31 protein-coding genes and 1 riboswitch are annotated in these 40,961 nt (G+C 69.2%); of the genes, 12 read left to right on the forward strand and 19 right to left on the reverse strand.

From position 1 onward, the window contains the following. The first annotated feature begins 145 nt into the window (after positions 1 to 145). Positions 146 to 802, forward strand: a complete 657-nt coding sequence (locus CJ301_RS15665; protein ID WP_099278309.1) for a MotE family protein — start codon at positions 146 to 148, stop codon at positions 800 to 802. Between the two features lie 2 nt (positions 803 to 804). Here the strand turns inward: CJ301_RS15665 and flhB are convergent, their stop codons facing one another. From flhB to flgB, 8 genes are read right to left on the reverse strand one after another with little or no spacing between them, the layout of a single operon-like run. Then, on the reverse strand, positions 805 to 1,926 hold the full coding sequence (flhB, locus tag CJ301_RS15670; RefSeq protein WP_099278310.1) for a flagellar biosynthesis protein FlhB: 1,122 nt from the start codon (positions 1,924 to 1,926) through the stop codon (positions 805 to 807). A gap of 9 nt (positions 1,927 to 1,935) precedes the next feature. Continuing rightward, positions 1,936 to 2,700, reverse strand: coding sequence for a flagellar biosynthetic protein FliR (locus CJ301_RS15675; protein ID WP_099278311.1), 765 nt, complete (start codon positions 2,698 to 2,700; stop codon positions 1,936 to 1,938). A gap of 3 nt (positions 2,701 to 2,703) precedes the next feature. Continuing rightward, positions 2,704 to 4,806, reverse strand: coding sequence for a flagellar biosynthesis protein FlhA (gene flhA / locus CJ301_RS15680; RefSeq protein ID WP_099278312.1), 2,103 nt, complete (start codon positions 4,804 to 4,806; stop codon positions 2,704 to 2,706). A 7-nt stretch (positions 4,807 to 4,813) separates the two neighbouring features. Next, positions 4,814 to 5,647: a lytic transglycosylase domain-containing protein gene (locus CJ301_RS15685; RefSeq protein ID WP_099278313.1), complete on the reverse strand. Its 834-nt coding sequence runs from the start codon at positions 5,645 to 5,647 to the stop codon at positions 4,814 to 4,816. Next, complete coding sequence (locus CJ301_RS15690; RefSeq protein ID WP_099278314.1) at positions 5,644 to 5,913, reverse strand: flagellar biosynthetic protein FliQ; 270 nt, start codon at positions 5,911 to 5,913, stop codon at positions 5,644 to 5,646. The genes CJ301_RS15685 and CJ301_RS15690 overlap by 4 nt, the downstream gene beginning before the upstream one ends. 31 nt (positions 5,914 to 5,944) lie before the next feature. Further along, positions 5,945 to 6,268: a flagellar hook-basal body complex protein FliE gene (locus CJ301_RS15695; protein WP_099278315.1), complete on the reverse strand. Its 324-nt coding sequence runs from the start codon at positions 6,266 to 6,268 to the stop codon at positions 5,945 to 5,947. 9 nt (positions 6,269 to 6,277) lie between these two features. Beyond that, entirely contained in the window at positions 6,278 to 6,688 is a 411-nt protein-coding gene (gene flgC, locus CJ301_RS15700; RefSeq protein WP_099278316.1) for a flagellar basal body rod protein FlgC, read from the reverse strand. A gap of 16 nt (positions 6,689 to 6,704) precedes the next feature. Further along, positions 6,705 to 7,094: a flagellar basal body rod protein FlgB gene (flgB, locus tag CJ301_RS15705; RefSeq protein ID WP_099278317.1), complete on the reverse strand. Its 390-nt coding sequence runs from the start codon at positions 7,092 to 7,094 to the stop codon at positions 6,705 to 6,707. Between the two features lie 66 nt (positions 7,095 to 7,160). On the opposite strand from flgB, the gene fliI reads away from it, so the two are divergent. After that, complete coding sequence (fliI, locus tag CJ301_RS15710) at positions 7,161 to 8,549, forward strand: flagellar protein export ATPase FliI (RefSeq protein WP_099278318.1); 1,389 nt, start codon at positions 7,161 to 7,163, stop codon at positions 8,547 to 8,549. 83 nt (positions 8,550 to 8,632) lie between these two features. Beyond that, positions 8,633 to 9,886, forward strand: a complete 1,254-nt coding sequence (locus CJ301_RS15715; protein ID WP_099278319.1) for an Hsp70 family protein — start codon at positions 8,633 to 8,635, stop codon at positions 9,884 to 9,886. 57 nt (positions 9,887 to 9,943) lie between these two features. Here CJ301_RS15715 and CJ301_RS15720 read toward each other — a convergent pair whose 3' ends face one another. The 5 genes from CJ301_RS15720 to CJ301_RS15740 all read right to left on the reverse strand — a co-directional run bounded on the left by CJ301_RS15720 (position 9,944) and on the right by CJ301_RS15740 (position 14,616). Further along, entirely contained in the window at positions 9,944 to 10,924 is a 981-nt protein-coding gene (locus CJ301_RS15720; RefSeq protein WP_099278320.1) for a branched-chain amino acid ABC transporter permease, read from the reverse strand. Continuing rightward, complete coding sequence (locus CJ301_RS15725; protein WP_099278321.1) at positions 10,924 to 11,811, reverse strand: branched-chain amino acid ABC transporter permease; 888 nt, start codon at positions 11,809 to 11,811, stop codon at positions 10,924 to 10,926. The genes CJ301_RS15720 and CJ301_RS15725 overlap by 1 nt, the downstream gene beginning before the upstream one ends. A 73-nt stretch (positions 11,812 to 11,884) precedes the next feature. Next, on the reverse strand, positions 11,885 to 13,087 hold the full coding sequence (locus CJ301_RS15730; RefSeq protein ID WP_173812377.1) for an ABC transporter substrate-binding protein: 1,203 nt from the start codon (positions 13,085 to 13,087) through the stop codon (positions 11,885 to 11,887). Between the two features lie 43 nt (positions 13,088 to 13,130). After that, on the reverse strand, positions 13,131 to 13,856 hold the full coding sequence (locus tag CJ301_RS15735) for an ABC transporter ATP-binding protein (protein WP_099278322.1): 726 nt from the start codon (positions 13,854 to 13,856) through the stop codon (positions 13,131 to 13,133). A 10-nt stretch (positions 13,857 to 13,866) separates the two neighbouring features. Then, entirely contained in the window at positions 13,867 to 14,616 is a 750-nt protein-coding gene (locus CJ301_RS15740; RefSeq protein WP_099278323.1) for an ABC transporter ATP-binding protein, read from the reverse strand. A gap of 310 nt (positions 14,617 to 14,926) precedes the next feature. On the opposite strand from CJ301_RS15740, the gene CJ301_RS15745 reads away from it, so the two are divergent. Next, a complete protein-coding gene (locus CJ301_RS15745; RefSeq protein WP_099278324.1) occupies positions 14,927 to 15,499 on the forward strand; it encodes a TRAP transporter small permease subunit in 573 nt (190 codons plus the stop codon). A 1-nt stretch (position 15,500) separates the two neighbouring features. Further along, positions 15,501 to 16,886 (forward strand): TRAP transporter large permease, encoded by a 1,386-nt coding sequence (locus CJ301_RS15750; RefSeq protein WP_099278325.1) that lies wholly within the window; start codon positions 15,501 to 15,503, stop codon positions 16,884 to 16,886. 81 nt (positions 16,887 to 16,967) lie between these two features. Here the strand turns inward: CJ301_RS15750 and CJ301_RS15755 are convergent, their stop codons facing one another. Beyond that, positions 16,968 to 18,053 carry a TRAP transporter substrate-binding protein gene (locus CJ301_RS15755; protein WP_099278326.1) on the reverse strand — a complete coding sequence of 362 codons (1,086 nt, stop codon included), beginning with the start codon at positions 18,051 to 18,053 and terminating at the stop codon, positions 16,968 to 16,970. 197 nt (positions 18,054 to 18,250) lie between these two features. On the opposite strand from CJ301_RS15755, the gene CJ301_RS15760 reads away from it, so the two are divergent. Then, positions 18,251 to 23,425, forward strand: a complete 5,175-nt coding sequence (locus CJ301_RS15760; protein WP_099278327.1) for a DUF4011 domain-containing protein — start codon at positions 18,251 to 18,253, stop codon at positions 23,423 to 23,425. A gap of 180 nt (positions 23,426 to 23,605) precedes the next feature. Further along, positions 23,606 to 24,577, forward strand: a complete 972-nt coding sequence (locus CJ301_RS15765; RefSeq protein WP_099278328.1) for a DMT family transporter — start codon at positions 23,606 to 23,608, stop codon at positions 24,575 to 24,577. A gap of 73 nt (positions 24,578 to 24,650) precedes the next feature. Here the strand turns inward: CJ301_RS15765 and thiC are convergent, their stop codons facing one another. The 5 genes from thiC to CJ301_RS15790 form a co-directional block, all read right to left on the reverse strand. Continuing rightward, entirely contained in the window at positions 24,651 to 26,462 is a 1,812-nt protein-coding gene (gene thiC, locus CJ301_RS15770) for a phosphomethylpyrimidine synthase ThiC (RefSeq protein ID WP_099278329.1), read from the reverse strand. Between the two features lie 83 nt (positions 26,463 to 26,545). Then, positions 26,546 to 26,677: riboswitch (TPP riboswitch) on the reverse strand. Between the two features lie 30 nt (positions 26,678 to 26,707). After that, positions 26,708 to 28,522: a 4-alpha-glucanotransferase gene (gene malQ / locus CJ301_RS15775; RefSeq protein ID WP_099278330.1), complete on the reverse strand. Its 1,815-nt coding sequence runs from the start codon at positions 28,520 to 28,522 to the stop codon at positions 26,708 to 26,710. Positions 28,523 to 28,602: 80 nt separating this feature from the next. Continuing rightward, positions 28,603 to 30,825 (reverse strand): 1,4-alpha-glucan branching protein GlgB, encoded by a 2,223-nt coding sequence (glgB, locus tag CJ301_RS15780; RefSeq protein ID WP_099278331.1) that lies wholly within the window; start codon positions 30,823 to 30,825, stop codon positions 28,603 to 28,605. Next, positions 30,822 to 34,103: a maltose alpha-D-glucosyltransferase gene (gene treS, locus CJ301_RS15785; protein ID WP_099278332.1), complete on the reverse strand. Its 3,282-nt coding sequence runs from the start codon at positions 34,101 to 34,103 to the stop codon at positions 30,822 to 30,824. The genes glgB and treS overlap by 4 nt, the downstream gene beginning before the upstream one ends. Continuing rightward, entirely contained in the window at positions 34,103 to 36,073 is a 1,971-nt protein-coding gene (locus tag CJ301_RS15790; protein WP_254050177.1) for an alpha-1,4-glucan--maltose-1-phosphate maltosyltransferase, read from the reverse strand. The genes treS and CJ301_RS15790 overlap by 1 nt, the downstream gene beginning before the upstream one ends. Before the next feature lie 256 nt (positions 36,074 to 36,329). On the opposite strand from CJ301_RS15790, the gene osmF reads away from it, so the two are divergent. From osmF to CJ301_RS15815, 5 genes are all read left to right on the forward strand, one after another. Continuing rightward, positions 36,330 to 37,241: a glycine betaine ABC transporter substrate-binding protein OsmF gene (gene osmF / locus CJ301_RS15795; protein WP_099278334.1), complete on the forward strand. Its 912-nt coding sequence runs from the start codon at positions 36,330 to 36,332 to the stop codon at positions 37,239 to 37,241. 17 nt (positions 37,242 to 37,258) lie between these two features. Continuing rightward, entirely contained in the window at positions 37,259 to 38,407 is a 1,149-nt protein-coding gene (locus CJ301_RS15800; protein WP_099278335.1) for an ABC transporter permease, read from the forward strand. Further along, complete coding sequence (locus tag CJ301_RS15805) at positions 38,404 to 39,351, forward strand: ABC transporter ATP-binding protein (RefSeq protein WP_099278336.1); 948 nt, start codon at positions 38,404 to 38,406, stop codon at positions 39,349 to 39,351. Before CJ301_RS15800 ends, CJ301_RS15805 begins: the two co-directional genes overlap by 4 nt. Next, entirely contained in the window at positions 39,348 to 40,073 is a 726-nt protein-coding gene (locus CJ301_RS15810) for an ABC transporter permease (RefSeq protein ID WP_254050176.1), read from the forward strand. The genes CJ301_RS15805 and CJ301_RS15810 overlap by 4 nt, the downstream gene beginning before the upstream one ends. A 142-nt stretch (positions 40,074 to 40,215) precedes the next feature. After that, complete coding sequence (locus CJ301_RS15815) at positions 40,216 to 40,791, forward strand: L,D-transpeptidase (RefSeq protein WP_099278337.1); 576 nt, start codon at positions 40,216 to 40,218, stop codon at positions 40,789 to 40,791. Positions 40,792 to 40,961: the final 170 nt, after the last annotated feature.

Consider the following 40,961-nt stretch of genomic DNA (forward strand, 5'->3'; position numbering starts at 1 on the left):
CCCCGCCGGCCAAGCCCGCGCCGCGCACGGGCGACAAGGCCGCGCGCGCCGCCCGCGCCCGCGCGCAGGCCGCGGGCATCACCCGCGTCACCGGCAAGACAGAGCTGGTGCAGGGCTTCTTCGACAGCGTGCGCGAGCGCGATCAGTGACGGCACCGCGGCCCTTCCAGATCGTGATCGGCGCGCTGGCGCTGGCCGGTGTCGCCAAGGCGGCGCTCTTGGTGGGCGATATCGGTGCGACCCGGTCGCCCGAGAGCGCGCGGCCGAACCTCTTCGTCGGCGCGGCCAATGCCGCGGGCGGCGCGCCCGAGCCCGAGCCTGCGCCCCAGCCCGCACCCGAACCGGTGGCCCAGACGATCCCGCAAAGCTGCGCCGCGCCCGAAGAGGTGCTCTCGGCCATCGCCACCGAGCGCGGCCTGCTCGACGAGCAGCGCGCCGCACTCGACGCGCGCGCCTCCGAGATCGCGCTGGCCGAGGAGACGCTCGCCGTCGAGATGGCGCGCCTGGGCGAGCTGCGCGGCGAGCTCGAAGGGCTGATGACCAAGATCGACGAGGCGCACCAGGCCGATGTCGCGCGTCTGGTGGCGCTTTACGTCAACATGAAGCCGCGCGACGCCGCGACGATCATGAACGATCTCGACATCGAGGTCGCGGTGACGGTGCTCGGCGCCATGCCCGAGCGCGACGCCGCCCCGGTGCTCGCGGCGATGAACGTGGTGCGCGCGCAGGCGATCTCGATGATCATCCTCGAGCGTTCCAAGCTGCCGGGCGACCAGCGGCTCAACGGCATCCGGCTTCAGTAAGCCTAGTCCTCCTCGCGCAGCATGGAGCCTTCGGGCGGGGCGCGGCGGATGCGGCGCTTGAGATCCATGATGTAGCCGATGATCTCGGCCACCGCCTGCCAATGCTCGGCCGGGATCGCGTCATCGACCTCGACCACCGCGTGCAGCGCGCGGGCCAATGGCTTGTTCTCGACGATGGTGACCTCGCTTTCGCGCGCGATGCGGCGGATCTGCGCGGCGACGAGATCGGCCCCCTTGGCGACGCAGACGGGTGCTGCATCGACCCCCGGCGTGTAACGCAGCGCCACCGCGTAATGGGTCGGGTTGGTCAGCACGACCGTCGCCTGCGGCACGGCGGTGGCGATGCGCTGCTGGGCGCGCTTGCGGCGCAGCTGCGCCCGCTTGCCCTTGATATGCGGGTCGCCCTCGCTGTCCTTGTGCTCGTCGCGGATCTCCTTGAGGCTCATGCGCTGCTTGCGGGTGTAGTCGATCCGCTTCCAGATGATGTCGATCAGCGCGACCACGGCGAGAAAGGCCGTCGCCCCCACGAGGATGCGCACCGCCGCGCCGCGCGCATGCGGCAGCAAGGTCTCGGGCGCGAAGCCCGGCGCCTGCCAGATCCCGGTGACCGAGGAGCGCACCGCCATGAGCGCGATCACGGTGACCACCGCCACCTTGGCGATGTTCTTGAGAAACTCGACCAGCGCGTCGGGCGAGAACATCTTCTTGAAGCCGGAGCCGGGGTTGATCTTGGACAGCTTGGGCTTGATCCGCTCCAGCGCCACCACGGTCTGGCCCTGGATCAGCACGCCGAACAGCGCCGCCAGCACCATGACGAGCGCCAGCGGCGCCAGCGTCACCGCCACCGTGCCGACGAGATGCTGCGCCACGCCGCTGACATCGCGCAGCCCCGCCGCGCCCGAGCCGATCTCGATGCTGCCCGCCGAGGCCAGAAGCCCCGACAGGTCGCCCGCCAGACGCGGCATGAGGCTCGGCAAGAGGTAGAGCGAGATGACGAGCAGCGCGAAGGCGCTCATCATGTTGCCGGTTTCCTTGGAGGAGGGGACGTCACCCTTCTGCCGCGCCTTGCGCAGCTTGGCCTCCGTCGGCTCCTCCGTCTTGCTGCTCTTGTCTTCCTCGGACATCGCGCCCCCCTAGAAGCTGAAGCCGATGAGCCAGTCGCCCAGCGCCTGCATGGTCCCCGATAGCATGGCCGGCCCCGCCGCGACGAGGCCCAGAAGGCCGGTGGCGATCAGGATCGGCGCGGCGACGAAGAACACCGGCAGGCTCGGCATCGCCCGGTTGGCCAGACCCATGCCGAGATTAAGCACCAGTGACAGCACGTAGAAGGGGGCGGCGAGCGAGACGCCGAGATAGAAGCTCTGCGCCACCGCGCGCACCGATTGCTGCGCCAGATCGCCCAGCATCAGCCGGCCGGGGGGAAACAGCGCATAGCTGTCGAGCAGCGCCCGGATCATCAGATGATGCAACTCGGTGGCGAAGACGAGCGCCACGCCGGCCATCAGCAGCGCGCCCGCGATCAGCGTCGAGCCCTCGAAGCTTCCCGTCCCCGGCGCAAAGGCATTGGACAGCCCCGCGACCATGCCGATCTGGTAGCCCGCGAATTGCAGCGCCGAGAACAGGATGCGCGCCGTGGTGCCGATCCAGATGCCGATGGTGACCTCCACCGCGAACATCGACAGCAGCACCACCGGGGCGCTCTCGGCCAGCCCCTGGGCGGGCGCGACCGGCACCAGCGGCGCCAGCGCCGCGCTGAGCGCGAGGCCGAACAAAAGCCGGTGCCGGGCGGGGATGGTCTGTTCGCCGAAGCCCGGCAGGAACATCAGCGCCGCCCCGAGCCGGGCGAAGACGAGACCCGCCAGCAGCGCCTGCGAAACGAGGAAGGCCCCGAGATCCAAGCCCTAGCCGCCGATGGTGGCGACGGTGCGCAGCGCCGCCTTGCGGTGCACCTCGTTATGCGAGATCACCTGCGTCATCGGGCTGACCCGCTCCAGCATGGAGCGCACGAAGGAGCGGACCTCGGGGCTGACCATCAGCGCGGGCCACTCGTCCTTCTGGGCGAATTGCTGGATCTCCTTGCGCGCCTCCAGCACGAATTCCTGCACCCTTTGCGGCGACATCAGGAAATTGCGCTCGTCGCCGTTCATCCGCACCGCGCCGTTGAACTCGCCCTCCCAGGCCGCCGACATGGTGATCACCGGCACGAAGCCCTGCGCGTCGGTCAGCGCGTGGCAGATCTGGTTCGACAGGCGGCGGCGCACATGCTCGGTGATCAGCGTGACGGAGGAGGTCGTGCGCCCGGCCTCGGCGATGGCCTCGACGATCAGCGGCAGGTTGCGGATCGAGATCCGCTCCAGCAGCAGCGCCTGCAGCACGTGCTGCACGAGGATGGTCGGGCTGGTGCCCGAGATCTCGCCCGCGAGCTTCTGGTAGGGGCGGGGCAGCCCCTCGATCAGCTCCTGCACCGCGCCATAGGTCAGAAGCTCGGGCATGTGCTGCTTGATCACCTCGGTCAGGTGGGTGGTGATGACGCTTTCGGGGTCGACCACGGTGCAGCCCGCGGCCTCGGCCTGATCGGCGAGGGGCTGGTCGACCCAGACGACCTCCAGACCGAAGGTCGGGTCCTTGCTGCGCTGGCCCGGAAGCGCGATCCCGGCCTCGGAAGGGTTGATCACCATCATGCCGGTGGCGCGGATCTCGGCGGTGGCGGCGGCGACGCCCTGCACGGTGATGGCATAGCTGTCGGGGCCGAGCGCCGGGTCGTCCTTGATCCGCACCGAGGGCAGCACGAAGCCGTATTCGCGCGCGAAGAGATGGCGCAGGCTCTTGATCTTGCCGGGCAGGGCGGCGTCGGGGCGGTTGATCAGCGGCACCAGTGCCCCGCCCAGATCGAGCCGCAGATCGTCGAGCTTCAGCGTCTGCTGCACGTCGTCCTCGGAAGGGGCCTCGGCGGCCTGCTCGCTCGCGATGGCCTGCGCCGTCTCGCGCGCCGAGCGGGCCTTGGCCTCGCGGCTCATCACGTAACCCAGCCCCGCCATCATCGCGGCGAGGATGACGAAGACCGGCAGTGGAAAGCCGGGCAGCAGGCCGATGCCGCACAGGAGACCGGCGGCCATGTAGAGCGCCTTGGGAAACTTGCCGAGCTGGCCCAGCACCGCCTCGTTGGCCGCGCCCTCGGTGCCGCCCTTGGTGACGATGAGACCGGCGGCGAGCGAGACGATCAGCGCCGGGATCTGGCTCACCAGACCGTCGCCGATGGTCAGCGTGGTATAGACATTGGCCGCTTCGCCGATCGGCAGGCCGTGCTGCACCACGCCGATCAGGATGCCGCCGACGATGTTGATCATGGTGATGATCAGCCCCGCCACCGCGTCGCCGCGCACGAATTTCGACGCGCCGTCCATCGCCCCGAAGAAGCCGCTCTCGTCCTCGAGCTCCTTGCGCCGGGTCTTGGCGGTCGCCTCGTCGATCAGGCCTGCGCCGAGATCGGCGTCGATCGCCATCTGCTTGCCCGGCATCGCGTCGAGCGAGAAGCGCGCGGCGACCTCGGCGATGCGGGTCGAGCCCTTGGAGATGACGATGAAGTTGATCACCACGAGGATCGCGAAGATCACGATGCCGATCACGAAGCTGCCCGCGACGATGAAGCGCGAAAAGCCCTCGATCACGCCGCCCGCCGCCCCCGGCCCGGTATGGCCCTGGCTCAGGATCAGCCGGGTCGAGGCGACATTGAGCGACAGGCGCAGCATGGTGACGACCAGGAGCAGCGTCGGAAAGCTGTTGAACTCCAGGGGCTTCGGAATCCACAGCGCGACCATCAGGATCAGCGCCGAAAGCGCCAGCGACACCGCGAGGCCGAGATCGAGCAGCACCGAGGGCAGCGGCACGAACAAGACCGCCAGCACCAGCGTGACGCCGACCGCGAAGCCCACGTCGCGGTTGGCGAGGCCCGCCGCGAGCGCGGTGGAGGAAAGGGTGGGCTTGGTGGCGGGGGGCTGGCTCATGCGGGCCTCACGAGGATGGGGAGGGCGGGGAGATCATCGGCTTGAGCGGCGCGTCGCTGTAGATGCCGAACCGCGCGCCGCCCGCCGATCCGTCCGCCGATCCGTCTGCCATGCCGCCCGCCGCTTTGCCGGTCGACCAGCCGCGCCGCGCGCCCGGCGCGGGCTGCAAGGAGGGGCGCGCCGCCCCCGCCCCGGGGCGCGCCCCCGGCGCCGCGACATCGCGAAACTTCTCGATCCGGTCATTGGCGGTCTCGATATTGCCGCGCAGCGCCGCGAGATAGACCTGCTGCGCCTCGGGCGTGCGCGAATGATAGGCCCCGGCGGCGGCGGTCCAGTCGCCGAATTCCTCGTAGAGCCTGCGCAAAAAGCGCGCGGCGTAATCGACATTGATCGCCGGGTCGAAGCCCTGCGCCGCGCCGTCGAAGGCCTCGGGGTGCCAGCGCATGTTGATCTGCATGCAGCCCACATCGATGCTCTCGATCCCGGCCGCGCGCCGCGCCGCGATCCAGCCCAGCGCCGCCTCGCGGTCGTCGAAAAGCCGGCCTTCGCCCGCGGCGTTGACCGCCCAGGGCCAGATGGTGAGCTGGCCGCCCCGCGTCACACCCGCCTCCTGGATGCCGATCGCCAGGAGCAGGTTGCCGGGGATGCGGTGGCGCAGCTGCGCGCGCAGGATCTCGGCCACGCAGACGCCGTGCTCCAGCGGCGCGCCGCGCGCCTCCGCCCCGGCAGCACCGGCGACACCCGCGGCATCGCTGCCGCGGTAGAAATCCCCCCATCCGGCAAGGCCGGGCCGGGGGGCGAGCGCCGAGGCGAGCGCGAGAACCAGCGCGAGCCGCCTCATGCGCCGCCGCTCGCGATCAGGTCGAACACCCGGTCCGACAGCCGCGTCAGCGTCGCATAGATGAAGGGGGTGGCGGCCAGAAGCCCCAGAAAGATCGCCGCGATCTTCGGTACGAAGGTCAGCGTCATCTCCTGGATCTGGGTCAGCGCCTGGAAGAAGGCGATGACGAGGCCGACGCCCAGCGCCAGCGCCAGGATCGGGCCGGAGCCGATCAGCACCGCGAGGATCGTGTCCGACAGGATGTCGTAGGTGTCGCTTTCGGTCATCGCCGCGCCTGCGCCCCCGCCGGTGCCGCGATCAGAGCGGCATCCGCATGATTTCCTGATAGGCCTCGACGACCTTGTCGCGCATCGAGACCATCACCTTGACCGTGCTTTCGAGCTCCAGCGTCGCCTCGACGACGCGCTGGGTGCCGATTTCGCCGGTCAGCCCCTTCTGCGCCACCGCCTCCGCCTCGCGGACCTTGCCGACGGCCCCGGTCGTGGCGGTCTGCAGCATCTCGGAAAAGCTCTCGCCCTTGGCCGTCGCGGCCTCGGGGCCGGGCAGGCCGGAAAGCTCCTTGGAGGAGCGGTAGGCGCCGCGGACGCCGGAGGTGGAGAGGATCGAGGAGAACTCGGTCATCGGTCAGCCTTATCTGAGAAGGTCGAGCATCTGGCTGCGCATGTCGCGCCCGGCCTCGAACATGTTCATGTTCGCCTCGTAGCTGCGCGAGGCCTCGCGCATGTTGCTCATTTCGAGGATCGGGTTGACGTTGGGCATCTTGACCATGCCCGCCGCATCCGCCGCCGGGTGGGCCGGGTCGTGCATCAGGGTGAAGGGGGTCTTGTCGCGGCCGATCTTGTCGACGGTGACGAGCGAGGCGCCGATCTCGCGGTCGACCAGCTCCTCGAAGGCCAGCGTCTTGCGGCGATAGGGCTCGGCGCCCGGCGTGCTGCCGGTCGAATCCGCGTTGGCGACGTTCTCGGACACGATCCTGAGCCGTTCGCCCTGCGCCCGCATGCCGCTGGCGGCGATGGCGCTGATCGAGGAAAGCGGGTCCATGGCGGTCTCCTATGGCTTAGCGCAGGCCGGTGGCCGACAGGGTGAGAAGCTCGTGGCCCTTGCGGTAGAGCTGCGCCGCGAGGCGGTAGCTTTCGCTGACCTCGGCGGATTTGACGGTCTGCTGCTCCAGCACAACGGTGTTGCCGTCGAGCGAGCGCTCCCAGGCGGTGGTGTCGGTCACGGCGCGCGGCGCGCCGTGGCTGCCGCCGCTGCTGATATGGCGCGGATCGGTGGTGACCGCGCCGGGCTGCGCATTGGCCAGCACCGCGTCGAACCTGGCGAGATCCCTCGCGCGGTAGTCCGGGGTGTTGGCATTGGCGATGTTCTCGGAGATCACCTTCTGCCGCGCGGCGAGCCAGTCGAGCCGCTTTGAAGCAAGAGCGAAGAAGGACATGCCATCGAGCATTTGCGTTTCCTTTCGGGTCGAGCATGGATAGCATGTATAAATCCGCATGACTACGGGACAGGCGCCATGCAAACCGCATTTTCCGATCTGACGTCGCAACTGCGCAACGCCGCCGAGGCGCGGGTGACCGGCGAGGTGCGCGCGGTGCTGGGCCTGTCGCTCACGGTGAGCGGTCTGGAGCGCGCGGTCGGCATCGGCGGGCGCTGCACGGTGCATGGCGCGCGCGGGCCGGTGCTGGGCGAAGTGGTCGGCATCGACGCGCGCGGCACGCATCTTCTGCCCTTCGGCTCGTGGGAGGGGGTGGTGGTCGGCGACCGGGTCGAGCACAGCCCACGCGGCGATCTTGTGCGCCCCGATGCCGGGTGGATCGGCCGGGTCGTCAACGCGCTGGGCGAGCCGCTCGACGGGCGCGGGCCATTGATGGAGGGCGAAGCGGCGCGGATGGTGCGCGCGGGTCCACCGGCAGCCTTCGCCCGCCGCCGCGTCGGCAAGCGGCTCGACACCGGGATCAAGACGCTCGACGTCTTCGTGCCGCTCTGCCGTGGCCAGCGCATGGGCGTCTTCGCGGGCTCGGGCGTCGGCAAATCGACCCTGATGGCAATGCTGGCACGCGGCGCGCGGGCCGACGTGATCGTCGTCGGCCTCGTCGGCGAGCGGGGCCGCGAGGTGCAGGATTTCATCCAGGAGGATCTCGGCCCCGAGGGCATGGCGCGCTCGGTCATGGTCGTCTCGACCGGCGACGAGCCGCCGCTCATGCGCCGCCAGGCCGCCTGGACCGCGACCGCGGTGGCCGAGCATTTCCGCGACCAGGGGTTGCAGGTGCTCCTGCTTCTCGACAGCGTCACCCGCTTTGCCATGGCGCAGCGGGAGATCGGGCTCGCGGCGGGCGAGCCGCCGACCGCCAAGGGCTATCCGCCGACGGTCTTCGCCGAACTGCCGCAATTGCTCGAACGCTCCGGCCCCGGCTCGGAGGGGCAGGGCGACATCACCGGGCTCTACACCGTTCTGGTCGATGGCGACGACATGAACGAGCCGGTGGCCGACGCGGTGCGCGGCGTGCTCGACGGGCATGTCGTGCTCGACCGCGCCATCGCCGAGCAGGGGCGGTTTCCAGCGGTGAACATCCAGAAAAGCATCTCGCGCATGCTGCCCGCCTGCCATTCGCCCGCCGAATACGCGGTGCTGCAGGCGGCGCGGCGCAGCCTCGCGCGCCATGCCGACATGGAGGAGCTGATCCGCATCGGCGCCTACAAGTCCGGCTCCGACGAGGAGGTCGACGCCGCGATCCGCTTTGCCGGGCCGGCCGACGCCTTCCTGAGCCAGCGCAAGGGCGAGAGCATGATCGCCGATGAGAGCTTTGCCGAGATCTACCGCATGCTGAGCGAGGCAGGGATCGCCGTGGCGCTGCCCAAACCTCCCGCGCCGCCGCAGCCGCTGCGCCGCGCGCCCGCCTGAGGGGGCTTTCGCCCGCGCCCGCGCGCGGCTAGAGAGGTCCGCTCGGACCGGCCCGGCGGGGCCATTCACGGCGGAGACCCCTCATGACCCCCACGGCCTGCGGCATAGATTTCGGCACCTCCAATTCCACCGTGGGGCTGGGAGACGCGCATGGCGCGCGGCTCATCGCGGTCGAAGGCCACGAGACGACCATCCCCAGCGCGGTGTTCTGGGAGGTGGACGATCCCACCCCGATCTTCGGCCGCGCCGCGATCGACGCCTATGTCGAGGGCGAAGAGGGGCGCTTGCTGCGCGGGCTGAAAAGCACGCTGGGCTCGTCGCTGATCACCGAGCGCACCGCAATCGGCCGCCGTTCGGTCAGCTTCGTCGAGATCCTCGGCCATTACATCGGCCATCTGCGCGCCCGGCTCGATGCCGAGGCACCGGGCGTCGAGCGCGCGGTGCTGGGCCGCCCGGTGCATTTCGTCGATGACGACGCGGCGGGCGACCGCGCGGCGCAGGATGCGCTGGAGGAGATCGCGCGCGGGGCGGGCTTTGCCGAGATCGGCTTTCAATACGAGCCGATCGCGGCGGCGCTGCATTACGAGAGCACGGTCGCGGACGAGGAGCTTGTCCTGATCGTCGATATCGGCGGCGGCACTTCGGATTTCTCGGTGGTGCGGGTCGGCCCCGACCGGATGGCGCGGCCCGACCGCGCCGACGACATCCTCGCCAATGACGGCATCCGGGTCGGCGGCACCGATCTCGACCGGCTGCTGAGCCTCGCCAGCGCCATGCCGCATCTGGGCCTCGGTAGCCCGATCCGCGGCGGCAAGGGCGACATGCCGCGGCATTACTATGTCGATTTCGCCACGTGGCACCGGATCAACCGGCTCTACGCGGCGCGCGCGCTGTCGGACCTCAAGGCGCTCTTGCGCGAGGCCGACGCGCCCGAGCGGGTGGGCCGCATGGTGCGCGCGGTGGAGGACCGGCGCGGCCACGCGCTGGCCATGGCGGTCGAGGGGGTGAAGGTCGACCTGTCGGAGGCCGAGGCCGCGCGGCTGGAGCTTGGGCCGCTGGTCGGCGGGCCGAACCCGGTTGTGACGCGCGAAGCCTTCGAGGAGGCGATCGCCACGCCGCTGGAGCGGATCGGCGCGCGCATCGCGGCGGTGCTGGAACAGGCCGGGGTCGGGCCGCAGGCGATCGGCACGGTGTTCATGACCGGCGGCTCGTCGCGCCTGCCGATCCTGCGGTCGCTGGTCGCCGCGCATCTGCCGCAGGCCCGCATCGCCACGGGCGACATGCTGGGCTCGGTCGGCACCGGCCTCGCGCTGGAGGCGGGCCGCCGTTTCGGCTGAGCAACGCAAAAGGCCCGGGCGATCTGCCCGGGCCTTTTGCTTTCGTCCTGCCGCGCTTCAGAGCGGCCGCTTGAGCCATTTCGAGATCACGCCGACGATCCCTTCGCGGAACAGCAGCACGCCGAGCACGAAGATCACGCCCTGGATCACCGTGACCCATGCGCCCATCGAGGCGAGGTAGTTCTGCATCGTCACCACGATGGTCGCGCCGAGAATCGGCCCGAACACCGTGCCGACCCCGCCCAGAAGCGTCATCAGCACCACCTCGCCCGACATCGACCAATGCACGTCCGTCAGCGAGGCAAGCTGGAACACCTGGCTCTTGGTCGCGCCCGCAAGCCCGGCGAAGGCGGCCGACAGCACGAAGACCATGAGCTTGTAGCGGTTGACCCGGTAGCCCAGAGAGATCGCGCGCGGCTCGTTCTCGCGGATCGCCTTCAAGACCTGCCCGAAGGGCGAATGCACGATCCGGTAGAGAAACAGGATGCCGCCGAAGGTCACGGCGAGCACGAGGTAGTAGAGCGCCTCGTTGCTGTCGACGGGGAAGATCCCGAAGAGCGAGCCGCGCGGCACCGATTGGATGCCGTCCTCGCCGCCGGTGAAATCGGCCTGCAGCGCGAAGAAGTAGAACATCTGCGCGAAGGCCAGCGTCACCATGGCGAAGTAGATCCCCTGCCGCCGGATCGCCAGCGACCCGATGGCAAGGCCGAGCAGGGCGGCGGCCAGCGTGCCGACGAGGATCGACAGCTCCGGCGTCAGCCCCCAGACCTTGGAGGCATGCGCCGCGACGTAGCTCGCCCCGCCGAAATAGGCGGCGTGGCCGAAGGAGAGAAGCCCGCCGAAGCCCAGCAGAAGGTTGAAGGCCGCGGCGAAGAGCGCGAAACACATCACCTTCATCGCGAAGACCGGGTAGACCAGCATCGGCAGCACCGCGAGCAGCACGAAGAGCACGGCGAAGATCGCCATGTGCAGCTTGGGCATGCCGGCGGTGGCCGGGCGGCGCTCGTTCGGGGCGGGCTGAAGATCGCTGACGCTCATCACGCGTTCCTCCCGAACAGGCCCTCGGGCTTGATCATCAGCACGATGGCCATGATCACGAAGATGACGACCGCCGAGCCCGCCGGGTAGAACACCTTGGTCAGACCCTCGATCACGCCAAGGCCGAAGCCGGTGACGATCGCGCCCATGATCGAGCCCATGCCGCCGATGACGACCACGGCGAAGACGACGATGATCAGGTCCGCGCCCATGTTCGGGTTGACCGAGTAGATCGGCGCCGCGAGCACGCCCGCAAAGCCCGCCAGAGCCACGCCGAAGCCGTAGGTCAGCATGATCATCAAGGGCACGTTGATGCCGAAGGCGCCGACAAGGGTCGGGTTCTCGGTCGCGGCGCGCAGATAGGCGCCGAGCCGGGTCTTCTCGATCACGAACCAGGTGCCGAAGCAGACGATGACCGAGGCCACGACGACCCAGCCGCGATAATTGGGCAGGAACATGAAGCCGAGATTCTGCCCGCCCGAGAGCTGGCTCGGGATGTTATAGGGCAGGCCCGAGATGCCGTAATAGTTGCGAAACAGCCCCTGGATGATCAGCGCCACGCCGAAGGTCAGCAGCAGGCCGTAGAGGTGATCGAGATGGTAGAGCCGCCGCAGCGCGAGCTTTTCGAGCACCACGCCCGTCGCGCCGACGACGATCGGCACGATCAGGAGCGCCCACCAGTAGTTGATGCCCAAGTATTCGAGCAGCATCCATGCGACGAAGGCGCCGAGCATGTACTGCGCGCCATGGCTGAAATTGATGATGTTGAGCAGGCCGAAGATCACAGCCAGCCCGAGCGAGAGGACCGCGTAGAACGACCCGTTGATCAGCCCGAGCAGGAGCTGCCCCATCAGAACCTGCGGCGGAATGCCTAGGAGTTCGAACATGCCTGTCCCGTTGTTTTGAGTGGCCCCGAGGGGCAGGGGTGGGCGCGCCCCGCAAGGCGCGCCCGCATGGGCATCAACCCGCCTTCACGAACTCGCAGCCCGCGCCTTCCATCGGCAGGAAGGCGTCCTCGCCGGGGATGGTCGAGACGTGCTTGTAGAGGTCCCACTCGCCGGTGGATTCGTCCGGCGTCTTCACCTCGTAGAGATGCATGTCGTGGATCACGCGGCCATCCTCGCGCACGTAACCCTCGCCGAAGAGCGGATCGTCGAAGGAGTTGGCCTTCATCCACTCGGCCACCACGTCGCCATCGGTCGAGCCGGTGGCCTCGACGGCGGCGAGGTAGTGCATGGTGCCCGAATAGACCCCGGCATGCACCATGGTCGGCTTGGAGCCGAACTCCTCCTCGAAGCGGGCCGACCATTCGCGGGTCTCGTCGTCATGATCCCAGTAGAAGGCTTCGGTCAGCACGAGGCCCTGCGCCGTCTCCGCGCCGAGCGCGTGGACGTCGGTGATGAACATCAGCAGTGCCGCGAGCGACTGGCCCGACTGGGTGATGCCGAACTCGGCGGCCTGCTTGATGGCGTTGACCGTGTCGCCGCCGGCATTGGCGAGGCCGATCACGTCCGCGCCGGAGGCCTGCGCCTGCAGCAGGAAGGAGGAGAAGTCGGTCGCCGGGAAGGGGTGGCGGACCGAGCCCACGACCTCGCCGCCCGATTCCTCGACGATCTTCATCGTCTCTTCCTCGAGCGAGTGGCCGAAGGCGTAGTCGGCGGTGAGGAAGAACCACTTGTTGTCGCCGCGCTCGGTGACGGCGCCGCCGGTGCCCTTGGCAAGTGCCGCGGTGTCGTAGGTCCAGTGGATCGTGGTCGGCTGGCACTGCTCGCCGGTGAGCTGGGTCGAGCCCGCGCCGCTATCGATCAGGATCTTGTTGGCCTGCGCGGTGATGTCGGCCACGGCGAGCGCGGTCGAGGAGGTCGGCACGTCGAGGATCGCGTCGACGCCGTCCTGGTCGTACCACTGGCGCGCGATGTTCGAGGCGATGTCGGGCTTGTTCTGGTGGTCGGCCGAGATCACCTCGACATTGAGCCCCTTGGACTCCGCGTCGAAATCCGCGACCGCCATGCGCGCCGCGACCACCGAGCCTTCGCCCGAGAGGTCGGCATAGACGCCCGAGCGGTCGTTGAGCACGCCGAGCGTCACGTCCATGCTGTCCTGCGCCATGGCGGGCAGGCCGAAGGACGCGACGGTGAGCGCCCCGAGTACCGTTTTCTTCATGTTTTCCTCCCAGTAGGTGGCGCTTTTCATGCGCCTTGCGAAGTCACACGCCCAGATAGGCGTGCAGCTTGTCGATATTGGCGTCGAGTTCGGCATTGGGGATCATGTCCACCACCCGGCCCTGATCGACGACGTAGTGCCGGTCCGCGACCGAGGCCGCGAAGCGGAAGTTCTGCTCGACCAGCACGATGGTGAAGCCCTCCTGCTTCAACTGCCGGATCGTCGCGCCGATCTGCTGGACGATGACGGGGGCGAGGCCCTCGGTCGGCTCGTCCAGAAGCAGAAGCTTCGCGCCGGTGCGCAGGATGCGGGCGATGGCGAGCATCTGCTGCTCGCCGCCCGACAGCTTGGTGCCCTGGCTGCGCTTGCGCTCCAGGAGGTTCGGAAAGAGCTCGTAGATCCGCTCCACCGACAGGCCGCCATCGGCGATCTTGGGCGGCAGCATCAGGTTCTCCTCGACATTGAGCGAGGAGAAGATGCCGCGTTCCTCGGGGCAGAGCGCGATGCCGAGCTTGGCGATATGGCGCGGCTCCATCTGAATCGTCTCCGCGCCGCGCATGGTGACCGAGCCCTTGCGCTTGGACAGGATGCCCATGATCGCCAGCAGGGTCGAGGTCTTGCCCGCGCCGTTGCGGCCCAGAAGCGTGACGACCTCGCCCTCGCGCACCTCGAAATCGATGCCGTGCAGCACGTGGCTTTCGCCATACCAGCCCTGAAGTCCCTCGATCCTGAGAAGCGCGTCGCCGCCGGCGGCGGTGCTGTGGGTCATGGTCGCGGCCTCAGTCATGTCCGGCTCCGATATAGGCGTCGATCACGTCGGGGGATTTCGACACGGCCGCGTAATCGCCCTCGGCGAGGATCTCGCCGCGCGCCAGAACCGTAATCTTGTCAGACAGATCGGCGACGACCTTCAGGTTGTGTTCGACCATGAGGATGGTGCGGTTCGCGGCGATCCGCTTGATCAGCGCAGAGGTCCGCTCGACGTCTTCCTGTCCCATGCCCGCCATCGGCTCGTCGAGCAGCAGCATCTCCGGGTCGAGCGCCAGCGTCGTCGCGATCTCCAGCGCGCGCTTGCGGCCATAAGACAGCTCGCCCGCGCGGGTGTCGGTGAACTGCGACAGGCCGACCGCGTCGATATGCTCGCGCGCCTCGTCGTCGAACTGCGAAAGCCCGCGCTCCGAGCGCCAGAAATCATAGCTGTCGCCGCGCTTGCGCTGCAGCGCCACGCGCACGTTCTGCAAGACGCTGAGATCGGGGAACACCGCCGAGATCTGGAAGGAGCGCACCATGCCGAGCCGGGCGATGTCGGCGGGGGCCATCCTGGTGATGTCGCGCCCGTCATAGGTGATGGTGCCGCGGGTCGGTTGCAGGAACTTGGTGAGCAGGTTGAAGCAGGTGGTCTTGCCCGCGCCGTTGGGCCCGATCAGCGCGTGGATCGAGCCCCGCTCCACCGCGAGATCGACCTTGTTGACGGCGACGAACCCCTTGAATTCCTTGGTGAGCCCCTCGGCCTTGAGAACGGCGTCCATCAAAGACCGCCCCGCATGCGCGGATCGGCCAGCGTGATCATCGTCACGGCTTTCCTCCCAATCTTGTGCCGCCTCCGTTTCCCCCGGACGGCTTTCGGAAAGGCTAGGCAACGCGCGGGCGAGCTGTCAACTGTCGCATGATCCTCCATGCCGCAGACGCAAGGTAAAGGCGCTGCGGCGCAGAAGGCGGGCCGCCAAATGCCGCCGCTCGGGGCGGTTTTTCGAATGCCGCGCCGCAGGCAGGCGTTGCGGCGAAGGGTCCGGCCATGCCATGACGGCGCGCAAGGCAATTTCACAGAAGGAGGGGGGGATGCGCGCGCTCGCGGCGGTGGTCACCGCCATATCGGCCCTGAACCGCGTCATTGGTCACGTCTTCTCGTGGCTGGCGCTCGGGATCGTCGTCGTCTGCTTCACCGTGGTGGTGCAGCGCTACGTCTTCGCGATCAGCTATGTCTGGATGCAGGACCTCTACATCTGGCTCAACGGCGCGATGTTCACCGCCGTGGCGGGCTTCGCGCTCCTGCGCGACGATCACGTCCGGGTCGACATCTTCTACCGCCCCGCCTCGATCCCGAAGAAGGCGCTGATCGACCTGATCGGCGTGGTGCTGTTCCTCGTGCCCTTCTGCATCGTCGTCTATCTCTATGCCATGCCCTTCGTGCAGCGCAGCTGGGGCTATTACGAGGCCTCCGCCAATATCGGCGGGCTGGAAGGGCTGTTCATCCTGAAAAGCTTCATCATCGTCTTCGCCGTGCTGGTGGGGCTGCAGGGCCTCGCCATGGCGGGCCGCGCGATCCTGACGCTGAAGGGGCGCGACGAACTCCTGCCCGAGCGGCTGCGCTACAAGCTCGACATCGACCACATCACCGAGGCCGCCGAATAACATGGACCTGACGCTTATCGGAGAGATCCTGTCGGGTCTCATGTTCTTCGGCATCATCGGTTTTCTGATGATGGGCTTTCCCGTGGCCTTCACGCTGGCGGGCGTGTCGCTCATGTTCGGCCTCGTCGGCTGGGCGCTCGGCGTGTTCGACCCGTCGAATTTCGGCAGCCTGCCGGGCCGCTATATCGGCTTCATGTCGAGCGAGGTGCTGGTCGCGGTGCCCTTGTTCATCTTCATGGGGGTGATGCTGGAGCGCTCGCGCATCGCCGAGCAGCTGCTTCTGACCATGTCGAAGCTCTTCGGCAATTTGCGCGGCGGGCTTGGCCTTTCGGTGGTCATCGTCGGCGCGATGCTCGCGGCCTCCACCGGCGTCGTCGGCGCCACGGTGGTCACCATGGGGCTCATCTCGCTGCCCGCCATGCTGCGCGCGGGCTATGATCCGAAGCTCGCCACCGGCGTGATCTGCTCCTCGGGCACGCTGGGGCAGATCATCCCGCCCTCGACGGTGCTGATCTTCATGGGCGACATGCTGTCGGGCATCAACTCACAGGTGCAGATGGAGAAGGGCAACTTCGCGCCCACGCCGGTCTCGGTCGGCGATCTCTTCGCCGGTGCGCTGCTGCCGGGCGTGATGCTGGTCGGGCTCTACTCGGTCTGGATCATCTTCAAGGCGATCACCGATCCCGAAAGCTGCCCGGCGACGCCGGTCCCGGCCGACGAGAAGAAGGGGCTGTTCAAGGAGGTGCTGGTGGCGCTGCTGCCGCCGCTCCTGCTCATCATGGCGGTGCTGGGCTCGATCCTGGGCGGGATCGCGACGCCGACCGAAGCCGCCTCCGTGGGCGCGGTGGGCGCGATCATCCTCGCGGCGCTGCGCTGGCGGCTGAGCCTGCGTGTGCTGCACGAGACGGTGGTGGCCACGGCGACGATCACCTCGATGGTGTTCATCATCCTGTTCGGCGCCTCGGTCTTCTCGATCGTGTTCCGCCTGATGGGCGGCGACAACCTCGTGCACGAGTTCCTGACCAGCCTGCCGGGCGGCACGGTGGCCGCGGTCATCGTGGTCATGGCGATCATGTTCGTGCTGGGCTTCATCCTCGACACCTTCGAGATCATCTTCATCGTGATCCCGATCACCGCGCCGATCCTGCTGGCGCTCGATGTCGATCCGATCTGGCTCGGCGTGCTGGTGGGGATGAACCTGCAGACCTCCTTCCTGACGCCGCCCTTCGGCTTCGCGCTGTTCTATCTTCGCGGCGTGGCGCCGAGCTCGCTGCCGACCTCGGCGATCTATCGCGGCATCATCCCCTTCGTGGTGCTGCAGATGATCGGCATCGCGATCCTGTTCATCTTCCCGCAGATCGTGACCTGGCTGCCCAAGGTGCTGTAGACGCCGGGAAAACCGGCCCGACGGAACGAAAAAGCCCGGATCCTTCGATCCGGGCTTTCTCTTTTCAGCGGGCGTTTCAGATCACATCTCGAAATACTTCTGGCGCGCGCGGATGAAGTTGGCGTCCGCCGTCTCGCCCTTGGTGCGCAGAAGCTTGAGGGACTCGATGAAGCTCTCGGTGGTGCGCTTGGTCAGGTCGTCGCCGCCGTCGCGCAGCTCGGTCATGACCTCCTTGGCCGCCCCGGCCGCGGCTTCGAGCACCTCGTCGGGGAACTGGCGCACATTGACGCCATGCTCGTTCACCAGCGTGTCGAGCGCGCGCGGGTCGTTGGCGGCGAAATCCGAGGCGACCATGTCGTACTCGGCCTGCGAGACATCGCGGATGATCGCCTGCAGATCCTCGGGCAGCTCGGAATACTTCGCCTTGTCGACCACAAGCTCGGTGGCGAGGCCCGGCTCCACGAAGGAGGGGAAGTAGTAGTTCTTGGCGACCTGGTGGAAGCCCAGCGCGAGGTCGTTGTAGGGGCCGACGAACTCGGCCGCGTCGAGCGCGCCCGATTGCAGCGCCTGGAAGATCTCGCCCGCTGCCATGTTGGTCGCGGTGACGCCCATCTTCTCCCAGACCCGGCCGCCGAGGCCCGGCGTGCGGAAGCGCAGGCCCTGCAGGTCGTCGAGGCCGTTGATCTCGTCGCGGAACCAGCCGCCCGCCTGGATGCCGGTGTTGCCCGACAAAAAGCCCTTCACGCCGAACTGGTCATAGACCTCGTCCCACAGCTCCTGGCCGCCCATGTGGCGCATCCAGCCCGCCAGCTCGCTCGCGGTCATGCCATAGGGGACGCCGGTGAAGAAGTTCAGCGCCGAGGACTTGTTCTGCCAGTAATAGGCCGCCGAATGCGACATCTCGGCGGTGCCGTCGATCACCGCGTCGAGCGATTGCAGCGGCGGCACCAGCTCGCCCGCCGAATAGACCTGGATCGTCAGCCGGCCGCCCGAGGCGGCGGTGATCCGGTCGGCGAGGCGCTGGGCGCCGACGCCGAGGCCCGGGAAGTTCTTGGGCCAGGTGGTGACCATGCGCCAGGTGATGTTGCCCTGCGCCACGGCCGGCGCGGCCAGTGCGGCGGCGCCAGCGCCGAGACCGGCCTTGGTGATGAACGAACGACGATCCACGCGTCTCTCCCTGTTGTCTCTCATGTCCCGCGCCCCCCTCCGGGATGCGGGCCCTCGGGCGAATAAATCCGCGTGGCGCGGGCTTGTCCAGCCTCGCGCGCGCGGCGCGCATCGGCGGGCCCCTGCCGTGCCGTGGCGAAGCTGTTGACGCCCATGGGCAAATGGATTCATCTCCGACCGAGCGCAGGAGAGAACGGATGACGAACCAAGACACGCGGCTCCCGGTCCTCGCGCCGCGCATTTCCATCGAGATCGACGCCGTCGCGCGGCTCGGCCTCGCCACGGCGCAGGCGCGTTCGGCGGTGCTCCGGTCGCTGGCGCTCGACCATGCGGGCGAGGCGGCGATCGAGGGGGCCGAGCTGCATCTGTGGTCGGAACCCGCGGTGCTGCGCCCGCGCCAATGGCGGATCGAGCGGATCGCGCCGGGCGCGCGCCTCGCGATCGACGATCTCGCCGTGGCGCTCGATCCCGTGCCGCTGGCCACGCTGGAGGCTTCCGAGCCCGCCATGCTGAAGCTGGAGCTGCGGCAGGGCGGGCAGGTGCTGGCCCGCGTGCGTCGGCCGGTGACGCTTCTGGCACGCGACGAATGGGGGGGCTTGGGCGAGATGGCGCATCTTTTGCCCGCCTTCCTGCGCCCCGACGCCGCGGTGGCGGCGGGTCTGGTCGAGGAAGCTTCGGCGCTTCTGGCGCAGGCCGGGCGCGGCGCGCCGGAGGGCTACCGCGCGCAGGACCCCGCGCGCGCCTGGATGCAGGCGGCGGCGGTCTGGTCGGCGGCCTGCGGCTGGGGGCCGCGCGGCGCGGTGGCGGGCGGCGACGTGGCGGCGCGGGGGCAAAGGCTGCGATCTTTGGCGCAGATCCGCGCCGAGCGGCTGGCGACGCCGCTGGAGGCGGCGCTGCTCATCGCGGCGGGGGCCGAGGCGCTGGGCCTCAACCCGGTCATCGCCTTTGCCCAGGGGCGGGTCTGGTGCGGCGTCTGGCTTGTGCCGCGCGACTTGGGCCGGGTGGTGGAGCCCGACGCGGTGGCGCTGCGCAAGGCGCTTGCCGCGCGCGAGCTGTTGATGCTCGACCCCGAGCTCGTGACCCGCGGCGCGGGTTTCGAGGCTGCGCTCGCCGCGGGCCGCGCGCTGGGCGAGGAGGCGCGCGAGGCGGGCTTCATCGCCGCGATCGACGTGGCGGCGGCGCGCGCGGCGGGCATCATGCCCTTGGGCGAAACCGCGCTCGACCCCGCGCCCGCGCCGCATGAGGGCGCGGCGCAGCCGCTGCCGCCGATGCCCGCTCTCGCCGACCTGCCGGTGACCGAGATCGAGGAGGAGGAGGCCGAGACGCCAGAGGGGCGGATCGCGCGCTGGCAACGCAAGCTGCTCGACCTGTCCTTGCGCAACCGGCTGCTGAATTTCCGCGACGGGCGCGGCGCTGTGCCGTTTCTTTGCGCCGACATGGCCGCGCTCGAAGACAGCCTCGCGGGCGGCGCCACCGCGATCCCGGAGCCGATCGAGGAGGCCGAGAGCCTGTCGCCCGACGAGATCGCCGCGCGGGCGGCGCGCGCGCAAGAGCGCGGCCGCCTCGCCGCGCCGCTTTCGGCCCAGGAGCTGAACGCGCGGCTCGTGGCGCTGCACCGCCGCGCCAGGAGCGACATGCAGGAGGGCGGCACCAACACGCTGTTTCTCGCCGCCGGTTTCCTGCGCTGGCGGCGCGAGGGCGAGGAGCGGGCCTATCGCGCGCCCTTGCTGCTGATCCCGGCGCGGCTCGAGCGGCGCTCGGCCAATTCGGCCTTCCGGCTCGGCCATCTCGAAGACGAGGTGCGCATCAACGCCACGCTGCTCGAATTCCTGCGCCGCGATTTCGCGCTCACGGTGCCGGGGCTCGATGGCGAGCTGCCGCGCGACGAAAGCGGCATCGACCTCGTGCGGATCTTCGATCTGGTGCGCCTCGCGGTGCGCGACCTGGCCGGTTTCGAGGTGATCGAGGACATGGCGCTTTCGACATTCTCCTTTGCCAAGTTCCTGATGTGGGAGGATCTGGTCGCGCGCAACGACGCGCTGCGCGACAGCGCGCTGGTGCGTCATCTGCTCGACGGGCCGGACGAGGCCTATCCGCAGCCCGACCTGCCGCAGATCGCCCCGCGCGATCTCGATCATGCGCTCGTGCCCGCCGATCTCGTCATCCCGCTGCCCGCCGACAGCAGCCAGCTCGCCGCCGTGGCGGCGGCGGCGCAGGGGCGCGATTTCGTGCTGATCGGCCCGCCCGGGACGGGCAAGAGCCAGACCATCGCCAACATCATCGCGCAGGTCATGTCGCAGGGGCGGACCGTGCTCTTCGTCGCCGAAAAGGCCGCGGCGCTCGACGTGGTGCAGCGCCGTCTCGCCGCTTCGGGGCTGGGCGATGCCTGTCTTGAGCTGCATTCGAGCAAGACGGACCGCAAATCCGTCCTTGCGCAGCTTGGCCGCGGCTGGGACCGCGCGGCGGAGGGCGACGGGGCCGACTGGATCGAGGTGACGGAGGATCTGCGCCTCACCCGCGACCGGCTCAACGCCTATGTCGCGGCGCTGCACCGCAAGGGCAGGCAGGGGTTCTCGGTGTTCGAGGCGATCGGCAGGGTCGCGGCGGGCGCGCCGCCTTTCCGCCTGAGCTTTGCCGCGTGGGACGCGCATGACGCCCCAAGCTACGCCCGGCTGCGCGATCTCGCCGCCGAGCTGGAGCGGCTGGCGCAGGTCGCGGGGCGGGACGCGCCGGGTGATCTTCTGGCGGGCGCCGAATGGTCCTTCGACTGGCAGGAGCGGTTTCTCGACGCGGCGGCGGCGCTGGGCGCGGCGGCGAGAGCGCAGAACAAGGCGCTGGGCGTTTTGTGCGACAGGCTCGGCCTCGCGCCGGTGGCCGGACGCATGGCGGCGCGCGGCGCGCTGTTCGCGGTTCTTGCGGAAGTGGCGCGCGAGGGCGCGCCCGACCTGTCGCAGCTGCCCGATCTTCCATTGGCCGATCTGGAGCGCGCCGCCGCCGCGCGCGAGGAGGCCGAGGCCGCGATGGCCGCCGCGCGCGCCCGGCTTGCCGCCGATTACCCCGAAGATGCCGACAGCCGCATCGACATCGCCGCCCTCGACGCCGATTGGCGCGCGGCGCAGGCCGGGATCTGGCCGCTTTCGGCGCTGGCGCAGCGGCGGGTGCGCGGCGTGTTGCAAAGCCATGCGCGCGCGGGCCAGGTCGATCCCGGCGGCGATCTCGACGCGCTGCACCGGCTTGGCCGGGCGCGGGCCGCGCGCGATGCCTCCGCGCTGGCGCGGCTGCCGGGCGAGCGGATCGCGCCGCTCCTGGCCGCGCGCCGCGCGGCGGAGGCGGCGCTGGCCGGGCTTCAGGGCGAGGGGGCGGAGCCCGCGCAGTTGGGCGCGCTGCGCACCGAGCTGCGCCAGCCCGGGCAGGGCCCGCTGCGCGCGGCACTGGCGGCGCTCGACCACGCGCAGGCCGAAAGAACCGCAGCCGAAGAGCGCTTCGCCGCGCTGGGCGGGCGGGCGCCCGAGGATATGGCCCCCGCCGATCTGGCCCGCGCGCTCGACGCGCTGGCCGCGCAGGCGCCGCGGCTCGCCGACTGGACCCGCTGGATGGGCGCGCGCGCAAGGGCCGGTGAGGCCGGGCTCGGGCCCCTGATCGAGGCGATCGAGGCGGATCGGCTCGACCGGCCCGCTTGCGCCGCCTTCGAGGCGGCCTATGCCGCGTGGTGGCTGCCGCGCGCCATGGATGCCGAGCCGCTGCTGCGCGATTTCGCGCATTGGGCGCAGGACGATCTCGTCGCCCGGTTCCGCATGCTCGACGACCGCGCCGCGGCCCTCGCGCCCAAGGAGGCGCTGCGCCGCGCGGGCGGGGGGCTGCCCGCGCGCGACACCGTGCCGCGCGCCTCCGAGCTGGGGCTGCTGCGCCACCAGCTCGGGCTCAAGCGCCCCTCCATGCCGATCCGCCAGCTTCTGGGACAGATGCCCGAGAGCCTGCCGCGCCTCGCCCCTTGCGTGCTGATGTCGCCCCTGTCGGTGGCGCAGTATCTGCCCGCCGGTCAGCCCGCCTTCGACGTGGTGATCTTCGACGAGGCGAGCCAGATCACCACATGGGACGCGGTCGGCGCCATCGCGCGCGGGCGGCAGGCGATCGTGGTGGGCGACCCCAAGCAGCTGCCGCCGACCAATTTCTTCGGCCGCTCCGAGGAGGACGACGACGAGGACGACGCCGATGGCTTCGCCCTGCGCGACATGCCCTCGATCCTCGACGAGGTGGCCGCCTCGGGCGTGCCGGTGCGCCGGCTCGATTGGCACTATCGCAGCCGCGACGAGGCGCTGATCGCCTTTTCGAACCATTTCTACTATGATGGCGGCCTCGTCACCTTTCCCTCGCCCGGCACCGGGGGCGAGGCGATCACGCTGCACCGGGTCGAGGGGCGCTATGGCCGGGGCAAGGGGCGCACCAACATCGAGGAGGCGCGCGCCGTCACCGCGATGATCCGCGCGCGGCTCCTGGCCGAGCTGGACCGCCCCGAGCCCCAGCGCCACAGCCTCGGCGTCATCACCTTCAACGCCGATCAGCAGGCGCTGATCCTCGATCAGCTCGACGCGCTGCGCCGCGAGCTGCCCGAGCTCGAATGGTTCTTCGAGGAGGCGCGCGAGGAGCCGGTGATCGTCAAGAACCTCGAGAACATCCAGGGCGACGAGCGCGACGTGATGCTGTTCTCGGTCACCTTCGGGCCGGACCTCGCCGGGCGTCTCAGCATGAATTTCGGCGCGCTCAACGCCGAGGGCGGTGAGCGGCGGCTCAATGTCGCGATCACGCGGGCGCGCCGGGCGCTGCATGTCTTTGCCTCGCTCGGGGCCGAGGAGATCGATCTGGGCCGGACCCGCGCGCGCGGCGTCGCCGATCTCAAGGCCTTTCTCGATTATGCCGAGCGCGGCGCGGTGGCGCTGCCCGCGCGCGACGAGGGCAGCCTCGGCCCGGCCGAGACCCCCTTCGAGGAAGCGGTGGCGCGCAGCCTCGAGGCCAAGGGCTGGGAGGTGCGGACCCAGATCGGCGTTTCGGGCTACCGGATCGACCTCGCGGTGGTGCATCCCGACCGGGGCGGGGCCTATCTTGCGGGCGTGGAATGCGACGGCGCGACCTATCATTCGGCGGCCACCGCGCGCGACCGCGACCGGGTGCGCCAATCGGTGCTCGAGGGCCTTGGCTGGCGGATCGAGCGGGTCTGGTCGACCGACTGGTTCCGCGCGCCCGCCCATGTGGCCGAACGGCTCGACGGGCGGCTGCGCGAGGCGCTGGCCCGGGACCGCGAGGAGCGCGCGAACCGGGCGCGGCACGAGGCCGCGCGGCCCGAGCGGCTGTCATTGCCCGCGCCGCAAGGCTGACTTGCGCGGCTTGCCCGTGACTTGACCAAGGCGGGCGGGATCACTAGCCCTGTGGGACGGTCGATCACGGGCGCGGCGATGGCGTCGCCCGGGCCCGCGGCCAGTTCACCATTCCCGTCCCGGACGCCCGGACGTCCGCGCGCCCCGAGGATCGCGGCGCGCGCATCTTTGGAGACGTTCATGATCCGACCCCGCACCAAGAGCCCCGTCGCCTCCGCCCGCCGCAGCGATCACGGCCCCGCCGGCACCGGCATCGCGCTGATGATCATCGCCATGGCGCTCTTGCCCATGGGCGACACGCTGGCCAAGCTGCTTACCGGCGTGATGCCCGCCACCGAGGTGGTGCTGTGGCGCTTCGGCTTTCAGGCCACGACCCTCGTCGGCCTGGCGCTGCTCTTGCGCCACAGGCTGCGCGGGGCGATGTTCTCGCCGGTGCTGATGCTGTCGGGCCTGTGTTCGGTCGTCACCATGACCAGCCTCGTCAGCGCGTTCGCGGTGATGCCGATCGCCACCGCCATCGCGATCTTCTTCGTGGAGCCGCTGATCCTCGTGCTGCTGGCGGCACCGCTTCTGGGCGAAAAGGTCGGGCCGCGCCGCTATGCCGCCGTCGCGGTGGGCTTCGTCGGCGCGCTGGTGGTGATCCGCCCGGGCTTCGAGGGCTTCACCCCGGCGGCGCTCCTGCCGCTGCTGGCGGCGACCGGCTTCGCGCTCAACGCGGTGATCCTGCGCAGCGCCTCGGCCACGCGCTCGGCGCTGACGATCCAGACCGGGGCCACCTTCTACGCGGCGCTGATCGCGCTCGCCCTGTTCGGGACGATGACGCTGATGGAGGGGCCGGGCCTTGCCGCGCTTCGCGCCCCGGCCTGGGTCTGGGCGGTGATGGTGCTGGCGGGGCTGCTTTCGGCGGCGACCTTCCTGCTCATCGCCGAGGCGTTCCGCCGCTCGGAGGCGGGGCTGCTCGCGCCGTTCCAGTATCTGGAGATCGTCGGCGCGGTGGCGCTGGGATATCTCGTCTTCGGCGATCTGCCCGATGCGACGACGGCGCTGGGCACGGCGATCATCCTCGGCTCGGGGGCTTACGTGGTCCACCGCGAGCGGATGGCGGCGCGGCAAGGCCGCGCGCCCGAGAAGGCGCTCGCCACCGAAAGCTGAGGTCGGGGCGGCGGGCGGAAGCGGCGGGCCGGGGCGTGACCCGGCCCGCCGCCACGCGGCCTCTGGCCCGCTCTCAGGTCTCGGCCTTGGGCAGGTAGAGCGCGCCGCCCTCGCGGAACTTCTCGGCCATCTTCGCCATGCCCTCCTTCTGCGCCTCCGAGCGGATGTCGTGGCTGATCCGCATGGAGCAGAATTTCGGCCCGCACATGGAGCAGAAATGCGCCGTCTTGTGCGCGTCCTTGGGCAGCGTCTCGTCATGCATGGAGCGCGCCGTGTCGGGATCGAGCGCGAGGTTGAACTGGTCCTCCCAGCGGAACTCGAACCGCGCGCGCGACAGCGCGTCGTCGCGCAGCTGCGCGCCCGGATGCCCCTTGGCCAGATCGGCGGCATGGGCCGCGATCTTGTAGGTGATGACGCCGGTCTTCACGTCGTCGCGGTCGGGCAGGCCCAGATGCTCCTTGGGTGTGACGTAGCACAGCATCGCGCAGCCGAACCAGCCGATCATCGCAGCGCCGATGCCGGAGGTGATGTGATCGTAGCCCGGCGCGATGTCGGTGGTGAGCGGCCCCAGCGTGTAGAAGGGCGCCTCGTCGCAGCAGGCGAGCTGCTTGTCCATGTTCTCCTTGATCTTGTGCATGGCGACATGGCCGGGGCCTTCGATCATCACCTGGCAGTCATGCCTCCTGGCGATCTGCGTCAGCTCGCCCAGCGTCTCGAGCTCGGCGAACTGCGCCGCGTCGTTGGCGTCGGCGATCGAGCCGGGGCGCAGCCCGTCGCCCAGGCTGAACGAGACGTCGTAGCGGCGGCAGATTTCGCAGATTTCCTCGAAATGCTCGTAGAGAAAGCTCTCGCGGTGATGGTGCAGGCACCACTTGGCCATGATCGAGCCGCCGCGGCTGACGATGCCGGTGACCCGGTCGATGGTGAGCGGCACGTGGTGCAGCCTGAGCCCGGCATGGATGGTGAAGTAATCCACGCCCTGCTCGGCCTGCTCGATCAGCGTGTCGCGGAACACCTCCCATGTGAGGTCCTCGGCGATGCCGCCGACCTTCTCCAGCGCCTGATAGAGCGGGACCGTGCCGATCGGCACGGGCGAATTGCGCAGGATCCAGTCGCGGATGTCGTGGATGTCGCGGCTCGTGGAGAGGTCCATCACCGTGTCCGCGCCCCAGCGGATCGCCCAGACCATCTTCTCGACCTCCTCCTCCATCGAGGAGGTGACGGCGGAGTTGCCGATATTGGCGTTGATCTTCACGAGGAAATTGCGGCCGATGATCATCGGCTCGAGCTCGGGGTGGTTGATGTTGGCGGGGATGATGGCGCGGCCGCGCGCGATCTCGTCCCGCACGAATTCGGGCGTCACGTGATCGGGGATCGCCGCACCGAAGCTTTCGCCGTCGCGCGCCCGCGCCAGCGCGGCGTCGCGGCCCATGTTCTCGCGGATCGCGACATATTCCATCTCGGGCGTGACGATGCCCGCGCGGGCATAGGCAAGCTGGGTGACGGCGCGGTCATCGGTCGCGCGGCGCGGCGCATGGGCGCGCGGAAAGGGGCGCAGCTTGCCGCTCGCCGCGTCGCGGCCATTGTCCTCGGGGCGGATGCGGCGGCCCTCGTAGCTTTCGGTGTCGCCGCGCGCGGCGATCCAGCCCTCGCGCGGGCGGGGGAGGCCCGCGGCGGTGTCGATCGCGGCCTCGATGTCGGTATAGGGGCCCGAGGCGTCATAGACCCGCAGGTCGGGCTCGCCCGCGCTGGGATGCAGCGCGATCTCGCGCATCGGCACGCGGATCTGCGCGTGCAGCCGCCCCGCGACATGGATCTTGGAGGAGGCGGGCAGCGGCCCGGTGGTCACGCGGGGCAGCTCGGGCGGGGTGGTGTTGATCGTCATGCGGCGTCCTTTTGCGGCGGTGACGATCCAGCATGACAGCGGGGGTGGAGAAGCGGCAAAGGGGCAGGGGGAAGCCCCGAACGCCCGACAGCCGCGCACCGTCCCTACGCCAGTATGAACTGGATCAGGTTCGAAGGGTCCGTGCGCGCGTGGGTCCGGTAAGGACCTCGCCAGCACTGTCTCAGCCCCTTGCCGGGGCCCCCCTGGTGAAGTGCGGCCACCCTGCCGCCGCGGCAGGGCGGCTGTCAAGCGTCGCGTGGACGCTCGAAGCGCATCATCGCCGTCACGGCGCGAAAATCGGGATGGGTGGCGATGTCCGACAGGTCGAGCGGCGCGCGCGGGCGCCAGTTGGGGTAGTCGTCCACCGTGCCGGGCATGTTGGTCGGCGCCTTGGGGCCCACCATGTCCGCCAGACGCACGCCGACCAGCGCCGCGCGGGTGCGCGCGAGGTAGCGATGCGCTGCGACCAGCACCTCCTGCGGCATCTCCTTTTGCCGCGGCAGCCGCCCGCGAAGCGCGCCCGCGCGGCGCATCGCATCCAGAAGCGCGCGGCGCTCGCGGGTGCGCTCCCTGGCATGGGCGTCGCTGTCGGCCTCGCCCACCAGCCCCAGCTCGCGGCGCAGCGCAATGTCCTCGCCCGCCCACCAGCGCTCCAGCACCGGCAGGTCATGGGTCGAAAGACAGGCCAGCGCGGTGGGGCGGTATTCCTCGGGGCGCTTGAAGCGGTCGCCCTCCTTTTCGAAGTAGAGGATCGAGTAGGAGAGGATGTTCGCCGCCTGCATCGCCTCGCGGAAGCCCGGCGGCACGAAGCCCAGATCCTCGCCGATCACCACCGCCTCGCGCGCGCGGCTTTCATGCGCCAGAACGCGCAAGAGCTCCGAGAAGGGATAGCGCAGATGCGCGCCCGCACTCGCGGGCTCCCCGTCGGGGATCAGGAAAAGCTGCCACAGCGCCATGGCGTGATCGATCCTGAGCGCGCCCGCATGGGCGAGCTGGGCCGCGATCATGTCGCGGAAGGGCGCGAAATCGCGCGCCGCCAGCGTGCCGGGGTTGAAGGCGGAAAGCCCCCAATACTGCCCCTCGGAGGCGAAGACATCGGGCGGCGCGCCGACCGCCAGCTCGGTCATCTGCGTCTCGCCGCCGCCCCAGCTGGCCGAGCCGTCGGGCGCCTCGCCCACGGCGAGATCGAGATAAAGGCCGATGCGCATCCCCGCCTCATGCGCGCAGGCCTGCGCCGCGTCGAGCTGGCGCGTGGCCTGCCATTGCAGCCAGAGATGAAAGCGGATCTCCTGCGCGTTCTTTTCGGCAAAATCCGCGACCTGCGGGCCCTCAACGTCCCGCATCGCCTCTGGCCAGCCCTGCCAGCCCGCGCCGTGGCCCTCGGCCGACATGGCGAGCGAGAGCGCCTCGAACAGCGCGTGACGGTAGAGCGGCGTGCCGCCCTCCTGCACGAAGGTCTCGAACGCCGCCTCGTCGCCGTCGAAGGGCCTGCGCTCGAAGGCGGCGCGCAGCGCGGAAAGCTTGGCGGGCACCACCGCGTCGTAATCCACCAGATCTTTCGCGCGCAGCGCGCCTGCGTCGATATCGGCGGGGTCGTGGCCTGCCAGCGCGTCGAGCGCGATGTAGACCGGGCTCAGGAAGCTGCGGGTCGAGGGGAAGAAGGGGCTGCGGCGCGAGGGATCGCCCGGAAACAGCGCGTGCAGCGGGTTCACCCCGAGGAAATCCGCGCCCGCCCGGCCCGCGATGCGGGCCATTTCGGAGAGATCGGTGAAATCGCCGATGCCGTGGTTGCGCGCCGAGCGCAGCTCGTAGAGCTGGCAGAAGACGCCCCAGCCCGGCGCGCGCTCCAGCCATTCGGGAAAGTGGCAGACGCCGTCTTCCGGCACCTCCATCTTCTGCGGCGCGGCGGGGCCATCGATCGGCCCGTCGGGATCGACGCCGATCTTGCGCAGGATCAGGCGCAGCGTCGCCTCCGGCACGGGGCGCGTGCCCTCGCCCGAGGGGTCGTCATATTCGGTGGTGATCCCGTGGTGATGGCTCAGTCGGACGAGGTCGGTCATGCGGGCTCCAAGGGAAAAAGGGCCGGGACAAGCCCGGCCCGTGCGCGTCATTCGGGCCGAAGATCCCGGCCCGAACGGTTTCAGCGGTCGGGAACGAGGATCACCGTCGCCAAGGGCGGCAGGCGCAGCGACAGCGAGACCGAGCGCCCGTGGCATTCCTCCTGCCGGCTCTTCAGCTTGCCGGTATTGACCACGCCAGAGCCGCCATAGGCCTCGTCATCGGTGTTGAGCAGCTCCACCCAGTCGCCGCCCTCGGGCAGGCCGATATGGTACTCCTCGCGCACCACGGGCGTCATGTTGGAGATGACGAGCGCGGGGCGGGTGCCGCTGTCGGCCTTGCGCAGAAAGGCGAAGATCGAGCGTTCGTCATCCGCGCCGTCGACCCATTCGAAGCCGTGCGGGTCGCAGTCAAGCGCGTGCAGCGCCTTCTCGTCGCGGTAGATGCGGTTGAGGTCGCGCACGAGGCTCTGCGCGCCCTTGTGCTTCTCGTCCTCCAGAAGATGCCAGTCGAGCGAGACGTCGTGGTTCCACTCGCGCTCCTGACCGAACTCGCAGCCCATGAACAGAAGCTTCTTGCCCGGATGGGTCCACATGAAGCCCAGATAGGCGCGCAGATTCGCGAATTTCTGCCAGCGGTCGCCCGGCATCTTGTTGAGAAGCGAGCCCTTGCCATGCACCACCTCGTCATGGCTGATCGGCAGGACGAAGTTCTCGGACCATGCGTAATGGATCGAGAAGGTCATCTGGTGGTGGTTGTACTTGCGGTGGACGGGGTCGTTCTGGATGTAGCTCAGGCTGTCATGCATCCAGCCCATGTTCCATTTGAAGTCGAAGCCCAGACCCCCCTGATCGACGGGGCGGCTGACGCCCGGGAAGGCGGTGCTTTCCTCGGCGATGGTGGCGGCACCCGGCGTGCGCGCCTCGACCTGGTGGTTGGTGCCCTTGAGGAATTCGATCGCGTCGAGATTCTCGCGCCCGCCATACTGGTTGGGGATCCATTCGCCCTCGTTGCGCGAATAGTCGAGATAGAGCATCGAGGCGACCGCATCCACGCGCAGCGCGTCGATGTGATACTTGTCGAGCCAGAAGGTGCCCGAGCAGCGCAGGAAGTTCGCCACCTCGTTGCGCCCGAAATTGTAGATCAGCGTGTTCCAGTCCTGGTGGAAGCCCTGCCGCGGATCGGCGTGCTCGTAAAGCGCGGTGCCGTCGAAATTGGCGAGGCCATGCGCGTCCGAGGGGAAATGCGCGGGCACCCAGTCGACGATGACGCCAATGCCCGCCTGGTGCAGCCGGTCGACCATGGCGGCGAACTGTTCCGGCGTGCCGTAGCGCGAGGTCGGCGCGAAGAGGCCGACGGGCTGGTAGCCCCACGAGCCGGTGAAGGGATGCTCGGAGACCGGCATGAACTCCACATGGGTGAAGTTCATCTCGGTGAGATAATCGACCAGCAGCCCGCCGATCGTGTCGTAATCGAGCACCTCGCCATCGGCGCCGCGGCGCCAGCTGCCCAGATGCACCTCGTAGATCGAGACCGGCTTGTCATGCAGCGAGCCCTTGGCGCGGCTCTCCATCCAGTCGCCGTCCTGCCAGTCGTGGCGGTGCATGCCATGCACGATGGAGCCGGTGGCGGGGGGCTGCTCCTGCCGGAACGACATCGGGTCGGCCTTCAGCGGTTGCAGGTCGCCATGCGCGCCGACGATCTCGAACTTGTAGAGATCGCCCATGGCGAGGCCGGGCACGAAGAGCTCCCACAGCCCCGCGCCGAAGCGGCGGCGCAGCGGGTGGCGGCGGCCGTCCCAGGCGTTGAACTGCCCCACGACGCTGACGCGCCGGGCATTGGGCGCCCAGACGGCGAAGCTCACCCCCTCGACCCCTTCATGGGTGACGGGATGCGCGCCAAGCCGCTTCCAGATCTCCTCGTGGCGGCCTTCGGCAACGAGATATTCGTCCATCTCGCCCAGCACGGGGGTGAAGCGGTAGGGATCGTCGCGCTCCCAACTGTGGTCGCCCGCGCGCATGGCCAGCCGGTAGGGGGTGCCGTAATCGAAGCCCTCGGGCATCTCGCCCCAGAACACGCCCTCGGGGTTGATGCGGGTGAGCGGCGCGATCTCGTCGCCCTCGGGCGTCAGCGCCCGGACCTCGGCGGCGTCGGGGGCGAAGACGGTCAGCCCCATCGCGCCGCCGTCGGTCTTGTGCGGGCCGAGGATCTCGAACGGGTCGCCCATGCGGCCCCGGATGATCGCCTCGATGCGGCTGGCGTCGGGGGCCGATGCGGGCATGGTGTCGCTCGCGTTGGTCGTCATTGGGTGTCCTCTTCGTCGATCAGGTCGAGCAGGCCGCTCAATGGAATGTCCACCCATGCAGGGCGGCTGGCAAGCTCATAGCCCACCTCGTAAACCGCTTTCTGGATCACGAAGAGATCCAGGAGGGCGGCGGCGAAGCGCGGGTCGTCGGGATGGGCCGGGCTCTCGGCGATGACGCCGTCATAGGCGGCCATGAAATCGCGCACCGCGCCCTTGTGCCAGTCGCGGATCAGCGCGTCGGCCTCCTCGCCATCGGTGCCTGAGCTTTCGGCCCAGCGCAGCGCCGATTGTGCGGCGTAGTCGAGCGAGCGCAGCATGCCGGCCACGTCGCGCAGCGCGTGGCTCTTGGCGCGGCGCTCGTCGAGGCTGCGGCGCGGCTCGCCCTCGAAATCGATGATCATGACGTCGTTCTGCGCCATCAGCACCTGTCCGAGGTGATAATCGCCATGGATGCGGGTGAGCTTGCCCGAGGCGTCCATCTTCGAGACCGCGTCGATCCGCGCGATCAGCGCGTCGCGCCTGTCGAGGATGCGCGAGGCATAATCGCTCGCGCGCTCCGACAGCTCGCGCATCCCCTTGAGCCGGTCGAGCATGGCCACCGTCTCGGCGCGCACCTCGTCGCACAGCGCGGTGAGCTCGCCGCCGGTCAGCGGCTCGGCGGCAAAGGCCGGGTCCTCGGTCGGATGCGCCAGCGCGCGATGCATCTCGGCGGTGCGCTGGCCCAGGATTTCCGCGATGCCGAGCACCGACAGGTAGGGCGGGGCCTCGTCCTCGTTGCCCGTGGCGTGATCCTGCAAATAGCGGTCGAGCGCATTGGTCAGCGCGGCCCAGGCGTCGCCCTGGTTGGCGACATAGGCGAAGGCGGCGCCGAGCGAGGTGGCCTCGCCCTCATCGGGGCGCAGCGCGATCTCGCCCAGATAGGCGGGCGTGCCGTCGAAGCCCGCCACATCCGTCAGGAAGCGCGCCACCTCGATATCGGGCTGGGTGCCCGCGCGCAGGCGGCGGTAGACCTTGAGCACCGCCTTGTCGGAGAAGGCGACGGTGGCGTTGGACTGCTCGACATTGAGAAGCCGCGGCGCGCCCGGCTCCTCGATCTCTCCCATCGCGGCGCTGGGCGCAAAGACGAGGCGGCCGCGCGGTGTGTCGGTCTCGTGGCCCTCGCGCAGCGCGGCGAAGAGCTCGCCCATCAGCGTCTCGTCGGCGGTGCCGTCGATCAGACCGCCCACCGTCGGGCCGCGGCGCAGCTTGGCCATGGTGTAGCCCAGCGTCGACGAGCCGAAGGAGACGCTGTCCTCGCCCCAGACCGAGGCCAGCGGCAGCAGGTAATGCTGCGTCTCGCCGCCGACCTCGACATCGATGAGGCCCAGCGCGCCATTGCCGCCGATCTCGGCCAGGGGCTCGATGCCGACGCGGGTGATGCGTTCGTCCTTGGCGCCGAACCAGCGCTGGAGCGGCAGGAACTTGGGCAGCACGTCGGTGCCCAGGAGCCGCCCGTCGCGGCCAGAGATGGCCGAGGAGACGCGCCCGTCGCGGGTGGTCAGCGTCACGAATTCGGGCAGGATCTGCTGCGGCGCGGTGTGCCAGGCCGGGGCCTGATCCTCATCCGCCAGAAGGAACCAGTAGAAGCCGTAGGAGGGCAGGGTGATGAGATAGGGCAGCGCGCCAACGGGCGGGAAGGCCGAATGCCCGGTCAGCTCGATCGGCACGCGGCCCTGATAGGCCGAGAGGTCGATCTCCACCGCCTGCGCGGCGCGCCCCAGATTGGCGACGCAAAGCACCGCCTCGCCCTCATGCTCGCGGATATAGGCGAGCACGCGGCGATTGCTGGGATAAAGTAGCTTCATCTCGCCGCGCCCGAACACCGTGTGGTTCGAGCGGACCTGCACCATGCGGCGCATCCAGTTCAGAAGCGAGGAGGGGTCCTTGGACTGGCTCTCGACGTTGAGCGCCTGAAAGCCGTAGATCGAATCCTGAATGGTCGGCAGGTAGAGCCGCTGCGGGTCGGCCTGGCTGAAGCCCGCATTGCGGTCGGGCGACCATTGCATCGGCGTGCGCACGCCGTCGCGGTCGCCCAGGTAGATGTTGTCGCCCATGCCGATCTCGTCGCCGTAATAGAGGATCGGCGTGCCGGGCATCGACATCAGGAGCGAGTTCAGAAGCTCGATCTTGCGCCGGTCGTTCTGCATGAGCGGCGCGAGACGGCGGCGGATGCCCATGTTGATCCGCGCGCGCTTGTCGCTGGCATAGGTGTCCCAGAGATAGTCGCGCTCCTTGTCGGTCACCATTTCGAGCGTCAGCTCGTCATGGTTGCGCAAAAAGATCGCCCATTGGCAATCCTCGGGGATGTCGGGCGTCTGGCGGATGATGTCGGTGATCGGGTGCCGGTCCTCCTGCGCCACCGCCATGTACATGCGCGGCATGAGCGGGAAGTGGAAGCCCATGTGGCACTCGTCGCCCTCGCCGAAATAGGGGCGGGTGTCCTCGGGCCACTGGTTGGCCTCGGCCAGAAGCATCTTGTCGGGGTAATGCGCGTCGAGATCGGCGCGGATCGCCTTCAGCACGTCATGCGTCTCGGGCAGGTTCTCGTTGTTGGTGCCGTCGCGCTCCACGAGATAGGGGATCGCGTCGAGCCTGAGCCCGTCGACCCCCATGTCGAGCCAGAAATGCATGACCCGCAGCACTTCCTTCAGGACTTCGGGATTGTCGAAGTTCAGGTCGGGCTGGTGGTCGAAGAAGCGGTGCCAGTAGAACTGCTCCGCGACCGGGTCCCATGTCCAGTTGCTGTCATGGGTGTCGTTGAAGATCACCCGCGTCTTGTCCATCCACTTGCTCGGATCGTCCGACCAGACGTAGAAATCGCGCTCGGGGCTGCCCTTGGGGGCGTGGCGGGCGCGCTGGAACCATTCATGCTGGTCCGAGGTGTGGTTGATCACCAGCTCGGTGATCACCCGCAGCCCGCGGCGATGGGCCTCGTCCACGAAGGCGCGGAACTCGTCCATGTTGCCGTATTGCGGGTTGATCTCGGTGTATTCCTGGATGTCGTAGCCGTCGTCGCGCAGCGGCGAGGGGTAGAAGGGCAGCAGCCACACGGCGGTGGCGCCCAGCTCCTCGACATGGTCGAGCCGGTTCATCAGCCCGGCGAAATCGCCGATGCCGTCGCCATTGCTGTCCTGATAGGCCTTGACGTGAAGCTGGTAGATCACCGCGTCCTTGTACCAGTCGCGCTGGTTGTTATCGATCGCGTCCGAGGCGGCGGGGGTGGTTGCGTGGTCTTCCATCAGTCTCTCGCTCCTCCCGGCGGGATCAGTCGCCAGATCGCATAGGGCCGGTTTTCGGGGTCGAGCGTCAGGTGATGCTCCTTGCCGTGCCAGGTGAAATGATTGCCGTGGATCGCGTCCTGCACCTCGATCGAGGCCTCGTCGGGCAGATCGAAGCGCCACAGCGGCAGGTCGAAGGCGAAGTCGCGCCCGGCATGCGGGTCGAGCAGCACATGAAACAGCAGGTAGCTGTCGCTGGCGCGGTCGAAGCGGCCATAGCACAGCACCGCGTCGTCATGCGCGTCGAAGAACTCCAGATTGGTGAAGTCGCGCATCGCGGCGTGCTTGCGGCGGATGCCGTTGAGCAGGCGGATATCGTCCTTGATGTGGCCCTCGCGGTCGAAATCCCAGTCGCGGATCTCGTATTTCTCGCTGTCGAGATACTCTTCCTTGCCGGGGATCGGCGCGGCCTCGCAGATCTCGTAGCCATTGTAGACGCCGTAATTGCCGCCCAGCGTCGCCGCCAGCGCAAGCCGGATGCGGTGCCCGGCGCGGCCCGAGCTCTGGAGGAAATACGGATTGATGTCGGGCGTGTTGACGAAGAAGTTCGGCCGCATGTAGTGGCGGCACTCTTCCTGCGTCAGCTCGGTCAGGTATTCGGTCAGCTCCGCCTTGGTGTTGCGCCATGTGAAGTAGCTGTAGGACTGGTTGTAGCCGAGCTTGGCCAGCCGCTTCATCATCTTGGGCCGGGTGAAGGCCTCCGACAGGAACACCGCGCCGGGATGGCGCGCGCGCACCTCGTCGATGATCCACTCCCAGAAGGGGAAGGGCTTGGTGTGCGGGTTGTCGACCCGGAAGTTCAGCACGCCGTGATCGGCCCAGTAGAGGAACATGTCGCGTACCGCCTCCCAATAGGGGGCGTTGGGGCTGCCATCCTCGAGGTAGTAGCGGAAATTGACGATGTCCTCGTATTTCTTGGGCGGGTTCTCGGCATAGGCGATGGAGCCGTCGGGCCGCCATTCGAACCAGTCGGGATGCTCCTTGATCCACGGGTGATCGGGCGAGGCGTTGAGCGCGATGTCGAGCGCGATCTCGAGCCCGTGGCCGCGCGCCTCCGCCACCAGCGCGTCGAAATCCTCGATGGTGCCGAGCTCGGGGTGGATCGCGGTGTGCCCGCCCTCCTCGGAGCCGATCGCATAGGGCGAGCCGACATCGCCCGCCTCTGGCGTCAGCGTGTTGTTGCGCCCCTTGCGGTTGGTGCGCCCGATCGGGTGGATCGGGGTGAAGTAGAGCACGTCGAAGCCGAGATCTTGCACGTAAGGAAGCCGCTCGATCACGTCGCGGAAGGTGCCGTGGCGCGTGCCGGGCGCGGCCGAGCGCGGAAACATCTCGTACCACGCCGAAAAGGCCGCGATCTCGCGGTCGGCAAAGACGGCGAGGTCGCGCTCGTAGCGGGTAAGCCCGTAGCGGCGGCCCGCGCGGGTCATCAGCGCCAGCGTCTCCTCGTTCATGAGGATGTCGAGCCGCTCCTCGGTGCTGCCATGATTGGTCGCGTGGACGAGGCTTTCGAGCGCCGCGCGCCCCTCGCCCTCGGGCGCGTGGTCGCGCGAATTGGCGACGAGCCGGTGGCCCATCTCGGCCTCGACATCGACATTGAGCCCGGCGGCGATCTTCTTGGCCGTGTCCTTGCGCCAGCCGAGGAAATCATCCTTCCAGCCGATCAGCGTGTAGCGGTAGAGCGCGTTCTCGGGCGGGGTGAAGCGGCCCTCCCAGCGGTCGTTGACGAGGAACTCCATCGGCACTTCGTGGATCTCGTCCGAGCCCTGCCGCCACCACAGCAGGGCGGCGCGGATGCTGTCATGGCCTTCGCCGAAGATGTCGGCCCGCACGGTGAAGGGGCGCCTGGCGACGCATTTGGCGGCAAAGCGTCCGCCGTCGATCTCGGGGTCGATCCCTTCGATGCAGATGCGCGAAGCGGCCAGTACTTGCATCTCGCGTGCGCTGCCTTGGGCGCGGCCCGTCTCCTGCGGGCGCAGTTCCTCGTCTTGCATGAACCAAGGTCCCTCTGCTTGGCTGGTGTCCGTCTCTCAACCGCGTGATCGGCCCCCGGTTCCTGAAAGCGATGCCGCCCATGCGAAGGCGGGGCCATATTTCCGCTTGATGCGCGGCAGGGCACGGCTACCCTTTCGCAGGTCGCGGCCCCGGCAGGTGGAAGTGACCGGTTTCATTCGCACAAAGGGCATCGCCATGCGCGCCACATCGATTTTCGCCATCACCGTCGCCACCGCGCTGGGCGCGGGCACGCTCGCCTCGGCCGAGGTGGTCATCGGCTCCAAGGCCGATACCGAGGGCGCGCTCCTAGGCAACATGATGAAATTCGTGCTCGAGGATGCCGGGATCGAGGTCGAGGACCGGATCAGCCTCGGCGCGACGCCGATCGTGCGCCAGGCGATCACCGGCGGCGAGATCGACCTCTACCCCGAATATACCGGCAACGGCGCCTTCTTCTTCGATCAGGCCGATGCCGAGATCTGGCGCGACGCGCAGGCGGCCTATGACGAGGTGTCGAGGCTCGACGCCGAGGCCAACGACATCGTCTGGCTGACGCCCGCGCCCGCCAACAACACATGGGCCATCGCCCTGCGCGCCGATCTGGCCGAGGAGCACGGGCTCGAGACCATGTCCGACATGGGCGCCTTCATCTCCGAGGGCGGCGAGATCAAGCTCGCGGCCTCCTCCGAATTCGTGAACTCCGACGCGGCTCTGCCCGCCTTCCAGGAGGCTTACGGCTTCGAGCTGCCCAATGATCAGCTGGTGATCCTGTCGGGCGGCGACACGGCGGCGACGATCCGCGCCGCGGCCGAGCAGATCGACGGCGCCAACGCCGCGATGGCCTACGGCACCGATGGCGCGATCGCCGAGGTCGGGCTCAAGGTCATGGCCGACGACAAGTCGGTGCAGCCGGTCTACGAGCCCGCGCCGATCATCCGCCGCGACGCGCTCGAGGAGAACCCCGAGATCGAGGAGCTGCTGAAGCCGGTCTTCGAGGGGCTCGACCTCGAGACCCTGCAATCGCTCAACGCCCGCATCCAGCTTGGCGGCGAGAACGCCGCCGACGTGGCGCGCGATCACCTGACGCAGGCCGGGCTGCTCGACTGATCGGCCGGAACGGCAAGATGCGAGAGGCATCCCGGCGGGCGGCGGCGGTCTATGCGCTGCCCGCGCTCGCCGGGCTGGCGCTGCTGCCCTATCTGAATTTCCGCGCCAACCGCATCGTCAGCGGCGACGGCGTGATGATCTGGTCGCCCGAGGGCGGCGCGATCATTGCCGCCCTGGCGCTGTCGGCGCTCGCGCTCGGCACCGTCTGGGCGCGGGCGCAGGCCGTCCGCCTCGCCTGCGCGCTGGGCGCTCTGGCGGTGCTGTTATGGAGCGTGGGGCAGGGGGCGGCGGCGCTGTCGGCGGATGCGCCCGAATTCGCGCGGGTCTCGCTCGGCGGCGGCTTCTGGATCGCGGCGGCCTTTCTGGCGCTGGCGGCGGCGGATGCGGTGGCGCGGATGTCGCTCGGCGCCTGGGCGCGGATCTCGGCGCTGCTGTTGCCTGCGGCGGTCTTTGCCGTTGCGCTGCGCGCGGGCCTGTTCGACGCGCTGTCGATCCTGCGCGAATACGACACCAACCGCGACGTGTTCGACGCCGCTCTGGGCGGGCATCTGCGGCTGGTGATCGGCAGCCTGATCCCGGCGCTGGCGATCGGCCTGCCGCTGGGCTGGGCCTGTTTCGCCGGGCCACGGGCGCGGATGGTGATCCTGCCCGCGCTCAATCTTCTGCAGACGACGCCGAGCATCGCCATGTTCGGCCTGCTCATGCTGCCCTTGGGCGCGCTGTCGCGCGCGGTGCCCGCCTTGCGCGACTGGGGCGTGGGCGGCATCGGCGCGGCACCCGCCATCGTGGCGCTGGCGCTCTACGCATTGCTGCCGATCGTCGCCAACACCTATGCCGGCCTCGCCGGCGTGCCCGAGACGATGCGCGACGCGGGCCGCGGCATGGGCATGTCGCGCGCCCGGCTTCTGGCGCGGGTCGAGCTGCCGCTCGCTGCGCCGGTGATCCTCACCGGCATCCGCATCGTCGTGGTGCAGAACATCGGGCTCGCCGCGGTGGCCGCGCTGATCGGCGGCGGCGGTTTCGGCACGCTGGTGTTTCGCGGCATGGGGCAGGCGGCGATGGATCTCGTGCTTCTGGGCACGGTGCCGATCGTGGCGATGGCGATCCTCGCGAGCCTTCTGTTCGACGTGGGCATCGAGCTGACCAGACGGGGAGGGGCGCGATGATACGCGTATCGGGACTGCGCAAGAGCTTCGAGGGCGTCACCGCCGTTGAGGGGCTCGATTTCGAGGTCGCGCATGGCGAGGTGCTGGCGCTGGTCGGCACCTCGGGCTGCGGCAAGTCGACGACGCTGCGGATGCTCAACCGGCTGATCGAGCCGGATGCGGGCCATATCGAGATCGACGGGCGCGACGCGCGCGAGGTCTCGCCCGACGCGCTGCGCCGGGGCATCGGCTACGTGATCCAGGGGGTGGGGCTGTTTCCGCACTGGACCGTGGCGCAGAACATCGGCACCGTGCCGCGCCTGCTGCGCTGGGACAGGGCGCGGGTGCGCGCGCGCGTCGAGGAGCTTCTGGAGCTGTTCGGCCTCGAAGCCTCCGAATATGCCGACAAGTATCCGTCCGAGCTGTCGGGCGGGCAGCAGCAGCGCGTCGGCGTCGCCCGCGCCATGGCGGCCGAGCCCGCGATGCTGCTGATGGACGAGCCCTTCGGCGCGCTCGACCCGGTGACCCGCGGCCGGCTGCAGGACGAGTTCACCGCGATCCGCCGCAGGCGCGGCATTACCGCCATCCTCGTCACCCATGACATGGACGAGGCCTTTCGCCTCGCCGACCGGATCGCGGTGATGGATGCGGGCCAGATCCTTCAGATCGACACGCCCGAGCGGCTGCTGCGCGGCCCGCGCGAGGGCTTCGTGCGCCAGTTCGTCGGGCTCGACGACCGCGCCTTGCGCATCCTGTCGCTGCACCGGGTGCGCGAGCTGTCGCGCCCCGCAGCCGATGCGCCCGCGCCGAACCAGTGGGTGTCGCCCGACGACACGCTGCGCGAGGCCGCCTCGCGGCTGATCTGGGAGGCGGGCGACAGCCTCGCCGTGGTCGAGGAGGGCCGGGTGACGGCCGAGATCCGGGCCGAGGACATCTGGCGCACCGGCGCGCGGGGCGCGCCTTGAGCCGCGCGGGCCTCGCGCTCGCGGCGCTGTTTGCGCTGTTCGTGGCCCTCGTCCTGCGGCCCGAGCTGATGAGCCCGCTGCTGCGGCTCGTGGCCGAGCCGGGGCAAGTGCTGCTCTACGACCGACAGCCCATCCGGGTGCTGGTCGGCTGGCACCTGGCGCTGGTCGCGGCGGCGGGGGCGGTGGCCTGCGCGGTCGGTGTGCTGCTGGGGGTGTTGGTCACCCGCCCGGCGGGGGCTGATTTCATGACGCTGGCGCGCATGATCTCCAATCTGGGCCAGACCTTCCCGCCGATCGCTGTGCTCGCCATCGCGGTGCCGCTCCTGGGCTTCGGCTTCGAGCCGACCTTCCTCGCGCTCTGCGCCTACGGGCTTTTGCCGGTGTTCGAAAACACGGTGGCGGGGCTGCGCGGCGTGCCTGCCACGGTGCGCGAGGCGGCGCGCGGCATGGGGCTGGCGGGCGCGCAGCGGCTGTGGCGGGTCGAGCTGCCGCTGGCCGCCCCGGTGATCCTCACCGGCCTGCGGCTCTCCACGGTGATCAATATCGGCACCGCCACGATCGGCAGCACCGTCGGCGCGGTGGGTCTGGGCGAGGTGATCATCGCCGGCCTGCAATCGGGCAACACCGCCTTCGTGCTGCAAGGCGCGCTGCTGGTCGCGCTGATGGCGATCTGCGCCGATCTGGCGCTGCGCCGGATCGAGCGGGCGCTGACGCGGGCTTGATGGGCAACAGCTTGTCTCGGGGCGGGTCACGTGCCAGATCGAAGGGGTGACGCCGGTATTGCCCGTGCCGTGTGTCATGAATTTACGCGGTCGCGGGAACTCCGACCCCGTCCAGCCGATTTTTCTGCCGGAGGCACTGAACATGATTGACAGACGTTACTTTCTGGCCGCGGGCGCGGCGCTCGGCATCCTCGGCACGCGCGCCGCGGCGCATGACACCGGCGGCGCCGCGCAGCTGCCCGAGAAATACCAGCCCCGGATGGTCCAGATCCCCGCAAGCATGAATCCGGGCGAGATCCATGTCGATCCCAACCGCTTCGCGCTCTACTGGACGATGGAGGGCGGTCAGGCGATGCGCTACTCCGTGGGTGTCGGCCGGGCCGGGCTCTACGAGACGGGCGTGTTCCGGATCGGCGCCAAGAAGGAATGGCCGAGCTGGACGCCGACGCCGAACATGATCGAGCGCGAGCCCGAGAAGTACAAGAAATACGAGGACGGCATGGAGGGCGGCCCCGACAACCCGCTCGGCGCCCGTGCGCTCTATCTCTTCGAAGGCACCCGCGACACCTATCTGCGCATCCACGGCACCAACGCCCCCTCGACCATCGGCACCGCCGTGTCGAATGGCTGCGCGCGGCTGGTGAACGATCACATGATCGACCTCTACGAGCGCGTGCCGATGGAGACGACGGTCTTCCTCTATCCCAAGCTTGCCTGATCCCCCCAAGGATCGTGCCGTCATCCGCGCCCCGGCCCCATGGCCGGGGCGTTCGCATGTCGGGGGGAAGGGCGCGGCAAGAAAATTCGCGGTTCGGTGAAAAAACCTCTTGCGGCCTTCGGAACCTTTCCCTAAATAGCCCCTCACCGGCGGCGCAGAGATGCAGCGCC

It is taken from the genome of Limimaricola cinnabarinus (assembly GCF_002723615.1).
Lineage (GTDB): Bacteria > Pseudomonadota > Alphaproteobacteria > Rhodobacterales > Rhodobacteraceae > Limimaricola > Limimaricola cinnabarinus_B.

What these genes read in the sequence shown, in the direction of transcription:
- flhB (WP_099278310.1), bottom strand. Translation starts at nt 1,926, where the DNA reads ATGTCCGAGGAAGACAAGAGCAGCAAGACGGAGGAGCCGACGGAGGCC.
- flhA (WP_099278312.1), bottom strand. Translation starts at nt 4,806, where the DNA reads ATGAGCCAGCCCCCCGCCACCAAGCCCACCCTTTCCTCCACCGCGCTC.
- CJ301_RS15685 (WP_099278313.1), bottom strand. Translation starts at nt 5,647, where the DNA reads ATGAGGCGGCTCGCGCTGGTTCTCGCGCTCGCCTCGGCGCTCGCCCCC.
- CJ301_RS15690 (WP_099278314.1), bottom strand. Translation starts at nt 5,913, where the DNA reads ATGACCGAAAGCGACACCTACGACATCCTGTCGGACACGATCCTCGCG.
- CJ301_RS15695 (WP_099278315.1), bottom strand. Translation starts at nt 6,268, where the DNA reads ATGACCGAGTTCTCCTCGATCCTCTCCACCTCCGGCGTCCGCGGCGCC.
- flgC (WP_099278316.1), bottom strand. Translation starts at nt 6,688, where the DNA reads ATGGACCCGCTTTCCTCGATCAGCGCCATCGCCGCCAGCGGCATGCGG.
- flgB (WP_099278317.1), bottom strand. Translation starts at nt 7,094, where the DNA reads ATGCTCGATGGCATGTCCTTCTTCGCTCTTGCTTCAAAGCGGCTCGAC.
- fliI (WP_099278318.1), top strand. Translation starts at nt 7,161, where the DNA reads ATGCAAACCGCATTTTCCGATCTGACGTCGCAACTGCGCAACGCCGCC.
- CJ301_RS15715 (WP_099278319.1), top strand. Translation starts at nt 8,633, where the DNA reads ATGACCCCCACGGCCTGCGGCATAGATTTCGGCACCTCCAATTCCACC.
- CJ301_RS15720 (WP_099278320.1), bottom strand. Translation starts at nt 10,924, where the DNA reads ATGAGCGTCAGCGATCTTCAGCCCGCCCCGAACGAGCGCCGCCCGGCC.
- CJ301_RS15725 (WP_099278321.1), bottom strand. Translation starts at nt 11,811, where the DNA reads ATGTTCGAACTCCTAGGCATTCCGCCGCAGGTTCTGATGGGGCAGCTC.
- CJ301_RS15730 (WP_173812377.1), bottom strand. Translation starts at nt 13,087, where the DNA reads ATGAAGAAAACGGTACTCGGGGCGCTCACCGTCGCGTCCTTCGGCCTG.
- CJ301_RS15735 (WP_099278322.1), bottom strand. Translation starts at nt 13,856, where the DNA reads ATGACCCACAGCACCGCCGCCGGCGGCGACGCGCTTCTCAGGATCGAG.
- CJ301_RS15740 (WP_099278323.1), bottom strand. Translation starts at nt 14,616, where the DNA reads ATGGACGCCGTTCTCAAGGCCGAGGGGCTCACCAAGGAATTCAAGGGG.
- CJ301_RS15745 (WP_099278324.1), top strand. Translation starts at nt 14,927, where the DNA reads ATGCGCGCGCTCGCGGCGGTGGTCACCGCCATATCGGCCCTGAACCGC.
- CJ301_RS15750 (WP_099278325.1), top strand. Translation starts at nt 15,501, where the DNA reads ATGGACCTGACGCTTATCGGAGAGATCCTGTCGGGTCTCATGTTCTTC.
- CJ301_RS15760 (WP_099278327.1), top strand. Translation starts at nt 18,251, where the DNA reads ATGACGAACCAAGACACGCGGCTCCCGGTCCTCGCGCCGCGCATTTCC.
- CJ301_RS15765 (WP_099278328.1), top strand. Translation starts at nt 23,606, where the DNA reads ATGATCCGACCCCGCACCAAGAGCCCCGTCGCCTCCGCCCGCCGCAGC.
- thiC (WP_099278329.1), bottom strand. Translation starts at nt 26,462, where the DNA reads ATGACGATCAACACCACCCCGCCCGAGCTGCCCCGCGTGACCACCGGG.
- malQ (WP_099278330.1), bottom strand. Translation starts at nt 28,522, where the DNA reads ATGACCGACCTCGTCCGACTGAGCCATCACCACGGGATCACCACCGAA.
- glgB (WP_099278331.1), bottom strand. Translation starts at nt 30,825, where the DNA reads ATGACGACCAACGCGAGCGACACCATGCCCGCATCGGCCCCCGACGCC.
- treS (WP_099278332.1), bottom strand. Translation starts at nt 34,103, where the DNA reads ATGGAAGACCACGCAACCACCCCCGCCGCCTCGGACGCGATCGATAAC.
- CJ301_RS15790 (WP_254050177.1), bottom strand. Translation starts at nt 36,073, where the DNA reads ATGCAAGTACTGGCCGCTTCGCGCATCTGCATCGAAGGGATCGACCCC.
- osmF (WP_099278334.1), top strand. Translation starts at nt 36,330, where the DNA reads ATGCGCGCCACATCGATTTTCGCCATCACCGTCGCCACCGCGCTGGGC.
- CJ301_RS15800 (WP_099278335.1), top strand. Translation starts at nt 37,259, where the DNA reads ATGCGAGAGGCATCCCGGCGGGCGGCGGCGGTCTATGCGCTGCCCGCG.
- CJ301_RS15805 (WP_099278336.1), top strand. Translation starts at nt 38,404, where the DNA reads ATGATACGCGTATCGGGACTGCGCAAGAGCTTCGAGGGCGTCACCGCC.
- CJ301_RS15815 (WP_099278337.1), top strand. Translation starts at nt 40,216, where the DNA reads ATGATTGACAGACGTTACTTTCTGGCCGCGGGCGCGGCGCTCGGCATC.